At 26.5% G+C, this 57,671-nt stretch carries 55 protein-coding genes, 1 riboswitch and 1 other annotated feature (1 of these 57 running past the window's edge); of the genes, 7 read left to right on the forward strand and 48 right to left on the reverse strand.

Going from position 1 to position 57,671, the window contains the following annotated elements; translation table 11 throughout:
- From ABDZ60_RS13895 to ABDZ60_RS13990, 20 genes are all read right to left on the reverse strand, one after another.
- A partial coding sequence (locus ABDZ60_RS13895) for a rubredoxin-like domain-containing protein (RefSeq protein ID WP_343779280.1) occupies window positions 1-138 on the reverse strand: 138 nt, incomplete at its 3' end.
- Between the two features lie 314 nt (window positions 139-452).
- Complete coding sequence (locus ABDZ60_RS13900; RefSeq protein ID WP_343778851.1) at window positions 453-1,406, reverse strand: siderophore ABC transporter substrate-binding protein; 954 nt, start codon at window positions 1,404-1,406, stop codon at window positions 453-455.
- 54 nt (window positions 1,407-1,460) lie between these two features.
- Window positions 1,461-2,216, reverse strand: a complete 756-nt coding sequence (locus ABDZ60_RS13905; RefSeq protein ID WP_343778853.1) for an iron ABC transporter ATP-binding protein — start codon at window positions 2,214-2,216, stop codon at window positions 1,461-1,463.
- Complete coding sequence (locus ABDZ60_RS13910; RefSeq protein ID WP_016206003.1) at window positions 2,213-3,166, reverse strand: iron chelate uptake ABC transporter family permease subunit; 954 nt, start codon at window positions 3,164-3,166, stop codon at window positions 2,213-2,215. Before ABDZ60_RS13910 ends, ABDZ60_RS13905 begins: the two co-directional genes overlap by 4 nt.
- Complete coding sequence (locus ABDZ60_RS13915; RefSeq protein WP_343778855.1) at window positions 3,166-4,101, reverse strand: ABC transporter permease; 936 nt, start codon at window positions 4,099-4,101, stop codon at window positions 3,166-3,168. The genes ABDZ60_RS13910 and ABDZ60_RS13915 overlap by 1 nt, the downstream gene beginning before the upstream one ends.
- Before the next feature lie 303 nt (window positions 4,102-4,404).
- On the reverse strand, window positions 4,405-5,112 hold the full coding sequence (locus ABDZ60_RS13920) for a phosphatase PAP2 family protein (protein ID WP_343778857.1): 708 nt from the start codon (window positions 5,110-5,112) through the stop codon (window positions 4,405-4,407).
- Between the two features lie 195 nt (window positions 5,113-5,307).
- Window positions 5,308-6,795 carry a cobyric acid synthase gene (locus tag ABDZ60_RS13925; RefSeq protein ID WP_343778859.1) on the reverse strand — a complete coding sequence of 496 codons (1,488 nt, stop codon included), beginning with the start codon at window positions 6,793-6,795 and terminating at the stop codon, window positions 5,308-5,310.
- Entirely contained in the window at window positions 6,788-7,453 is a 666-nt protein-coding gene (locus tag ABDZ60_RS13930) for a Dph6-related ATP pyrophosphatase (protein WP_343778861.1), read from the reverse strand. Before ABDZ60_RS13930 ends, ABDZ60_RS13925 begins: the two co-directional genes overlap by 8 nt.
- A gap of 15 nt (window positions 7,454-7,468) precedes the next feature.
- Entirely contained in the window at window positions 7,469-8,224 is a 756-nt protein-coding gene (locus tag ABDZ60_RS13935) for an ABC transporter ATP-binding protein (RefSeq protein WP_047000728.1), read from the reverse strand.
- Between the two features lie 11 nt (window positions 8,225-8,235).
- The gene (locus tag ABDZ60_RS13940) at window positions 8,236-9,270 is read right to left on the reverse strand and encodes a FecCD family ABC transporter permease (RefSeq protein WP_343778864.1); all 1,035 of its coding nucleotides are present in this window, start codon (window positions 9,268-9,270) and stop codon (window positions 8,236-8,238) included.
- Complete coding sequence (locus ABDZ60_RS13945) at window positions 9,257-10,174, reverse strand: ABC transporter substrate-binding protein (protein ID WP_047000726.1); 918 nt, start codon at window positions 10,172-10,174, stop codon at window positions 9,257-9,259. Before ABDZ60_RS13945 ends, ABDZ60_RS13940 begins: the two co-directional genes overlap by 14 nt.
- Before the next feature lie 210 nt (window positions 10,175-10,384).
- Window positions 10,385-10,562: riboswitch (cobalamin riboswitch) on the reverse strand.
- Window positions 10,563-10,685: 123 nt separating this feature from the next.
- Complete coding sequence (gene cobD, locus ABDZ60_RS13950) at window positions 10,686-11,759, reverse strand: threonine-phosphate decarboxylase CobD (protein WP_343778867.1); 1,074 nt, start codon at window positions 11,757-11,759, stop codon at window positions 10,686-10,688.
- A 1-nt stretch (window position 11,760) separates the two neighbouring features.
- Window positions 11,761-12,702 (reverse strand): cobalamin biosynthesis protein, encoded by a 942-nt coding sequence (locus ABDZ60_RS13955; protein ID WP_343778869.1) that lies wholly within the window; start codon window positions 12,700-12,702, stop codon window positions 11,761-11,763.
- Between the two features lie 44 nt (window positions 12,703-12,746).
- Window positions 12,747-13,349, reverse strand: coding sequence for a phosphoglycerate mutase family protein (locus ABDZ60_RS13960; RefSeq protein WP_343779281.1), 603 nt, complete (start codon window positions 13,347-13,349; stop codon window positions 12,747-12,749).
- Entirely contained in the window at window positions 13,342-13,737 is a 396-nt protein-coding gene (locus ABDZ60_RS13965) for a bifunctional adenosylcobinamide kinase/adenosylcobinamide-phosphate guanylyltransferase (protein WP_016206014.1), read from the reverse strand. The genes ABDZ60_RS13960 and ABDZ60_RS13965 overlap by 8 nt, the downstream gene beginning before the upstream one ends.
- A 15-nt stretch (window positions 13,738-13,752) precedes the next feature.
- The gene (locus ABDZ60_RS13970) at window positions 13,753-14,508 is read right to left on the reverse strand and encodes an adenosylcobinamide-GDP ribazoletransferase (protein WP_343778872.1); all 756 of its coding nucleotides are present in this window, start codon (window positions 14,506-14,508) and stop codon (window positions 13,753-13,755) included.
- The gene (locus ABDZ60_RS13975) at window positions 14,505-15,056 is read right to left on the reverse strand and encodes a bifunctional adenosylcobinamide kinase/adenosylcobinamide-phosphate guanylyltransferase (protein ID WP_040436451.1); all 552 of its coding nucleotides are present in this window, start codon (window positions 15,054-15,056) and stop codon (window positions 14,505-14,507) included. The genes ABDZ60_RS13970 and ABDZ60_RS13975 overlap by 4 nt, the downstream gene beginning before the upstream one ends.
- A gap of 16 nt (window positions 15,057-15,072) precedes the next feature.
- Entirely contained in the window at window positions 15,073-16,179 is a 1,107-nt protein-coding gene (cobT, locus tag ABDZ60_RS13980; RefSeq protein ID WP_047000721.1) for a nicotinate-nucleotide--dimethylbenzimidazole phosphoribosyltransferase, read from the reverse strand.
- Between the two features lie 151 nt (window positions 16,180-16,330).
- Window positions 16,331-16,810: a hypothetical protein gene (locus tag ABDZ60_RS13985; RefSeq protein ID WP_047000720.1), complete on the reverse strand. Its 480-nt coding sequence runs from the start codon at window positions 16,808-16,810 to the stop codon at window positions 16,331-16,333.
- A gap of 189 nt (window positions 16,811-16,999) precedes the next feature.
- Entirely contained in the window at window positions 17,000-17,683 is a 684-nt protein-coding gene (locus tag ABDZ60_RS13990; protein ID WP_047000719.1) for a pseudouridine synthase, read from the reverse strand.
- Window positions 17,684-18,023: 340 nt separating this feature from the next.
- Here ABDZ60_RS13990 and ABDZ60_RS13995 point away from each other — a divergent pair, with 340 nt between their 5' ends.
- Window positions 18,024-19,814, forward strand: a complete 1,791-nt coding sequence (locus tag ABDZ60_RS13995; RefSeq protein WP_343778877.1) for an alpha-amylase family glycosyl hydrolase — start codon at window positions 18,024-18,026, stop codon at window positions 19,812-19,814.
- Window positions 19,815-20,060: 246 nt separating this feature from the next.
- On the opposite strand, the gene ABDZ60_RS14000 is transcribed toward ABDZ60_RS13995, so the two are convergent.
- The 3 genes from ABDZ60_RS14000 to ABDZ60_RS14010 form a co-directional block, all read right to left on the reverse strand.
- Window positions 20,061-20,846, reverse strand: a complete 786-nt coding sequence (locus ABDZ60_RS14000; RefSeq protein WP_343778879.1) for an HAD family hydrolase — start codon at window positions 20,844-20,846, stop codon at window positions 20,061-20,063.
- A gap of 19 nt (window positions 20,847-20,865) precedes the next feature.
- Window positions 20,866-21,624: a DeoR/GlpR family DNA-binding transcription regulator gene (locus tag ABDZ60_RS14005; RefSeq protein ID WP_242849797.1), complete on the reverse strand. Its 759-nt coding sequence runs from the start codon at window positions 21,622-21,624 to the stop codon at window positions 20,866-20,868.
- 179 nt (window positions 21,625-21,803) lie between these two features.
- Window positions 21,804-22,679 (reverse strand): CPBP family intramembrane glutamic endopeptidase, encoded by an 876-nt coding sequence (locus tag ABDZ60_RS14010; protein WP_016206022.1) that lies wholly within the window; start codon window positions 22,677-22,679, stop codon window positions 21,804-21,806.
- A gap of 490 nt (window positions 22,680-23,169) precedes the next feature.
- On the opposite strand from ABDZ60_RS14010, the gene ABDZ60_RS14015 reads away from it, so the two are divergent.
- Window positions 23,170-24,834: a glutamine--tRNA ligase/YqeY domain fusion protein gene (locus ABDZ60_RS14015; protein ID WP_047000714.1), complete on the forward strand. Its 1,665-nt coding sequence runs from the start codon at window positions 23,170-23,172 to the stop codon at window positions 24,832-24,834.
- A gap of 215 nt (window positions 24,835-25,049) precedes the next feature.
- Here ABDZ60_RS14015 and ABDZ60_RS14020 read toward each other — a convergent pair whose 3' ends face one another.
- Window positions 25,050-25,835, reverse strand: a complete 786-nt coding sequence (locus ABDZ60_RS14020; protein WP_047000713.1) for a peptidase MA family metallohydrolase — start codon at window positions 25,833-25,835, stop codon at window positions 25,050-25,052.
- Window positions 25,836-26,207: 372 nt separating this feature from the next.
- Here ABDZ60_RS14020 and ABDZ60_RS14025 point away from each other — a divergent pair, with 372 nt between their 5' ends.
- Window positions 26,208-26,813, forward strand: coding sequence for a DUF445 domain-containing protein (locus ABDZ60_RS14025; protein WP_343778883.1), 606 nt, complete (start codon window positions 26,208-26,210; stop codon window positions 26,811-26,813).
- 122 nt (window positions 26,814-26,935) lie between these two features.
- Window positions 26,936-27,826, forward strand: coding sequence for an AraC family transcriptional regulator (locus ABDZ60_RS14030; protein WP_343778885.1), 891 nt, complete (start codon window positions 26,936-26,938; stop codon window positions 27,824-27,826).
- Between the two features lie 72 nt (window positions 27,827-27,898).
- Here the strand turns inward: ABDZ60_RS14030 and ABDZ60_RS14035 are convergent, their stop codons facing one another.
- The 4 genes from ABDZ60_RS14035 to ABDZ60_RS14050 form a co-directional block, all read right to left on the reverse strand.
- Window positions 27,899-30,088, reverse strand: a complete 2,190-nt coding sequence (locus ABDZ60_RS14035; RefSeq protein ID WP_343778887.1) for an alpha-galactosidase — start codon at window positions 30,086-30,088, stop codon at window positions 27,899-27,901.
- Between the two features lie 172 nt (window positions 30,089-30,260).
- Window positions 30,261-30,710, reverse strand: a complete 450-nt coding sequence (locus ABDZ60_RS14040; protein WP_343778889.1) for a GNAT family N-acetyltransferase — start codon at window positions 30,708-30,710, stop codon at window positions 30,261-30,263.
- A 1-nt stretch (window position 30,711) separates the two neighbouring features.
- Window positions 30,712-31,746, reverse strand: coding sequence for a ribosome small subunit-dependent GTPase A (gene rsgA, locus ABDZ60_RS14045; protein WP_016206028.1), 1,035 nt, complete (start codon window positions 31,744-31,746; stop codon window positions 30,712-30,714).
- 218 nt (window positions 31,747-31,964) lie between these two features.
- Entirely contained in the window at window positions 31,965-32,360 is a 396-nt protein-coding gene (locus tag ABDZ60_RS14050) for a hypothetical protein (RefSeq protein ID WP_016206029.1), read from the reverse strand.
- 388 nt (window positions 32,361-32,748) lie between these two features.
- Here ABDZ60_RS14050 and ABDZ60_RS14055 point away from each other — a divergent pair, with 388 nt between their 5' ends.
- Window positions 32,749-33,270, forward strand: coding sequence for a hypothetical protein (locus ABDZ60_RS14055; protein WP_016206030.1), 522 nt, complete (start codon window positions 32,749-32,751; stop codon window positions 33,268-33,270).
- 173 nt (window positions 33,271-33,443) lie between these two features.
- Here ABDZ60_RS14055 and ABDZ60_RS14060 read toward each other — a convergent pair whose 3' ends face one another.
- The 5 genes from ABDZ60_RS14060 to ABDZ60_RS14080 form a co-directional block, all read right to left on the reverse strand.
- Complete coding sequence (locus ABDZ60_RS14060; protein ID WP_016206031.1) at window positions 33,444-33,623, reverse strand: MarR family transcriptional regulator; 180 nt, start codon at window positions 33,621-33,623, stop codon at window positions 33,444-33,446.
- 258 nt (window positions 33,624-33,881) lie between these two features.
- Window positions 33,882-35,087 carry an NAD(P)/FAD-dependent oxidoreductase gene (locus tag ABDZ60_RS14065; RefSeq protein ID WP_016206032.1) on the reverse strand — a complete coding sequence of 402 codons (1,206 nt, stop codon included), beginning with the start codon at window positions 35,085-35,087 and terminating at the stop codon, window positions 33,882-33,884.
- A gap of 300 nt (window positions 35,088-35,387) precedes the next feature.
- Window positions 35,388-37,049 (reverse strand): glutamate--tRNA ligase, encoded by a 1,662-nt coding sequence (gene gltX, locus ABDZ60_RS14070; RefSeq protein WP_016206033.1) that lies wholly within the window; start codon window positions 37,047-37,049, stop codon window positions 35,388-35,390.
- A 64-nt stretch (window positions 37,050-37,113) separates the two neighbouring features.
- Window positions 37,114-37,345 (reverse strand) — a binding site (T-box leader).
- An 83-nt stretch (window positions 37,346-37,428) separates the two neighbouring features.
- A complete protein-coding gene (locus ABDZ60_RS14075) occupies window positions 37,429-37,962 on the reverse strand; it encodes a permease (RefSeq protein WP_016206034.1) in 534 nt (177 codons plus the stop codon).
- On the reverse strand, window positions 37,959-38,444 hold the full coding sequence (locus tag ABDZ60_RS14080; protein WP_016206035.1) for a hypothetical protein: 486 nt from the start codon (window positions 38,442-38,444) through the stop codon (window positions 37,959-37,961). Before ABDZ60_RS14080 ends, ABDZ60_RS14075 begins: the two co-directional genes overlap by 4 nt.
- Window positions 38,445-38,692: 248 nt before the next feature.
- On the opposite strand from ABDZ60_RS14080, the gene ABDZ60_RS14085 reads away from it, so the two are divergent.
- A complete protein-coding gene (locus ABDZ60_RS14085; protein WP_343778896.1) occupies window positions 38,693-39,937 on the forward strand; it encodes a glycoside hydrolase family 3 protein in 1,245 nt (414 codons plus the stop codon).
- Between the two features lie 136 nt (window positions 39,938-40,073).
- Here the strand turns inward: ABDZ60_RS14085 and ABDZ60_RS14090 are convergent, their stop codons facing one another.
- The 6 genes from ABDZ60_RS14090 to pdxR form a co-directional block, all read right to left on the reverse strand.
- Window positions 40,074-41,924 (reverse strand): DUF4153 domain-containing protein, encoded by a 1,851-nt coding sequence (locus ABDZ60_RS14090; RefSeq protein WP_343778898.1) that lies wholly within the window; start codon window positions 41,922-41,924, stop codon window positions 40,074-40,076.
- Between the two features lie 41 nt (window positions 41,925-41,965).
- Window positions 41,966-42,172, reverse strand: coding sequence for a helix-turn-helix domain-containing protein (locus ABDZ60_RS14095; protein WP_016206038.1), 207 nt, complete (start codon window positions 42,170-42,172; stop codon window positions 41,966-41,968).
- A gap of 14 nt (window positions 42,173-42,186) precedes the next feature.
- Window positions 42,187-42,681: a DUF2975 domain-containing protein gene (locus ABDZ60_RS14100; RefSeq protein ID WP_016206039.1), complete on the reverse strand. Its 495-nt coding sequence runs from the start codon at window positions 42,679-42,681 to the stop codon at window positions 42,187-42,189.
- A 79-nt stretch (window positions 42,682-42,760) separates the two neighbouring features.
- The gene (locus ABDZ60_RS14105; RefSeq protein WP_016206042.1) at window positions 42,761-43,237 is read right to left on the reverse strand and encodes a DUF2975 domain-containing protein; all 477 of its coding nucleotides are present in this window, start codon (window positions 43,235-43,237) and stop codon (window positions 42,761-42,763) included.
- Between the two features lie 469 nt (window positions 43,238-43,706).
- Complete coding sequence (locus ABDZ60_RS14110) at window positions 43,707-44,894, reverse strand: pentapeptide repeat-containing protein (protein WP_047000694.1); 1,188 nt, start codon at window positions 44,892-44,894, stop codon at window positions 43,707-43,709.
- A gap of 77 nt (window positions 44,895-44,971) precedes the next feature.
- Window positions 44,972-46,366 (reverse strand): MocR-like pyridoxine biosynthesis transcription factor PdxR, encoded by a 1,395-nt coding sequence (gene pdxR / locus ABDZ60_RS14115; RefSeq protein WP_343778903.1) that lies wholly within the window; start codon window positions 46,364-46,366, stop codon window positions 44,972-44,974.
- Window positions 46,367-46,589: 223 nt separating this feature from the next.
- On the opposite strand from pdxR, the gene alr reads away from it, so the two are divergent.
- Window positions 46,590-47,747: an alanine racemase gene (alr, locus tag ABDZ60_RS14120; RefSeq protein ID WP_343778905.1), complete on the forward strand. Its 1,158-nt coding sequence runs from the start codon at window positions 46,590-46,592 to the stop codon at window positions 47,745-47,747.
- A 106-nt stretch (window positions 47,748-47,853) separates the two neighbouring features.
- Here the strand turns inward: alr and ABDZ60_RS14125 are convergent, their stop codons facing one another.
- From ABDZ60_RS14125 to ABDZ60_RS14165, 9 genes are all read right to left on the reverse strand, one after another.
- Window positions 47,854-48,708 carry a CorA family divalent cation transporter gene (locus ABDZ60_RS14125; RefSeq protein ID WP_016206048.1) on the reverse strand — a complete coding sequence of 285 codons (855 nt, stop codon included), beginning with the start codon at window positions 48,706-48,708 and terminating at the stop codon, window positions 47,854-47,856.
- A 160-nt stretch (window positions 48,709-48,868) separates the two neighbouring features.
- Complete coding sequence (locus tag ABDZ60_RS14130) at window positions 48,869-49,666, reverse strand: DUF4037 domain-containing protein (protein WP_016206049.1); 798 nt, start codon at window positions 49,664-49,666, stop codon at window positions 48,869-48,871.
- Between the two features lie 171 nt (window positions 49,667-49,837).
- Window positions 49,838-51,676 (reverse strand): asparagine synthase (glutamine-hydrolyzing), encoded by a 1,839-nt coding sequence (asnB, locus tag ABDZ60_RS14135; RefSeq protein ID WP_343778908.1) that lies wholly within the window; start codon window positions 51,674-51,676, stop codon window positions 49,838-49,840.
- A gap of 243 nt (window positions 51,677-51,919) precedes the next feature.
- Window positions 51,920-52,732, reverse strand: coding sequence for a sugar-phosphatase (gene yidA, locus ABDZ60_RS14140; RefSeq protein ID WP_016206051.1), 813 nt, complete (start codon window positions 52,730-52,732; stop codon window positions 51,920-51,922).
- Between the two features lie 95 nt (window positions 52,733-52,827).
- Window positions 52,828-53,103 carry an ATP cone domain-containing protein gene (locus ABDZ60_RS14145; RefSeq protein WP_016206052.1) on the reverse strand — a complete coding sequence of 92 codons (276 nt, stop codon included), beginning with the start codon at window positions 53,101-53,103 and terminating at the stop codon, window positions 52,828-52,830.
- Between the two features lie 48 nt (window positions 53,104-53,151).
- Window positions 53,152-55,227, reverse strand: coding sequence for a sensor domain-containing protein (locus ABDZ60_RS14150; protein WP_343778911.1), 2,076 nt, complete (start codon window positions 55,225-55,227; stop codon window positions 53,152-53,154).
- Between the two features lie 240 nt (window positions 55,228-55,467).
- Entirely contained in the window at window positions 55,468-56,913 is a 1,446-nt protein-coding gene (locus ABDZ60_RS14155; protein WP_343778913.1) for a DEAD/DEAH box helicase, read from the reverse strand.
- 123 nt (window positions 56,914-57,036) lie between these two features.
- Window positions 57,037-57,639, reverse strand: a complete 603-nt coding sequence (locus ABDZ60_RS14160) for an HAD family hydrolase (protein WP_343778915.1) — start codon at window positions 57,637-57,639, stop codon at window positions 57,037-57,039.
- Between the two features lie 21 nt (window positions 57,640-57,660).
- Window positions 57,661-57,671 carry the end of a DedA family protein gene (locus tag ABDZ60_RS14165; protein ID WP_047000687.1) on the reverse strand. The gene runs 490 nt beyond the window's last position, so 11 of the gene's 501 nt are visible here — the last part of the coding sequence; the start codon falls outside the window, past its right edge; its stop codon occupies window positions 57,661-57,663.

Below are 57,671 nucleotides of genomic sequence, written 5' to 3' on the forward strand. Positions count from 1 at the left end.
TCTATGCTCATCTGCCCATGCTAAATCTGCTGATTGTTCCACAAACTTATCAGCTCCTACCTTACATACGGGACATTGTGCTGGTGCCATATCCCCTTCATGAACGTATCCACATACTGTACAAACAAATTTTTTCATAATTTAAATTCCTCCTAATTTCCACATTATTTTATTATGAATTTATTTTCAATAATTTACTTTTTAAATTATTTTAAATCCTCTTGATGTTTATTATTATATAATAATAATTATCCGTTGTAAATATTAAAAATTATTTTTTTTATTTTTTTAAAAAAACTTTTTATAATTATTATTTTAATTATAAATCATCTAATATATTGATAATTTATCATTAATACAGTTTTCAATAGAAGAACTCCTCACAGGAAAAATCCAATGAGGAGTTCTTAGTATATAATAATTCCAATTTATTTTTACTATTAATTTAAATTCTATTTTATTCCCAATGCTGCTTCAACATCAGAAATAATAGTATCTATAGCCATTATTCCACTTCCACCAACATACCAAGCTTGTGGATTAACATATACTATGTGCCCATCTTTATAAGCCTTTGTTGTCTTTATTAATTCATTTTCCACAGCTTCTTTCACAGATGCTTGAGTTCCAGTTATTGCACCTCTATCTAAAACAAATAAGTAATCTGGATTCTTTTCTTTTAAATATTCGAATGAAATATTTTGTCCATGATTTGAAGCCTCTATTTGTGTATCAGCTGGAGTAAATCCAAACTTACTATAAACCATATCATATCTTGAACCTGTACCATATACAGATAATGAACCTTCATTGAACATTGTCATTAAAGCTGTTGAATTATTTTCTTTAACTTTAGCGCTTACTGCTTCTAATCTCTTATTTATGTTTCCTAATTCAGTTGTAACGCCTTCTTCTTTAGCAAATACTTTTCCTAATACTTTAGCATTGTTCTCTGCTGAAGCAAATATGTCACTGTTAGCTGTACCTAAGTATAATACTGGAGCAATTTTCTTTAAGTCTTCATAATAAGACTCTTGTCTTCCCTCTATTATAATTAAGTCTGGTGCAACTTCATTGATTTTTTCTAAATCAAATTCTTTTAATGAACCTAAATCTACATATTTATCATCTTTATATTTATCTAAGTATGCTGGAAGAGAACCTTTTGGTAATGCCACTGGTTCAACCTCTAACTTAGTCATTATATCTAATGAACCATAGTCTAAAACTACAACATTTTTAGGATTAACAGGTACTTCTACTTCGCCCTTTTGATCTGTAACAACTACTGTTTTCTTTTCTTCTTTTGCTGAATCTTTAGTTGATTTATCTCCTGAAGTACAACCTACTACTCCTACTAATAATAACATAACCATACTTAATATGGCTGCAAGTCTCTTTTTCATTACATTTACCTCCGTTTTTTGTTTTATATAAATTTTATTTTATACTGTAATTTTTTAGAAATATATACATATCTTTTGATTATTTACTTCTCTAATATTGAAATTCATATCATAAAGACAACTTAAACTATCTTCTGTTATCATTTCTTCTGTTATAGTATGATTTACTAATTTTCCATCCTTTAATGCTACTATTGTATCTGAATAACAGGATGCAAAATTTATATCATGAATAACTATTATTATAGTTTTTCCTAAATCATTAACCATTTCTCTTAAAAGCTTCATCATTTCAGCTGAATGCTTCATATCTAAATTATTTAGTGGTTCATCTAAAAGTATATAGTCTGTATCTTGAGCAATTATCATTGCAATATACGCTCTTTGTCTTTGCCCACCACTTAATTCATCAAGATACTTATCTTGAATATCTATAAGTTTCATATAATTTAAAGCTCCATCAACAAGCCTTTCATCATCTTCTTTTAATTTGCCTTCACAATACGGGAATCTTCCGAATGAAACAAGTTCTCTAATTGTCAGTCTTATATTTAAATTATTACTTTGCTTTAATATTGATAATTTTTTTGATAACTCTTTAGAGTCCCACGCTTTTATTTCTTTACCATCTATAATAACTTCTCCTGAATCAGAATCCATAAGTCTTGATATTATAGACAAAATAGTACTTTTACCTGCACCATTTGGTCCTATAAAGGAAGTTATTTTTCCTTCCTCTATTTTAAAAGAAACATCTTCTAGAACTTTTTTATTTCCATAACTCTTGTTAATATTTCTTACTTCTATCATAGCTTACTCTCCCTTAATAATAGATTTATAAAATAAATTCCACCAATAAAATTTATTATTATACTTATAGTCGTATTGAAATTAAATACTCTCTCAACAAAGAATTGACCACCAACTAAAGCTATTATACTTATAAGTGTTCCAACTATAAGAAGAACTGAATGTTTGTAAGTTTTAGTTATCTCATAAGTTAAATTAACAACTATTATTCCTAAAAATGTTATTGGACCAACTAATGCTGTTGATAGTGAAACTAGTATAGCAACAAATACTAATATCTTTTTGCTAAATTTATCATAATCAATACCTAAGTTTATAGCTTGCTCTCTACCTAACGACATTACATCTAGCTTATTAAAATCTTTATATAAAGTAATTGCCATTATTACTAATATCACAACTGAAATAAATATTATTTTTGTATTTACTAAACTAAATGAAGCAAATAGTTTCGTTTGAAGTGCATCAAATTCATTCGGATCGATTAATACCTGCATAAAAGATGATAAACTTCTAAATAATGTCCCAACAACAGTTCCTACTAGCAATAAAAAGAATATATTATTTCTTCCACTTTTAAGAACTACTTTAAATAATATCATTGCTAAAATTACCATTAAGGTGCCTGAAGCTAAAAAGTTTACTGTTTTATTAACCATGAATACCGATGTAGATCCAAATACAAAAATTACTACAGTTTGTACTAAATTATATAAAGCATCTAAGCCTATAATACTTGGCGTTATAATTCTATTATTGGTTATTGTTTGAAATAATAACGATGCTACTGAAATAGTTCCTCCAGCTATTAAAATACCTAATACCTTTGGAATTCTAAGAGATAGATTAAATCTATAATTTCTTGCATTTAACCCCCACACTACAAATAATGTTAAAAAGGTTATTGCAATTATTGACATTATAATTATTTGTTTTTTGTTATTTTTCATTATTTATTCCTCCTAAATATTAAATAAAGGAATATTACAGCTCCAATAACTCCTACAGTTAAATCTATAGGTACTTCATATGGTGCAATTATTAATCTACTTATAATGTCACAAGCTAATACAAAACTTCCTCCTAGTAAAGCAACAATCGGCATATTAGTTTTAAGATTGTCCCCTTTCCATATAGAAACTATATTGGGTATTATCAATCCTACAAAAGGTATACTACCTACTGTTATTACAACTAATGATGAAATTAAAGCAACTATTATAACTCCAATATTAGTAACTCTTTTATAATTTAGTCCAAGACTTACTGACATCTCTTCTCCCATACCTGCTAAGGTAAATTTATGTACGTAGGAAAAAGCTATTATCATCAATGGTATGCTTAAATATAATATTTCATAGTTCCCTTTTAATACCGTTGAAAAATTTCCTTGTAAAAAAGCTCCAATACTTTGTGTTAAGTTATACTTATAAGCAAAGAAATCTGTTATTGAGCCTATTACATTCCCCAGCATAATACCAACAAGTGGAATAAAAATTACATTCTTTATCTTTATCTTCTTTAATATAGTCATAAACATAAAAGTTCCTACTACCGAAAATATAAAAGACAAGATCATCTTTTGAAATATATTAGCAGATGAAAATATTATTATAGAAAATAAAACTCCAAGCTTAGCTGAATCAACTGTTGCTGCTGTTGTTGGTGAAATAAATTTATTATTACTAATTTGTTGCATTATTACACCGCTTATACTCATACCCACGCCTGCAACTAATATACTAATCAAACGAGGTAATCTACTTATCATAAGAACCTCTATTTCTTCAGTCCCCATGTTAATTATATTTATATCCGATACTCCAATAAATATAGATACTACCGATAGAATAAATGTAATAATCAATAATGATTTTTTAGTCATCTTCTCACTCCCATCATTTGATAATATATATCAATTGATTTTTATTATAGTTGATATAGATTATCATTGTCAATATACTTTTGGATAATTTATCTATACTTTTATAAATTACGTAACATTTCTTATATTTAAGTGAAGAGGATATTATTATTAAATAAAGAAATGTAAACATTTCTTTACCTATAGGAGAAGCTTTTTACAATATAAAATGCGGCATGAGTTATATTTAATATAAATCTCATACCGCATAACTTTTCCTATTATCTATTTATAAAGATTACGTTTAGAAAAAATTTATTCAAATTAATTTATTGGTATATCATTTTTGTTCTTTATTTTATCAATTAGTTTATATGGTAATAATAAAATATTATCTAGGTGCTTGTCCTCTATTTTTTTAGCTATGGCAATTACAACTTCTGCTAATACTATTGCTGCTATTCCATCTAAAATAAAATGCTGCTTTATAAATAATGTTGATAGAATTATCAGTACACCTACTAATTGTGTATAGTAAAACCATGCCTTGTTTTCATTTTTCATTGTATATCTCATAACTATATAGGTATTTAATACATGTATAGATGGAAAACAATTAAATGGTCTGTCATTTTCATAAATAATATTAACCAATTTATTTGATATGCTACTATTTATTATTGTTGGCCTTACTATCTCAACAGGAAATAAATAATAAACTAAATAACATACGCACATACCTATATATACTGTAAATAAAGCTCTTATATATTTTCTACGATCTTTTAATAAAATAAATATTAGTCCTATAAAAATATAAATATACCAATATATATAAGGGAAAATAAACATTGAGATAAATGGTATCTGTTTATCTAATGTTAAGCTAAAATCTTTTCCATTTTTTGCAATTGAGCCAGCTATAACATAGTTTATATTCATTAATGGAAATAATGCAAACCATATTAAATCTAGCCATTTCAATTCATTTAAATTATACTTTAATATAATTTTTTTAGATAATTCCTTCATTTTCTACCCCTCCCCATTAGTTTACTGCCTTAATATAAAATATGTTATTAAATTTAATTTTATCTCTTACTTCCTATTTTACAATAATTAACTTATATTGTGCATTTTATAAAGTAATATTAAGAATTTTATAAGATTTCAAGCCAAAATAAAAAACTCCATTGGAGTTTCTTTAGTTAACTTATTTTTATTAAGTTATATTTTTAATATTTCTTCTACTTTTTTCATGTCTATATTACTTTGTAATATTTTAGAAAGCTCATCAAATTGCTTCATTTTATATTGCTTATAACTTAATTTATCTTGATCTATATCTTCAATTTTATTTACTTTTAATAAATATTTTATAAATATATTAACAAATTTGCTATCATCAAATATTCCATGAATATAAGTTCCGAAAACTGTAGACTCCTCATTTGTAGTACCTGCTATTTCACCATTATTTAATTTAATAAATGGAATTGCATTTTCATCCAAATTACTAATTCCATTATGAATTTCATAACCAACTACTTTTATATCATTAAATTCTGGAATTTTATTGGAAATTATTTTTCCTTTCGACTGTTTCGTTATTTTATCCCTATTAAATATTGTTTTTATATTTAAAAATCCAAACCCATTTTCAAATGTTTCTTTTCCTTCTATCCCAAGCTTATCCTCGATAAGATTTCCTAACATCTGATAACCACCACATATTCCAAAAATTAATGTTCCCTTGTTTTTCAAATTTACTATTTCGTTAAAAATACCATTTTTCTTTATTTCTCTTAAATCCTCTATAGTATTTTTACTTCCTGGTATAATCAATAAATGGGGATTACCTATATCTCTTCTATTATCTACATATCGTATCGATACTCCATTTAATCTTGCTAAAGCATTGAAATCCGTAAAATTTGACATGTATGGAAGTTTGATAACTACTATATCAAGTTTTTTTATATCCCTATTGTTTAACCTTTCTGTTACGCTATCTTCATCTTCTATATCTAATTGAAAATATGGCATAACCCCTAGTACTGGTATTTTTATAATATCTTCTAATTGCCTCATGGCTGGCTTAAATAAATCTATTTTCCCTCTAAATTTATTTATAATTACACCTTTAACACGCCTTCTATCTTCTTCATCTAAAAGCATTATAGTTCCTACCACTGATGCAAATACTCCACCTCTATCTATATCAGCAACTAATATTACAGGTGAATCACTATCTCTAGCCATTGACATATTCGCAATATCGCTATCCTTTAAGTTTATCTCCGCACAACTTCCAGATCCTTCAAGTACAATTACGTCATATTCTTTAGAAATCTTATAAAAGGTTTCTTTAACTATTTCTTTTAATTCCTTATTTAATTCCTTATATTTATATGATTCAATATTACATTTTACTTTCCCATTAACTATAACCTGAGTCGTCATATTTCCACTTGGTTTTAAAAGTACTGGATTCATCCATGCCTCTGGCTCTATTTCACAAGCTTCTGCTTGAACAACTTGTGCCCTTCCCATTTCTAAACCATCTTTTGTTACATATGAGTTTAATGAAATATTTAAAGCTTTAAAAGGAGCAACTTTTAAAGCTTTATTTTTAAAATACTTACAAAATGCTGCTGCTAATGTACTTTTTCCAACTGATGAAGCTGTACCCAATAACATTACACTTTTACTCATTAATAACACCTGCTATATCTAAAAAACCATGAGTTTCATTTGTAATTATTCCATTTTCTTTAAATCTTATTGGATATTTAAATAATGGTCCATCAAACACAAAGGTATGATACTCTCCATTTTCGCCACATGCATCTGAACCTGTTTTTATTATATCCTTAACTACTTTATGAGTTAATTCTTTTCCTAGAAAGTCAGTTGATAATACATCTAATCTAACATTTTTAATAACGGTTTTAAAACCAGTATCTATGAACTCATAAGTTAATTTTTCCCTATCTTCAAGCCACAATGGGAATATTGCTTCCATTTCAACTTCATTACATCTATCTGTACACCATGTTCTATGTGCATCTAAATCTATATCGCCAAATACACAACCTTCTGCTCCTAATTCATTTTTAGCTTTATATAGTGCTTTTTTAAAAGCCTCTGCATATTCCTCGCCCTCACAGTTCACTAGTAAAAGAGGAATATCAAGTGATTTTGACACCTCATTTAATAAATCATTTGGTACTCCATGAAACCATGACCTTAAAACTTTTTTATCTACTGTAATGAGTAAGGCAACTGGCTTATTACCTTTTCTTATCATTCTATACAAGGATAATGTACTATCTTTTCCACAACTATATGACATAACAAATTTTTTCTTCATTATAAACTCCTCCCTTTATCTCCATTTTTCCAAGGTTCTTACCATAAAAGATTTTATATCTATTCCGTAAACTTCTTCTAAATCATTGTTATTTAAAACTTCCTTTGTATTTCCATGACCTTTTATAATTCCATCATTTAACATTAAAACTCTATCTCCAAAATTTTGAACTAAGTTTAAATCATGTAATACAGCTACAACAATTTTATTTTTTTCTTTAGCCCAATTTTTAAGATAATCTAATATTTCAATTTGATATCTTAAGTCCAAGTGATTTGTTGGCTCATCTAAAAGTATAACTTCTGGATCTTGTGCAAAAGCTCTTGCTAAAAATACTCTTTGAAGTTGCCCTCCTGATAATTCACTTATAAGTTTATTTTTTATATCTAATATTCCAACCATTTTTAAGCTTTCATTTATAATTAATTCATCTTTTTTAGTTAATCTAGAAAAAATTCTTTTTAAATGAGAATATCTTCCTAATGAAACTGTTTCATAAATTGTATATGGAAATTGTATATTAGAGCTTTGTGTCATTAACGCAATCTTAGTTGCAAGATCTTTTCGTTTTAACGTATTTATATTTTTCCCATCTAATTTGATTTCCCCATGAAAATCAATAAGACTAGATATAGCTTTTAATAAAGTACTTTTGCCACATCCATTAGGGCCAACTATACATAAGTTTTCACCTCTATTTATGCTAAAACTAACTTGCTTTACAATATCTATTCCGTCATAACCACAACAAACATTTTTGACTTCTAACATATTAAAATCACCTACTTTGATTTTTTAAAATATAAATAAGCAAAAAATGGAGCACCTATTATTGCTGTTACTGCACCCACTGGAAGCTCTGATGGAACTATTATAGTTCTTGCAATTAAATCAGTAATTACCATAAGACAGCCACCAAATACAACTGACATAGGAATAACACATGAATGCTTTGATCCAAATATTTTTCTTACTATATGCGGAGCAATTAAATCAACAAAACCTATAGTCCCACTTATTGAAACTGCTGCTCCTGTTAATATTGCTACGAACAAGAAAAGATACTTTTTAACCCTCTCTGCTTCAACGCCAATAGATTTAGCTTGTTCCTCTCCAAAGGTTAATACATCCATTTCTTTTGCAAATATCATTACTCCAATTATTCCTATTATAAAAAAAGGGAATCCCGCTTTAATATAGCTCCATCCTCTCATAGAAAATGATCCCATTTGCCACATAGTTATAGCTTCTATTTTACTAGTAAATAAAGCTGTTATTGTTGTTAATGCTGCATTAAAAAATAAAGAAAAAACCATTCCTGACAATATTATTGTGCTATTAGACAATTCCTTATCTACCTTACTTGCAAATACTAATACTATTATCATTGTTAATAAACTACTTATAAAGCCTACTAGAGGTAATGAAAAGTTTCCAAGGAATGGGATAGATATTCCCGAAACTATTAAAAGACCTACTCCTAAAGATGCTCCTGATGATACTCCTAAAGTATAGGGGGATGCTAATGGATTTTTTAAAACTGATTGCACTACAGCTCCACTTGCTGCAAGAGCTCCTCCAACAGTAAATGCTAATAATACCCTTGGCAGTCTAATACTCCAAATTATTGAAACATCCTTTACTTCAATACCTTCTAATAATCTTACATTAAATAATTTGTGAAATATTATTGAAATAATATCCATAATACTAATATTGGAACTTCCAATGGAAGTTCCAATACAGATTATTAAAATAACTAGTGGTATTGATAATATCATCAATACTTTATTTTTATTATATTTATTTATATTCATTTGGATAAATAGCCTTTGCCATTTCTTTTAAAGCCTTAATTATATTTTGTGATGGTCTTGATGATGAGTTACCATCTATACTATAAACTTGGCCTTCCTTTATGGCTGTTATACTACCCCATCCATCACGGCTTTTTATATCATCAACTGCCTTTACTCCATTTATATCTGGCATACTAGTTAATATAACATCTGGATTAGCAGATATAATAGCTTCTGCAGATGGTGATATCCATGATTTTTCATTTGAAAATATGTTTTCTGCTCCAACTATTTCAATCATTTCATTTAAGAAAGTCTCTTTACCAAAACTACTTAACATAGAACCAGAACCTATCTCAAAATAAACTTTCTTTTTATTTGTTATCTTATCTCCAATAGCCTTTATAGACTCAACTTCTTTTTTCATATTATCAATAATTTCTTTGCTTTTTTTATCTGCTTTTGTTATTTGTGCTATAAATTCTATATCTCCATATATCCCATCAATGCTATAGCTACTTGGTATATATACAACTGTTATTCCTGCATCCTTTACCAATTGAAATGGATCATTATCTCCAACCTTATTATGTCCTGATGCAATAATTATATCTGGTTGTAATGATATTATAGTTTCTGCATCTGGATTTCTAAAATCTATTTTAGGTAGATCTTTATTTATTCCTTCTACATCTGCTGAATATTTATCCACTGCAACTAGTTTATCTGCAAGTCCTAAATCAACTAATACCTCTGTATTTGATGGTGCAGTTGATATAATTTTTTCTACTTTCTTTGGTAGAGTGAATTCATTTCCCTCTCTGTCTGTCATAGTTTTTGTAGTTTCTGCACAACCAGCAAATATTGCTAATGAAAATAACATTGCAAAAACTAACGAAAGAATTTTACTTCCCTTTTTCATAATACTTTCCTCCTAATTTCTTATTAGGGCTTATTTTATAGAATGATACTTAATTAATCTTTCTATAAAATAAAAAGACATACTAAGAGTATGCCTAAAATACATATTTCATAATTTAAAATTATTAAATAATAGAAAATAGCTTGTATTATCTATTAAAAATAATTTAAAACTATAATAGTATTTTTACTATCTCACCCTCAGAAGATAATAATCTTTATATAAAAGGCAGGTCTCCCGGCTTTACTTCATCCTACTTTCTAACCTTCCCGCATTTTTTTGCAGTGGTATTAATAGATTTCGTCCATTTCACGGTTACTGGGGTAGCTTAGGAATGATACCTAATTCCCTATTAAGCTTAAAAAGCACCCTAAATATTTAATATAGTATAAATTCAAATAGAATTATATTATTAATGATATAATATGTCAATTAAAATATATGCTGTAATTTATAATATAACCTTTTATTATGCTATAAAATAGACCTATAAAATTAAAGATTAAATACATTAATTCATTATTTTTTTTAATGAATTAATAAGTTTTTCATTTTCTTTTCTAGTTCTTACTGCAATTCTATAATAATTATTATTTAATCCATTATAATTACTACAACTTCTTATAATAATACTTTCTTTTAACATAATTCTCTTTAAATCTATTTCTTTTAATGTTTTAAACATTATAAAATTTACATTTGGTTCGAAAACTTTTATATTTTTTATCTTTATTAGTTCTTGGAATAAGAAGTTTTTTTCACTTTGTACATAATCTATAGTATTTTTTATATATTCTTCTTCTAATAAAGCTGCAATTGAAGCTTTTTCTGCCATTATGTTAATATTCCACGGAACACATGCTTTATCTATTTCTTCTAGTAAATCTTTATTCTTAGAGATGCCATATCCCATCCTAATTCCTGGTATAGCAAAAAACTTGGTCATAGATTTTATAATAAATATATTTCTATACTTATTTAATAAAGATACTGCAGTATAATCATCATTGTCTTCTACAAAATCTAAAAATGATTCATCTACTACAATTATAGAATTAAATTTTAAGGCTCTTTCTGCAATTCTTTCTATCAAATCTTTATTGGTTAAATTTCCTGTTGGGTTGTTAGGATTACATATAAATATAATATCTATATCATTATTTATATACTTTAATATATCTTCACTTATATTCCAATTATTACTTTCTCTTAAATAATAGTATTCTATATTTCCATTTATGCTTAAAACTGCTTCTTCATACTCTCCAAAAGTTGGAGCTGGAATAAGCACCTTTTTAGGTTTTAAAGCTCTAACTAAATTAAATATAACCTCTGCCGCTCCATTGCCTAAGGTTAAGTTATTAATATCTATAATCTCAAATTTACTTATTGCTAGCTTTAAATCATAATAGGTTATATCTGGATATCTTTCAATATTATCTAATCCATCTATAATTGCCTTCTTTATATTTTTATGTACTCCCATCGGATTTATATTAGCTGAAAAATCTATTAAATTATCTTTATTTAAGTTATATTTTCTTGATAATTCATCTAAATTTCCACCATGAACTACTTTACTCATATTAAAATCTCCCTACTAAAGATAAAAGCATTGCAATTAAATAACTTAAAAAAGAAACTAAATATAAAATATTATTAGTTTTATCTACATCTTGAACTTCTATCTTCTTTATTTCATCACCTATGGTTGGCTTTTCTACTAGCTTGCCAAAGTAGTAATTAGCACCTCCTAATTTTAATCCTAAAGCTCCAGCTACTGCTGATTCTGGATGTGCACTATTTGGACTACTATGGTTATACCTATCCCTCTTATATATCTTATAAGCATTCTTATAATCCATTTTTAAAATAAAAGCTGCTATAACTATCAAATATCCTGTAATTCTAGCTGGTATATAATTAAATATATCATCAAGCTTTGCTGGGAAATAACCAAATTCATAGTATTTATCATTTTTATATCCAAACATAGAATCCATAGTATTTACTGCTTTATAAACTAAAGCAAAAGGTGCCCCAAATAATCCAGCATAAAGAATTGGAGCTACAACTCCATCAGAAATATTCTCAGCAATAGTTTCAACTACAGCTCTTAAAATTCCCTCTTCATTTAAGTTTTTAGTGTCTCTTCCAACAATATATGATAATCTATGTCTTGCTTCTTCAATATCATTATCCTTTAAGGCTTTTACTACCTTTAAAGCTTCAACCTTTAATGACTTTGTTGCTATACAAAAATATACAATAATTCCACTTATAATTACTCCAAGCCCATAATTTAAATTATAGCTAAGTCTTAAAATTAAATTACTAACTACAAAAACAATTAAAACAACAGTTATCCACGTTGATAATCCTGCCATCTTAAGAGACTTACTTAGTTTTTTTCTAAAATAACCTTCTATACCTTTACACAAATTACCTATTAATCTTATTGGATGAATTGGATTTTGTGGATCTCCTATTATTAGGTCTAATAAATAACCTAAAGTCAATTCCTTCATATGTTTATATCTCCTAAATTTACTAATTACATCTATATATCATTTTATATTTCAATAACATTTAATATTTTAAATTCTGAATTTAATACTTCTACTTCGATATTATATCCTCTTCCATAGCTTGGCTGCCATTCATAAAAATTCTTACTATTATCATAGAACTCTTCTAATATTGTCCCTATAGTTCCTCCATGTGAAACTAATAAAACTGAATTTATTTTTTTATTATTTATATTATTAATAAAGTCTATAAACTCATTTCTTATTCTTTTTTTATAATTATTCTTACTTTCGCCATTAGGACATTCTATTTCTCCAGATTTATCTGTTATCCAATCAATATATCTTTTGTCTTGCTTTAAATCATCATAGGATTTCATTTCGAAATCTCCAAAGTCATATTCAAAAAAACCCTTTAACTCTTTAAACTCGTTACTTTCATATAGGGCTTCAAAGGTTTCATTGGCTCTTTTAGCACCACTAGTATAATATTCTTCACATATTGGATACTCAATACTTTTCTTTAGAAATTTTAGTTCTTCTAATCCTTTATCACTTAAGGATAAATCTGTTTTACCACAGTATAATTTCTTTTCATTAGCCATAGTCTTTCCATGACGTATTAAATAAATATTTATGTTACTCATCATCTTTAATCACCATTGGTATTCCACAAAAAACTCTATATATGGCCTTAGAATTACTACTTATGTACTGAAGGCATCTTCCTGTATTTTCTCTCCAAAATCTATCTTCTTTTTTTAATGGAACTATTCCCTGGGAAATATCATCACATACTATTATCTTATCCTTAAATAATTCTGAATTACTTACAATATAATCCATGGCATCAATTTTCTCTAAAGAAAGTTTATAAGTAAACTTATGAAAATTATTAATTACCTTCTTTGAAAAATCTATTCTTAAATCTTTTGAATCATCATCAATTGCAAAAATATCTTCATCTTCTATATTAAATTTTTTCTTTACAAAACTAAGCTTTCCATTATAAGCTCCACCAAAAACTAATATCAAAATTATCCCCCCTTACTATATAATTGCTAAGAATAGTATTCCTACAACTTCTGCAATTACTAGTCCATATCCAGCACTATCTCCTGACATTCCTCCAAGTTCTTTAGTGCTTTTATTTACTGATACTATAGCAGAAATTATCATAAATACAGGCACTAATATAGCTTTTAAATTAAATATTAAAACAAAAGAAGTACAAGATATTAATAAAATTAAATATAAAATTATTATATCTAATTTCCCAGTATCTTTTTTAAAGTAAGAACCTAAAGAACTTTCTTTCATAGATTCTTTTTTTATTAGCATCAGTGCCATTAAAGCTCTTGATATTATAGGTATAATTATAATTCCAATGACATTCACCTTATTTTCTACTAAAGTATAAATTGCTGCAAAATCAATAATAAATAAAATAGCTAAAGAAATAACTGCAAAGGCTCCTGTATTAGGGTCCTTAAGTATTCTTATCTTTTCTTTTTGATCTCTTCTAGATAGTAATGCATCAGATACATCCATAAATCCATCTAAATGTAGCATGCCTGTAATAATAAAAGGTGCTACCATAGTAATTGCAGAAATTAAAATTGTAGAAAGATTAGAATAATCTGCAATTCTATATATAAAATAATTAATAAATCCAACTATTAGCCCAACTAAAGGATAAAGCTTCATCATGTGTCTAACACTTTCATCCTTCCAAACTTTATATGGCATTGGCAGTATTGTAAACATACTTAAAGCCATTATAAAACCGTTAATTAAATTCTTCATCTTAACTTCATTATTTCCTTTCTACCCTTATGTATAATTTCATTATTAAAGGAATACTCAATAACAATATCAGCAATACTTGCTAAATTTATATTAAGTTTCCCCATTTCCCTTCTAAAGCTTTCAGTATAATTATCATAAATAATTCCATCACTAAATAAATAATCAGTGACTATTATTAAGTTTTCTATCTTTTCACTTATAAGCCTTATTTCTTTAATTATCTTATCACTTACATTTATAATAAAACTTCCATTATCAAACATTTCATTAGTAACTAGGGATGTAATACTATCTAATAAAATTGTATCTTTTTTAGATAGATTATCTACTATGTCTTTTAAGTCCTTATCTTTTTCAATAGTTATAAAGCCCCATCCTTTTCTTTCTAATAAATGATTTTCTATTCTCTTCATATCCTCTAAATCAGAAGCCTTCATAGTTGCAAGATAATATAACGCTCCCTCTTTATTTTCAATTAACTTAGAATACTTTTGAGCTGCTATTGATTTTCCACTTTTAGAACCACCAACTAATAAAATTATCATTTTAACCCAGCCTTTTCTAATCTTTATTAACAATATAATTTTTCTTATCTTTAATCTTATCCAAATAGCTTGGATCTATTTCTGCCTCTTCAAAGGTAGCCATATTATTCATCATAGCACAAGCATAATTAATTACTGAAAAAGCAATTGGACATCCACTGCCTTCCCCTAGTCTCATATCTAAATTTAGCATTGGCTCAAGTCCCATATTATTTATAGCAATGTTATATCCTATTTCCTTTGACATATGAGATGGAATTAAATAATCTTTAACACTATCACATAATTTAGTTGCTACTAAGGCTGCAACTACTGATATAAAGCCATCTATTACAACAGGAAGCTTATAATAAGCTGCTCCTAAGTAAACACCTACCATTCCTGCTAAATCAAAGCCTCCAACCTTTGCAATTACATCTATTGGATCTTCTATATTAGGACTATTTATTTCTATTGCTCTTTTTATTACCTTCTTCTTATTTATAAAGGCTTCATCTGTAAGGCCAGCCCCCTTACCAACAACATCATCTATTTTACATTGAACTAAGGAAGCTAATACTGCACTACTAGTAGTAGTATTTCCTATTCCCATTTCTCCAACCCCTAAGATGTCATATCCCTTTTCCTTAACATCTCGTACTAAGTCAATTCCAATATAAATAGCCTTTAAAGCTTCTTCATAGCTCATGGCAGGTCCCTTAGCTATATTATTTGTCCCTTTTCTTATCTTCTTATTAAGTGCTCCTGGAATCTCTCCCTCACAATTAACTCCAATATCTACAACAATCAAATCTGTATTATTCTCTTTTGCCAAAACTGCAACTCCAGTAAGGCCCTTAGAAAAATTTATTGTTTGTGCTAATGTAACATATTGTGGAGATGATGCTACGCCTTCCTCTACTACACCATTATCTGATGAAAAAATCATTATACATTTTTTATCTATTCTATTTTTTATATTTCCTGTTATTCCTGCAAGCTTGATTGAAATATCTTCAAGTTTTCCTAAACTCCCTAATGGTTTTGCTAAAAAATCAACTCTTTTTTTGGCCTCTTCTTTAGCTTTATGGTTTGTTTCTTTTATATTCCTTATTACATTATTTACTTCTTCTATATAACTCATGCCCTTACCTCTTATTCTACTTCTTTTTGTTATAATATAGTACATGCATAATAAAAGTCAATAAAGTATATTTTTATAAACAACAAAAAATCCACAGCTTAATATAATTAATCCGTGAATTATTATTTAAAATTTACTTTTATAAACTTTATTATTGATACTTTTCAAATATTATTTCTGAAGGACTTGGCCAGATATTTCTTTTATTTACAAGTTTTATTTTTATATTTTTAACCTTTACTCCATTTAAAAATATTTCTATAAAATCTTTATCTTTCCCTATATATGATCCAAATAATATTAATCTTTCTATATCCTTTTGATAATCTAATATTTCATAAATTTCATAATAAATAAGTTCTCTATTAAATGATGAATATTTTATCTTATTAATTTTCACATAATCATTAAACTTATATATAAATTCTCTTGAAAAATGTCCATTACTATCTTCTAAATATATTTCCTTCTTCTCTAAGTCCGAATTCATGCAATTATCTTTATACTTATTAGTTATTGATAAAAATCTTTTTACGCTCTCTTTGGAAATTTTAAAGAATTCATTATAATTAAAAAACCCTTCATACAACACTGTAGTGGATAGAATATCATCTATACTAATACAATCCATATAAGCCTCCTTTAATTTTTATAAAGCCCCAATAAAATCCCTAAATTATTACAAAATACCCTATACTTATATTTTTATACTTTTTATTATAATTTTAAAGTCCTATTTTCATCAAAAATAGTCATAAAAAAATAGGACTAAAGTCCTAGATTTTATTTTTTTATTTAATTTTATAAAATTTATCATTAACTAAATCATTTCAATCAATTCTTCTACTTCACTTTTCTCTATTATTCTCCAATGACCTACTTCTATATCCTCAGATGTTATATTAATAATTCGTATCCTTTCTAGCTTAATAACATTATATCCAAAAGCCTTAGTCATCCGCCTAATTTGTCTATTTAAACCTTGAGTTAAAATAATACTAAATATATTTTTATCTATTCTATTTAATTTACATGGCCTAGTTATTGTTCCCAATATCTCAACTCCACTAGACATTCTTTCAATAAACTCATCATCAAAGCCTCTATCTACTGTAACAATATATTCTTTTTCATGATAACTATCTGAAAATAATATTTTATTTGCTAATTCACCATCATTTGTCATTAAAATCAGTCCTTGGGAGTCTTTATCTAATCTTCCAACAGGAAAAATATAATCCTTGTAATTTAAAAAATCAATTATATTATTTTCGATATCATTTGCTGAAGTACAAACTACGCCTGGTGGCTTATTTAATGCTATATATACCTTTTCTTTCGGATTTACTCTTTCTCCATCTAATAATATATCATCGCTCTCCTCTACCCATTGACCTTGTTCACATAACCTTCCGTTAACAATTATCCTTTTATCTTCAATCCACCTATTTACTTCTTTTCTTGAACAATATCCATAATTACTTAGTAATTTATTTATCCTCACGATGCAAATTATCCTTTCTATTTCTGATTTTTATATTATATACTTAATAGTTCACATTTCACAAGAGACAGTTCTCTATTACCTATTATAAGCAGGAAACAGGGAACAAGTAACAGGTGTCAGGTACCAGGTGTTAGGAGTAGCAGGTATCAGATTTCTGGAAACAAGTTTCATACTACTCCTTTTACCTGAAAAAATAGCTATGAATTGTGACTGTGAACTGAAATAAAATTGTATTTTTGTATTTCAGTCCAAATATATTTTCTTCGTACTATTTGTAATTGTTGTCATAAATGAACTGTGTTAAATTCATCTTAAGAAACTTCTTAAGGAGGATACTATGAAGAAGAAGAAAAAAGTAATTTATTTATCAATATCCATAATTTTAGCTTTATTTGCTATAATAATTTCTTTTAATTATTTTAAACAAAAAAACAAGGATTTGGAAAACAAAGCTTTCTCATGGGATAATGTTAGTCTTTATTTTGTGATGACTGATAGATTTTATGATGGCAATAAATCTAATAATAATTCCTATGGAAGGGTTGGGGTCGATTCTAAAGGATCTACTGTTGGAACTTTTCATGGTGGAGATATTAAGGGGTTAACTAAAAAACTAAAAGAAGGTTATTTTAGTGATTTAGGAATTAATGCAATTTGGATTACATCACCTGTAGAACAAATACATGGTTTTATATCTGGAGACTCTAATGGTTCCTTTGCTCATTATGGTTATCATGGGTACTATGCTTTGGATTGGACTTCAATAGATAAGAATATGGGGACTGTCCAAGAAATGAGAGAATTTGTTGACTTAGCTCATTCAAATGGAATAAGGGTTGTATTAGATGTAGTAATGAATCATACTGGATTTTCTACCTTAAAAGATATGTCTGATTATGATTTTTCTCCAACAAAAAATGATACAGTTGATATTTCTAATTGGATTCCTAGTGAAACTGAAAATTTTGATACTTATAATAAAACTATAGTAGACTATTCTGGCCATAAGGAAGAATGGGCTAAGTGGTGGGGCCCTGATTGGATAAGAGCTGGATTACCTGGATATACTCCTGGTGGTACAAATGATATCAACATGAATCTTTCTGGATTACCAGATATAAAAACAGAATCCATAAATCCTGTAGATATTCCGCCAATACTTAAAACAAAATGGAAAAAAGACTCTATAGAAAAGAATAATAAATGGATAATTCCTTCCGCTGAAAAATATAGAGAAAATTTAGATATAGCTCCTTCAGAGTATATAATAAAGTGGTTATCAGCTTGGGTAGAAGAGTTTGGAATTGATGGCTTTAGATGTGATACTGCAAAACATATAGATATGTATAGATGGCAAGAATTAAAAGAAGAATCAAATAAAGCTTTAAAAACTTGGAGAGAAAATAATCCAAACAAGCCTGGTGCTAAATGGATTGATGACTTTTGGATGACAGGTGAAGTTTTTGGACAAGGAATTGAAAAAAATGAATACTACGCTAATGGCTTTGACTCTATAATAAACTTTAAGTTTCCAAAAGGTGATAGCCTAGATTCTCTTGAAGAAATTTATTCTGAATATGATGATAAAATAAATTCTGATCCTTCATTTAATATTTTAAGTTATATATCCTCACATGATACTGGATTAACTAGAGGTAATATGATAAATTTAGGTACAAAACTTATATTATCTCCAGGAGGCATAGAAATTTATTATGGTGATGAATCTAACCGTAAAGCTTCAACTAATACTATAACTACTGCTAAAGATCAACCTTCAAGATCTGATATGAATTGGGACACCTTAGATCAAACAGTTTTATCTCACTGGCAAAAGCTTGGACAATTTAGATCTAACCATATTTCAATAGGAGCTGGTACTCATAAAAAATTACAAGACTCTCCTTATATATTTAGTAGAACTTATACTAAGAATACTATTAATGATAAAGTTATAATTGCTACTAACCTTTCTGGTGAAACAACTATAAATGTATCATCTATATGGGAGAATTCTACATCTATAAGAGATTTTTATACTGGAAAGAAGTACACTGTTAAGGATAATAAAATTACTGTTAACGCGGATATTAATGGTGTTGTATTACTGGAAAAAGTGGATAAGTGATATTAGGGAACAAGGATTAGGTAACAGATGTCAGGTGGCAGGGATGAGAGAACAATTATTAATATTTAAACTTAATAATATTACTTTAAAGCTATAATATGTATTAAACTATATATTTTGAAATTTATGTGTTTATTTAATTAAAATTTGTATAAAAAGTGGACATATGTAAATTGACTTATTTTGTCACTTCATTCCAAGTCAACGCTAGCTTACATATGTCCATTGAAAAACTAAAAGAAAAAATTATAGACCTACAACTTCTTTTATTGCTTCTACTACTCCATTATCATTATTGCTTTTTGCAATAAACCTTGATACCCTTTTTAAATCATCATGGGCATTTTCCATAGCAAAGCTATAGTAGGCACTTCCCATCATTTCTAAATCATTAAGATAATCTCCAAATACCATTGTTTCTTTGTGATTTATATTTAACATGTCCTGAATTTTATTTATAGCAACTCCTTTATTAACTCCTTTAGCTGTTATATCAAGCCAAATTTCTCCTGAAACAGTAACTTGAAGCTTGTCTTTATATTCATTATAGTATTTGTCACTATTAAATTCAGAGCCCGAAAAATCGCATATAGTTACTTTAAGTATATCATCCTCAACCTTGGTCAAATCTTCAATTATTTCATATCTTTCATAATACTTCTTTGTTTCCTTTACTAATCTTTCTTCTCTACTTTCTATATAAGCTGATTTTTTACCACATACTATTACATATGAATTTTCTATAGTTCTACCGATCTTTATAAGCTCAACTGCTACATCTTTATCTAATGAATTTACTATAATTTCTTCACCCTTATATACTACAAAGGTTCCATTTTCAGCTATAAACATCATATTATCTTTTACTTTATCAAATCTCTTAAGTAAATTGTAATACTGTCTTCCACTTGCAGCTGCAAATATTATATCTTTCTCAATAAGCTTATGAAAAATATCAAAAAATTCCTTATTTATTTCATTTTTTTCGTTTAATAAAGTTCCATCCATATCTGATGCTATAAATTTTATCATCTGATTTATCACTCCTATTTTAATATATCACTTTTACATTATGCTTTGCTAAGCCGTCAATTATATCTTCTTCTGGTCTTTTATCTGTAATTATATAATCAATGTCATCCAATTCACAGAATTTATATGATCCATCACTATAAAATTTTTCATTAATAGTAATTAGATACTTCTTCTTACTCATCTTTATAATTGCTTCCTTTGTACTTACTTCATCTAAATTAAAATTACTAACAAAATTATCTTCTATATTAATTCCACCTACACCAATAAAAGCTTTATCTATTTTAAATTTTTTAATTTCTTCTACAGTAAAAGCCCCCATAGTTCCGCCTATTTTTTTATTATAAATTCCACCTAACTGTATTATATCAATATTTGGCATTGAATCAAATTCCATAGCTATTCTATTCATATTTGTTATCAATGTTATATTTTTTTTAAATCCAGTCATCATAGTTGCAATAGTATAGTTAGTGCTTGAAATATCCATAAATATAACATCATTTTCTTGTATTTCATCCATAACTAATTTTGCTATTTTTTCTTTTTCTTCAATATTACTTATAATCCTTGAAGTAGTATTATCATTATGAATTATTTTTCTCTCTAGAATTGCTCCCCCATATGTTCTTTTTATGTTGCCTTCTTTTTCTAACTTGCTTAGATCCTTACGAATCATATCTTCAGAAACCTTAAATTTTTCACTTAGTTCTTTTACCCTTACCTTACCATCTTTTTTAATCATTTCTAATATATCTTCTAATCTTTCTTCCATAAACAATTGAATCACCGCCTCTTTATTGTTTGTTATTGTTTATTATTATTTTATATCATTTATTATTATTTTTCAATATTAAATAACTAAAAACATTAGACAATAATCTTTCTAAAAGAATAGGAACTGTATAATTACTTATTTTAATAAAGCATTATACAGTTCCTAAATATTAATTTTTAATTATTATAGTTAATAAAGCTAAACTCTTCACTTTCATCATCATTATTTTTTTTCTTAATTAATAAAAGTGATATTACAATTCCTATGATTCCAAATATCATAAAACCTATAAAAGTACCTGTTACCATAATAGATTCCGATAAAAACATAGGTAGTATCGTTGCTATAGTATTATTAACCATATGCATTATTATTGCTGGCCATAATGATTTTGTTTTATATGTCACATATCCAAAAATCAATCCTAACAATGTTGCATAAGAGCCTTGAATTAAGTTTCCATGAAATAAACCGAATAATACCGCTTGTATGATTATTGTCCAAGTGATAGATATATTTTTATTTAACGTTTTATATATTACACCTCTAAATAAGAACTCTTCTGCAAATGGAGCAACTATTCCTACTGTTATTATTGAAATAATTATACTTCCTTCCGCTAGTGGTGAAAGTATTTGATTCATGACATCGAAATATTTTGTAAGCAATCCTGCTTCTTCTATTAAACTTAATACTCCAGAATTAAATAGCCATACACATACTCCAAGAACTCCTGCAATAATAAGATTTATATTTTTTGTTTTAACTATTTGTAGTTCTTTTTTAGTACTTTTCTTTCTTACTTTATAAATCAGTAAAAATGTAAGTACTGTTATTATAGATGAAGCCAAAAGTATATAGTTTGTTAAACCTAGGATACTATTAGTCATGTCTTCTATATTAGGACCATTTGCGGTGATTTCATTTATATTATTAATTGTGTAAATAACTCCTATAGTACCTCCTACCACTACTGAAACTATTACTTGAATCAAAAACGCTAATAATAAATATCCTGCAGCCCCAAAAAAACTTTTAAATTTTCCCTTCATTTCTCCCCCTACCTTCTAGTATTATTTTTCATTAAATTTTATTAATTCTAATTATATACCATACTGTAATATTTATCCATATATTTATAAAAAATCAGCCTTTTACATAAAAAACTCTATTTTACCATACTTTCTCTTTATTTTTTCTCTCCCTTAGTTTAAAATTAAAAGTAAAACTAAGATACTATTTATTTCAGTTCACAGTTTCTGATTATAATCGGTGGAATGGAACAAGTAACAAGGAACAGAGAATTTAATTTTACAGAGTAAAAAATCTTTAATTTTCGTTTTCACTACTAAATTTAAATTTATAACCTGTTACCTACTACCTGTTACTTTATTCAAAAAACTGTTAACTGTGCACCAGGAAATTGCTTTGCGATTTAAGACTAGTCATAAATATATAAAAATATGATTTAAAAGTAAAAAATAGTATATAACTAATATATAAGGTAATAAAAAGATAAATTTGTACAGGAGAGGTATGCATATGTCAAATGAAATTAACTCATCTAACTTTATAAGAAATATAATAATTGAAGACTTAGAAAGTAAAAAACATAATGAGATTATAACTCGTTTTCCACCTGAACCAAATGGATATTTACATATTGGTCATGCTAAGTCAATAGTTTTAAATTCAGGTCTTGCAAAAGAATTTAATGGAAAATTCAATTTAAGATTTGATGATACGAATCCAACTAAAGAAGATACCGAATATGTTGACTCTATTAAAGAAGATGTTAAGTGGCTTGGTGGTAATTGGGATAATATTTATTTTGCTTCAAACTACTTTGATATAATGTATGATAAGGCAAAACTTCTAATAAAAAAAGGATTAGCTTATGTTTGTGATTTAACACCAGAAGAAATAAGACAATATAGAGGAACTTTAACTGAACCTGGCAAAGAAAGTCCTTATAGAAATAGATCAGTTGAAGAAAATCTTGATTTATTAGAAAGAATGAAAAAAGGTGAATTTAAGGATGGAGAAAAAGTATTAAGAGCTAAAATAGATATGACATCTCCTAACATAAATATGAGAGATCCTATTATATATAGAATCGCACATGCTGTTCATCACAACACTGGTGATAATTGGTGCATATATCCTATGTATGATTTTGCTCATCCACTTGAAGATGCAATAGAAGGAATAACTCACTCAATTTGTACTTTGGAATTTGAAGATCATAGACCTCTTTATGATTGGTTTGTAAGAGAATGTGAAATGGAAAGCACTCCAAGACAAATAGAGTTTGCTAGACTTAACATGACTAATACTGTTATGAGTAAAAGAAAGCTTAAACAACTAGTAGACGAAAATATAGTTGATGGTTGGGATGATCCAAGAATGCCTACAGTGTCTGGTTTAAGAAGGAAGGGCTATACTCCTGAAGCCATTAGAAACTTCTGCACGGCAATTGGAGTTTCTAAAGCAAATTCTCTTGTAGATTCTCAAATGCTTGAGTATTTTATAAGAGAAGATTTACAACCTAAGGCTAATGCTGCTATGGCAATCTTAAGACCATTGAAGGTTGTTATAACTAACTATCCAGAATGTCAAAGTGAAATGCTACCAGTTCCAAACAATGCAAAAAATGAAGCAGCTGGTACAAGAGAAGTTCCATTCTCAAGAGAAATCTATGTAGAGCAAGAAGACTTTATGGAAGTACCCGTTAAAAAGTACTTTAGACTATTTCCAGGTAATGAAGTAAGATTAATTGGTGCTTACTTCATTAAGTGTAACGATGTAATAAAAGATGAAAATGGTAATGTTATAGAGTTACATTGTACTTATGATCCTGAAACTAAGAGTGGCTCTGGATTTACTGGAAGAAAAGTTAAAGGAACTATCCACTGGGTAGATGCAAAAACTGCAAAGCCTGCTGAATTTAGACTTTATGAACCATTAATATTAGATGATGCTCCTGAAAATGAAGGTAAGCATTTCTTAGAACAAATAAATCCTAACTCATTAGAAGTTTTAGAGGGATATATTGAAAATACTACTGCTAATATAGCTAAACCACAAGATAAATTTCAATTGGTACGAAATGGTTTCTTCAATGTAGATCCTAAATACACTACTGATGATAAGCTTGTATTTAACAGAATAGTTTCACTTAAGAGCTCATTCAAAATTAATAATTAAATAATTAAAGAATGAAAGAATTATAAAATTTTAGAGAGCTGCTGTTGTAGCTCTCTTTTTTATAGTTTCTATTTTAAACCAATGTTGGTAATATATAGTATAAAAATTATAAATAAACTTATCCACTTTTAATTCGTAATAGTTTAATAATTATATAAAAATATATATTTATAATATAATCCCAGGAGATATAAATATGATATCTCCCATAAAAATTAATAATTTTCAATCATGAAATTTTTCCACTCTTCAATAAATTCTTCTTCTGACAAATTTAAAATTTCATTTATATTTTTTACTCCAACATTATCTATTATTTCTAATAATTTATCATTCCCATACTTACTAATAACGAAATCAACTATAGCTCTATATGCTTGATATCCCCATTCATCAGTTACAGAACTTGAATTCTTTAATATTTTACTTAAGTCTGGAAGATTATTTGTTAATGCTGCCACTCTTAAAGCATTATTAGTTCTATAATATATATTATTATCAAAATATGTATTATAATATGCTATTCCCTCAGATAACCATTCATAAGCTGCATTATCCATAGAAACATTTCTAGCAGATGTTAACTTGTGAATTAATTCATGCCTAAATGTCTCCTTGATATCAGAACCATTCTGAATTTCTACTATATATATTCCTACTCCATTTGCTGCACCTAAAGGTTCTAAGCTTTTATATGATCCAAAATCTATAGCTGATGTTAAGTCACTAGATGTTTTATAAATCATAACATCTATTTTACTATCTATATCTACACCCATATTTTTTTCAAAGTCATCATATATTGAATTAATATATTTATTTAAATCTTTAATTTTCTTTATATTATCTTTAGTATAACTATAGTAAGTAAAGTTCTTTCCCTTTAAAACCTTATAAAGTTCTTTTTCTTTATCATAAGGTTTATAAAAATTAATAAATAAAATAACTCCAATTATAATAAAACTTAATAACAACCCTATTTTTAATTTTAAACTTTTCATATAACCTCCTATATATCATAAACCTATATATTTAATTTTTTGATATCAATTAAATTTTACAAAAATATATAAAAATTGATAAACTTTTTTATTAACTTTTAATTAATAATAATACAATTGCGTATTAATCTATGTTTTAATTATACATTATTATGGAATTATATTCCATAATAATGTAAATAATATGACCTTTTGGAAAATAATAATAATTATCAAGTAGAGCGTTTCTATAAAGCTCTAAAATAGAAGTTATATTATAAAACTTTATACCAATCGGTCAAATTTTATATTGAAATATTTCTTTTTTGGTTATAAAATATTCTATGTATTTTATATACATAATCATTAAACTTAAGATATACGGAGGTACTTATGAATAATTTTATAACTATATTAATATTAACAATTGTTGGTGGTCTTATTGGATGGATAACTAATATATTAGCTATAAAACTTATGTTTAGGCCTATTAACCCTATTAAGATTCCTATCTTAAATATTGAAATATTAGGCTTAATTCCTAAAAGGAAAAATGAAATTGCTTCTAATATTGGTGAAGTTATTTCTAATGAATTACTTTCAATAGATGATATATTAAATCAAGCATTGAATACTAACTCTAATGGAGAAAGCTTTAATTCACATATAACAAATAAAGTGAAAAGTATAATAAATGAAAAGCTTAATATTATTCCTATGCCATTTAGAATGATAGCTACACCTTATATAGATGAAATTTTAAATAAAGAAGTTCCTGATGCAATTAATGAAATTAGCATTGATTTATTAAATAAAGCTAAAGAAAATGTTAATATTCAAGAAATCATTGAAGAAAAAATTAATCAATTGGACTTAGAAAAATTAGAGGATATCATAATCAAGGTTGCCAAAAAAGAGCTTAAGCATATTGAAATTTTAGGTCTTATATTAGGTGCTATTATTGGAGTACTTCAAGGAATTTTAGTTATTTTCCTTTAAGAAAAATATATTATTATTATTTACACTTAACTAATAATATCTTATATATATTTTTATCTATATTGAATTGTATAATATAGTCATTTAAAATAGTAATTAATATGTTCTTATGTTAGATTGAGGTGATTTTTATATTAGAAGCTTACTTTTTAGAAAATAGTATTAGAGACTTTAATGATATGTATCTTTGCTATTGTGGCTTAGAAAAGTGTGTGCCTTTACATTCCTTTGGTCCTGCTGTTAGACCTAATTATTTATTACATTATGTACTAAAAGGAAAAGGTTATTATTATGTGGATAATAATAAATTTACAGTTAATAAAAATGAAGGTTTTTTAATAAGCCCTAATATCGTTACTTTTTACCAAGCTGATCAGGAAAACCCTTGGACTTATTTGTGGATAGGAATTGATGGTAACAAGGTTGAAGCTTACTTAAAATCAGTAGGTCTAGATAAAAACAATGTAATTTTTAAATCTAGTGAAAATGATGAACTTAAAGAATATGTTATGGAAATGCTAAAGCACCATAGAAGTACCCCTGCTGATTCTTTTAAAATAGAAGGGCTTTTATATCTGTTTTTTTCCAAATTAGCAGAAGATAATAAAAGTATATTGCTTGAAGATAATAAAAGTATATTGCTTAATGATAAAAATCATTCTTATAATACATATATAAATAATGCAGTAGAGTTTATTCAAAACAATTATCATTCACAAATTAAGGTAACTGATCTTGCTGACTATGTATGCTTAAATAGAAGTTATTTAACATCTATTTTTCAAAAACATTTAAATATGTCTCCCCAAAAGTTTTTAATGGAGTTTAGAATAACTAAAGCTTCAGAACTTTTATATAATACAGATTTACCCATTGGTAATATTGCTTTTTCCTGTGGATATAATGATCCACTAGCCTTTTCAAAAGCCTTTAAAAAGGTAAAAGGAGTTAGTCCAAAAGAGTATAGATTAAATAAAGGTATTTCTGCAAATAAGCTTTTATTAAGAACATAATTAAATATTTATTATATAAAAGAGAGAAACTCATTTTATCTGATTTTCTCTCTTTTTAAATTTCTTTTATATTTAGCTTATTTTACTTAATGTCCAAATTTTAGCTTGGTAATCATTAAATAATTCTCCAATTTCAAGTCCTATATACATAAGTTCATCTCCGCCAAATACTTCTCCAGTTTCATTAACTTTATATAATGAATTTTCCTCTAGTGCTTTAAGCTTTAATCTCCTTGGAAGTACATTTGCTTCTCCATACTTTTTTACATAACTAACTACAACTTTATTTTTATCTTTGGATAAATTCATCCATGCTACTTCATTACTATTAAATGAACTCTTTAGCCTATATAAATCCCCATATTGAACAATAGCTCTTATATTTTTATAAAACTCAACTTGAGCTTTCACTTCTTCTTTTTCTTCATTACTCATTTTTGTTATATCTAATTCGTAACCAAAGCTACCAGCCATAGCTACTACCCCTCTTGTATTAAGTGGAGTTATTCTTCCCACCTGATGGTTTGGAACTGCTGAAACATGACTTCCCATAGAACTAGGTGGATAAACTAATGATGTGCCTTCTTGAATCTTTAATCTTTCAATAGCATCAGTATCATCACTTGTCCAAGCTTGTGACATATAATACAACATTCCGCCATCAAATCTTCCACCTCCACCAGAGCAGCTTTCATATAAAATATTAGGAAAATCTGAAGTTATATTTTCTAATATTCTATATAATCCTAACATATATCTATGCACAACTTCTTTTTGCTTTTTAGCTGGCCATGAAGGAGATCCTATTTCACTCATATTTCTATTCATATCCCATTTAACATAAGATATTGGTGCTGATTTTAATATATTTGTAAGCATTTTTATTACTGCATCACAAACCTCTTTTCTAGACAAATCTAATATAAGCTGATTTCTTGCTTGTGAGCGTGTTCTTCCCTCAATATGAATACACCAATCTGGATGTTCCTCATACAATTTACTATTAGGTGAAATCATTTCTGGCTCAAACCATAAACCAAACTTCATTCCCATTTCATTTATTTCTGATGCTAATAAATTTAATCCACCTTTTATTTTCTCTTCGTTAACAAACCAATCTCCAAGTGAAGACTCATCACTATTTCTTTTTCCAAACCATCCATCATCTAATACAAATAATTCTATTCCAAGTTTACTGGACTCCTTTGCTAGCTCTTTAATTTTTTCATTATTAAAATCAAAATATGTTGCTTCCCAATTATTTATAAGTATTGGTCTTTCCTTATCTTTATATATTCCTCTAGCTAATCTTTCTCTATATAAATCATGATATATATGAGACATTCCAGTTAGTCCATTAGGTGAATATACTAATACGGCTTCAGGGGTTTGAAACTCTTCTCTTGCTTCCAAATTCCAAGTAAAATCAAAGGGATTTATACCAATTTGTGCTCTTGAATTATTATGCATATCAACTTCAACATTTGCTAAAAAGTTTCCACTATAAATTAAATTGAATCCATAAACATCTCCATAATCTTCATTAGCATTGTGGCTAACTAATGCCATAAATGGATTTTGAGCATGGCTGCTTGCCCCTCTTCTACTTTCTACACATTGTCCTCCAGACCTTAATGGGGTTCTTATTATATGCCGCTCTCTTGCCCATGCTCCTGATAAATGTATAAAATCAAATTCACTGTTATTAAAGTCAACATTAGCACTTAAAACTCTTAATATATCAACTTCTTCATCGCTATCATTTATTATTTTACAAGATCTTGCTATTGTATTATATTCTTCAAAAATAGTATAGGATAATATTACTCTAAGCCTTGCCAGCTCATCCTTTAAGGTTATTTCTAGAGTTTCTGCTTCATTATCATTTTCTACATAGGTTGCTGGTAGTCCATTAAGTTTTTTCTTCCCTTTAAATATTTTATGACTATCATATCTAAAATCTGTTACAGTTGTTCCATTTGGCAACTTTATTTGAATTGCCGGTGATCGTAAATCTGGATTTCCATAGGTTGGGTATTCCTGTGGTATTGCTTCTAAATGTAAAGTATCTATATTATCTAAGTCAGCTAAAAAACTTCCACACTGTCTTTTTTTAATTATATAATCTATTTTATTTGAATTAATTTTTCTTCCCCAATATAAATGAACTATATGTCCAGTTTCTAAAACTCTTAATACATAGCTTATATTTTTTGATTCAATATTAAATAGTTTATTTTCTTTATTAAATCTAATTCCCATATTATCCTCCATCATAAATATATTTTTATACCTTTAATACTTAAGAATATTATAATTTGTGATGGATTTTATTAACATGACTATTTGTTATAACTTTATGTCCTAATGTTATTTTTATTAAAGTTATTCTATTTAATATAAGAAAAGAGCTGTTTACCACAGCTCCTTTTTACTATTCTAACTTAAACAATAATTCTTCTTCTAGAACTCTTTCTGTATCCTTAAATCCAAAACTTTCATAAAGTTTTCTTGCTATATTATTCTTTGGATCAAAGGAAATATATATCTCCTTACAATCCTCAAGCTTCTTCATTTCTTCAATTATTTTACTTAAAGCAAGTTTTCCATATCCCTTACCTTGATATCTATGATCTATCATAAACCTACATATTTCATAAAAGGAATATTCATAGCAATATCCATACATTGTAAAGCCAATCATTAAATCATCATCATATATCGCTTTCACAATCCAGCCCTTTTGAACCTTTGATTGTGCAATGGAAAAAGCATTTGAAGCAACGAATTCTTCAAAAACATAGTGCTTACCATCTTTATTAGTAGTTAATAGGGTACATTCCACTAAATTATTCTCATCAATATCTTTTAAATATATACTCATTTTATCTCTTCCCCTTCATAGAACTTTTAATCCTATGTCTTTCTTGGCTCTTAGCTTTTGATAAATTATAGGCTTCTTCTCTTTTAAGCTTTTTATATCTTTCTAATCTATCTATTTCTAATTCACCATTTTCAACGGCTTCTCTTATTGCACATTTAGGTTCATTCTTATGAGTACAATCTGAAAACTTACATTGCTTTTCTAACTCTTCAATATTACTAAAGGATTTATCAACATCAGCAGAAATTAATCCAAGCTCCCTCATTCCAGGAGTATCAATTATTACTCCACCATCCTCCAATAAAAATAACTCTCTATGGGTGGTTGTATGTCTTCCTTTATCATTTTCACTAATTGAGTTAGTTTTTAAAACCTCTTCATTCAATAGCTTATTAATTAGTGTAGATTTACCTACTCCAGACGAACCAATAAAGGCTATTGTTGTTCCAGATTTAATATATTCCTTAACTTTTTCATATCCATTTCCATTTAAACTTGAAGTTACTAGTATATCTATTCCTATAGCAACTTCTTTAACTTCTCTTAGTCTTTCATCTATATCTTCATATAAATCCGACTTAGTTAATACTATAACTGGTATTGCCATGCTATCCCAAGCCACAGCTATATATCTTTCAAGTCTATTAATATTAAAATCATTATTTAATGCCATGCAGATAAATATATAATCAATATTTGCTGCAACAATTTGCACATCATATCTATTGCCAGCTATCTTTCTTGAAAAACAACTTTTTCTAGTTAACACTTTATGAATTATAGCATCACCATTTTTATTATCTGTTCTGTCTAATAATACCCAATCCCCCACTACAGGATAATCTAAAGTACTATTTGAAGAATATGATAATTTACCAGATACCCTTGCAAGCACTTCTCCCTCTTCAGTAACAATTCTATAAATATCCTTATATTGTACTGAAACTCTTCCTAAATAAAAGTTTTCATTATAACTACTTGCTTCTTTAATGTATCCTTCATTTAATCCTAATTCTAGTAAGTTTTTATTATTCATTCTTCCTCCCGAAATTTAAACATATTGGGAAGGATATTTATTGCTATACTGTAGTCACCTTCCCATTACCAACAATATAGTTTTTATTGATTCTTACTAAATCCATCATAAAACATCACATCCTTTCAGATAATTAATGGTTAATTTTGTAATTACCATCATATTTATTATATATTAATATTCATTTTTTTACACTATTATTTTAATTTATAAGCACTTTATTCGTTAGGTATAACTTCCCCCTTTTCATCTAACAAATATATTGCAAAAACTATCTCAATTTTCAAAGGATCTTCCTCCACACTTTCACCATTATAAACAATTCTTATTTTGTCACTCTTCTCTAGCTCGGGTAGCTTATCAGTAGATATTGTATTTTTATTTACAATAATACTATTTGCATTAATAATATCTTTGTCTGAATTAACATTTTCATTGTCTATTGGTACAACTTTAATACCTTCTTCTGTTACATCATCAACAACTGCATTCATATAATTTTCTGTTTTACCACTTTCTACTTTACACTTTACACATCCTATCATTAATAGACCTAAACTAAAAGTAATAATTAAAAGTATTACTTTTTTTGGAATATCTCTATATTCTTTCATACTCTACTCCCCCACTTAACATAAGCATTACCCCTTATAACTAAAAACATTATTAAAGCCTAATAAACTAAGTATCCCTTACAAATTTATATTATTCCTACTAATATAAATATACAATTATAATTTATGTCTTATGCAAAATATGCTATAGTGATAGAATTTAAATAAAACCTTATTATTTTCATTTAATTATATATTCCAATTAATATATAATATAAATATACATTAATTCACAATTATATTATAAGTATTATTATTTTTTAGTTGGTACTCTAATTAGTTGGGGTGATGTCTATAAAGATAATGAAAAAAGAAAATTAATGAATAGCATTATTAAAAACTACTATATAAACAGTAATTTATTAATATCATAAGTTGGGGGTAAGATATGAAAAGTAAAAAATCAACAATAATAATATTAGTTTTAATTATAACTAATATTATTACAGTATGTTATTCAATGCTATATCAAAATAATATAATTAAATCATTAACAACTGATTTAACTATCACACAAAATGAACTATCTCAAAATAGAAGTTTAGTTGAAAAAGAAAAATATATCTATGAACTAAGAAACGTACTTGATTCTAATTTTTATTTAATTTTAAATTCAGCTATTAAAGGTGATTATATTAGTATCAAAGATAATTTAGCAGATGATGTTACAATTGAAAATGGTCATATAAAGGGTTTAAACTTTGATTTTACTATTCCTCAAGAAAATATGTCCTTGAGACAAAGAATGTATGATTTAGTGTCTGATACTGAATTTAGAAGTATATATGAAATATACGATTCAGGATACTCAAATGAACCAAAATATGATGCTAGGCTATACACGCTTAATGTAAAGTTTTCTCAAGTTGATGGGAATTGGAAATTAAACTTTATTAGCATTGATGAATAAGATTTTATTACAATATTACTCAATTAAAAATAATAAATAAAGGATACCATTAAAGGTATCCTAAACTATTATATCTAGCAAATTTTATATCATAATTATTAAAACTACTTTCAGTAGTTTTTACATTAATTATGCATTATCAATTATGCATTCTGCATTGTGCTACAGCACTTCTATCTTTTTATTTGCCAGTAACATCTTTTTGGTGAATAAATCTTTTCTTCTTTTTTAAGTTTATCCATTACCTTGGATACTTCTTTTTTATCTATTCCTGTTCCTTCTGCAACTGCAGTAGCATTTAATGGTTTATCATTTTTAGTAAAGAAATCTAAAACTACATCATAATTTTCCATATTATACATCTCCTTTTCATATTTATATAACTTTAAGTTACTATTATTTTACATAATATTTACTATAAATTTCAACTATTAATTAAAAATATTTATTATATAATTTAAATTAATGATTTTACATAGAACTATAGCTAAATATAATATAGGCATAATAATTAATATAGTTTAAAATTTCATTATGTATTTTTTATTATATACAAAGATTTGCAAGATAAGTAATATTTATTAGCATCAATACTATTTGTATATTTATAACTATTTTTTTAATTCTGCTAGTATATCATTAAATGATTTTAACGAATTCATATCTGAAATTATAGTTTTATTTTCTATTGCTTTCTTTAAAATCATTGAAGCTTTAGTATCTCCTACAAGGATTGCTCCTATTATTTTATCATCTTTAAAGAATAGTCTTTTGTAGACTTTTCCATCCTTCTCATCCTCTACTATTGTTTTATCGAAACTTTCTTCTATATTCCCCACTGAAAATAGTGAAGTATTAAAAGCGTTCATCATTGTAACTGGTGTTAAGATAGAATAACTTGCTTCTTTACCTGCAATGTTATATCCTGCAACCTTTCCTTCTTCAGATGCTACATTCCAAAGTCCACCTATTTGCCCTGATAATTCTGCAACATCCCCTGCTGCATAAATATTTTCTACATTAGTTTGCATTTTATTATTAACTATGATTCCTCTAGCTACATTTACTTCTGTATTTTCTAAAATCTTCGTATTAGCTCTTATTCCAACAGAATAAACTATCATATCACACTTAATTCTAGTTCCATTATTTAAAATAATGCTCTCTGCTTTACCTTCTCCAATTATCTTTTCTACCTTGGAGTTTAAAAGAACTTTTATATTAAATTTTTCTATTAAATTCTGTAAGATTTCAGAAGCTCTCTTATCTAGTTGACGTGGCATTAATCTTTCTAAAGCTTCAACTACAATAACTTCTTTATCTTGTTGACTAAAAGCCCATGCACCTTCTAATCCCTGAATTCCTCCGCCTATATTTAATATGATTTTTTTATCTATTACACTATCCTTAATAGCCTTTACATCTTCAAGTTCCCTTATTGTAAAAATATTTCCCTTGTTTATTCCATCTATTGGAGGCTTAAAATTACTAGCTCCTGTTACTATTAATAATTTATCATACCCAAAGCAAATGCCATCATTTAAATTAATTTTATTATTCATAGTGTCAATAGAAAGTACTTCTTTATCAAAATATAATTTCACATTATTTAAATCATACCATTCCTTTTTTTGAAGTAATATTTTCTCTTCCTCAAGATTATCAAAAAGACCTTTGGTCAATTTAATTCTATAGTAAGGATAATATTTTTCATTTTGAAATATGTGTATGTTTATTTCTTTATCAACTTCTCTAATTGATTTTACTGCACTTACAGCTGCAACTCCACCACCAATTATAACTACATTTTTGCTCAATTAATTCACCACCAATTATATTATTAAATAATTATTTTTAACTAAAATATAAACATTAATACAAAGTTTTCTTTTTAGCTTTTTAACTACGAATTTATTATAAAATTTTTGTTTTAACTTTTTAATTCTAGTCCTATTATAAATCTATATTAATAATATTGATGTGATTCAAGTCACAAATTGATAACTATTATCAATTTGTATTCTTAGTTAATTTAGTTTGATGATCATAAGAATTAAATATTATAATATAACAAAATAAGAGCCATCAATGGGACAGCTCTTATTTATATTATCATTTTATAAGCTCAAAAATGCTTCAAATCTTTCTCTTGTCTTTTCTTCTCCTATTATTTGCATAATAGTATATAGATCAGGAGTATTACTTCTATGAGATAATGCAGCTCTTACAGCTCCTGCTACATCTGAGATCATTCCTTTGTATCGATCTGGATTTGCTTTGTATTCTTTTCTGTTAGCACAGTATCCTAATTCTAATCCTATTTCTTTTAAATCTTCAAACCAAGCTTCTTGACTTCCTGCATTAAAGTTAAATTTATCTTTATAAACTTTTATTATTTCTTTTGCTGCATCTAAAGTTAAGTTCTTTGGAAGTTCAACATTTTCTGCAGTTTCTTTATTGAATAATTTGTCAAAGAAATAATCTACTTTTCCTCTTACTTCATCCCATTTAGCAAAGTCTTTTCTTGGCTTTGGACCTTCTTTATCTATATTGAAGATTTCCTTAGACATTTCTTCATTTGCAGTTACTAAATCATACATTTCTTTATCAAATTCTTTAGCCCAAGCTATATAATTATTGTAAACTGCATCAGCCTTCATCTTACAAATAACTTCTTTACTTACATCATTTAATTTAACTATATCAAATAATGCACCTGATTTACTCATCTTATCTAAAGCTATTTCAAATTCATGATAATCTACAGTAGAATTTTCAGCTCTCCAATCTTCAAAAGTTGAATTTATTATATTTAATAAATATTCAATAACTGATTGAACAGGATATCCAACTTCTTTATAATATGAAACTGCAGCTTCTGCATCTTTTCTCTTAGATAATTTTCTCTTAGAACCATTATCATTTTTCATTATTGTTGGAATATGAGCATAATTTGGTCTTTCTAAACCTAACACATCAAATAATTGTACATGTATTGGTAATGAAGATAACCATTCTTCTCCTCTTATAACATGGGTAGTTCTCATTAATGCATCATCTATAGCATGAGCAAAGTGATATGTTGGAAGTCCATCTCCCTTTATTATAACTATATCTTGATTATTTTCTGGGAAGCTTATATCTCCTTTAATTAAGTCATGGAATTCTACTCTATTTTCTATATTTCCAGGTGACTTAAATCTAATTATATACGCATCTCCATTATTTATTTTTCTTATTGCTTCTTCTTCTGTTAGATTTCTATCCTTAGCATATTCTCCATAATACCCTGGAGTTATTTTAGCAGCTGTTTGTTTTTCTCTAAGCTCTGCTAATTCTTCTGGTGTATCAAAAGCTGGATAAGCTAATCCCTTTTTAATTAAATCCTTAGCAAAGGCTCTGTATATATCTGCTCTTTGACTTTGTCTATATGGAGCATATTCTCCCTTAGAAGTATCATCTCCAGTCATTCCTTCGTTAAAATCCATACCAAAGTTATGCATAGTTTGAATCGTATCTTCTATAGCACCTGCAACTTCTCTTTTTTGGTCAGTATCTTCTATTCTTAAATAAAAAACTCCGCCTGTTTGACTTGCTAATCTTTCATTTATTAATGCTGCAAAAACTCCTCCAATATGTTGAAATCCAGTTGGTGATGGTGCATATCTAGTTACAACTGCACCTTCTTTTAAATTTCTTTTTGGATATTTTGCAATATAATCTTCTGGTGTTTTATCAATATTAGGGAATATTAATTCTGATAACTTTTCAAAACTCATCTTTATCTATCCTTTCCTTTAGTTATAAAATTTTATAAAAATAAAAAGCCCTTCATCCTATAAATATTAGGACGAAAGACAAAATTCCGCGTTACCACCTAAATTGGTTAATAAAAATCAACCCACTCATTCTCTTTAAGGGGAGAACCCACAAACCTACTTGCAAAATTTTTAATATGCTGTTTCAGTTTATAGCTCTAGAGCTTCCTTCAATAGTATCAAATTTTAAGCTTCCACCACTACTTAAATCTCTGTAATATGACTATCTATCTACTTTTCTCTTTCATAGCTTATTATTATACTTTACCATAAACATTATAACTATACCTTTAACATTTGTAAATAATTTTATACCTTTTAGTTAGCTTCAATAGCCTTTTTAATCTAAATTACTTTTATAAATCATCTCTAATTCATCCTTCGGCATTAAAGCATGAACTAAATATCCCATTATTATTACTCCAGGTATATCAATTAAAAGCCTTGCTAATGTAAATTTATATCCTAGTGAAGAAATTTCAAACATTAAAGTAGATATTTTAGTTACACACCAAGCATTCATAAAAATTATTATATTGCTAAATCTAACTCCTTTTTTTAGAAGAACCTTTGTAAATGGAAAAGCTGCATACATAGGTCCTGCAGCTATTGATCCTATCAATATTGCAAGAGAAATTCCTTTTATACCTGAATCATCTCCCATGTACTTCATCATGGCTTCTCTTGGAATCCAAACATCTATAAGTCCAAGTATTATCATTATTGGAGGAACTACAGAAATCATTTGTTTAAAGCTAGAAAATGCAATATTAAATGATCGTAACCCTATATCATCATTAAATACAGTTATCATTATAGTTATTAACAATGCTGTAATAAAGAATATATACCTTTTTGCTAATTTCTTAATCATATAATTTTCACCACCAATCCAACAAAAAATGCTACTATAATAGAAAAAATAAAAGCTACTAAATTTCTATAAATAGCTGCTTTTTTTCCTATATATTTTACTTCAAGAGGTATAGTTACTATCCCTATTAAAGTAAGTGTTGAAATAAGTGCTGCAACTTGCGCTATTCCGGCTCCATTTTTAAGTAGCATATCTCCTGTAGAAAATGCTACAAATGTAGGCATCATAGCAATGCTTCCTAAAATTGCTGATAATAATACACCAAGTATATTGGAGTTGCTTCCTATTATCTTCGATATAATTTCAGGATTTAATATACTAAGGGTTAAACCAACAATTAATATTATTCCTAAAAATTGAGGTAATATATTTTCTATAGCTTTCACCCCAGTTAATAACGCTTTTTTAGTTTTTCTTCTATCCCTTTTATAAGATATTAAAAATAATAAAAAAGCTATTAGATAAAGAATTATACTACTCATGATACTCACTTCTAAAAATTATTCTTATCATTAATATATAATAAATAAATATCTATGTGATTAAGAAATTAGTATAGTTTTATAAACTTACTCATTCTCTAATTAGTTATATACAATTAATTAAACTATTAAAATGGAAATAATATAACTTTTTTTATATTATAATATTGTATTTGTCAATTAATAATTATATTATGGGTATAATTATTAATAAAGTGATTAAAAAATAAAATTGGAGACTTATAACTATGAAAAAATTTATATTAATTGTTCTTTTTGTATCTTTATCAGTACTTTCTGGTTTTTTAGTAAATAAGCTTTTAAATGGTAAGACTATTATTACAGACAAAAATAATATCAGTGATAATACTGATTCTAATAGCAATGACAACAATGATAATACTAGTAATAATAATGATATTTCTGAAAATAACAACAATAGCAGCAATCAAAATAATAATCAGACTAATAATAACCACTTAATATCAAATAAGGAAAAGGCCTCTAAGATTTTAGCTAATATGTCTTTAGATGAAAAGGTTGGCCAAATGTTTTTTGTTAGATGTAGAAAAAATACTGCACTTGAAGATTTACAATTATATAAAGTTGGTGGATTTATTTTATTTGATGATAATGTAAAAAATGAAACAAAAGATTCTTTATCTACTACATTAAAATCTTATCAAGATAATTCTAAAATAAAACTACTTATAGGTATTGATGAAGAAGGTGGAATTGTTAATAGATTAAGTCGATACACTACTTTTAGAGGTGTTCCTTTTTACTCTCCTCAAGATTTATATAATGAGGGAGGATATCCTTTAATAATTAGCGATACAAAAGAAAAAGCTACACTTTTAAAAAGCTTAGGCATAAATGTTAACTTGGCTCCTGTTTGTGACGTATCTACTAATTCATATGATTATATTTATCCTAGAGCCTTTGGGAAAAATGCAATAGAAACATCTAAATATATAAAAACAGTTGTTACTACAATGAAAGAAAATAATATAGGTTCTACATTAAAGCATTTTCCTGGGTATGGTAATAACTTAGACACTCATACTGGTATATCTATTGATGAAAGGAGTTACGAAATCTTTAAAACTTCTGACTTTCTTCCATTTGAGGCAGGGATAAAAGCAGGTGCTGATAGTATACTTGTTTCTCATAATATAGTAAAATCTATGGATGAAAATCTACCAGCTTCACTTTCTTCTAATGTTCATAATATAATTAGGAATGAATTAAACTATGATAAAGTCATAATGACTGACGATTTGCAAATGGATGCTATTAAAGAGTATATCGGAGATTATAATTCTGCCGTATTAGCTATAAATGCTGGAAATGACTTATTAATAGCTTCTGATTTTGATGTTCAAATTCCAGTTGTACTACAAGCAATACAAAACGGAGAAATAAATGAAGAACGTATTAATGAATCCGTACTAAGAGTTCTTTTATGGAAAATTGATTTAGGACTACTTTAAAATAAATTGCGAAGCAATTTATATAGTTCACAGCGCACAATTCACAGTTCACAGTTTTGGGAATAAAATAAAAACAACTGTGCACTGTGCCTTGTGAATTGTGAACTGAAAAATGCTTCACATTTTATTACTATTTTTATCTAATTATTTTGTTATTAAAATAATTGTATTCGTACCAGTTTTTAGTAGTAACTTTTTTATTAAACCATCTAAAATAATACTGACTTTCTATTATGCCTTTTTCATATCCTTCTTTTACTGCATTTTGAGCATCTAAAGATAGTGTAGATAAATATCCATCATCTATTTCGTATTTTGTACTAATTGTTTCTAGATTTTGTTTAGCTATATAATTATCTATATTAAAATAATTTAAACCTACATATATAACTAACCCTGCAATTACTATTGGCTTGAATAAATATTTATTTTTCCATATAAATATAAGCAATGTAATTAAACAAATACATAAAAATACAGTAAATACTTGAACTAGAATTCTTAGTCTTGTATATCCAAATTCTTTTATATATAAATTCATTTTATATATAGCTGAAGCTCCCATATTTATAGTTAATACTGTTATTAAGCTATATAAAACATTTAAAATATTTTTACTTTTAATGCTATTAACTGCTGTCTTGAAATTCATTGCTGTTATTATTGATATATTTACTACCACTAAAGTTACTAATTGAAAGAATCCACTTCTTGCATAATGTGCAAAATCAAATCCAATTGGCAATTCTTTATTTAAATATAAATATGATACTTGTATCTTAGTAAAAGTTAAATATAAAGCTATTAGAGAAACCAATATTGTTATTATAGTTGTTGAATTAAATGATTTATTGATCTTTCCATTTCCAACCTTTTTTATTTTAGTTGAATTAAGAGTATAATATAATCCAAACACTAAAAACATAATTATTATTGCTATTAAAAATTTTAATATAAAATCATATATATTTTCGATATTCAGAAAATTCCATATATTTTTCAAATAATAATTAAAAACTTCATCAGCACCTGCAAGTAAAATTCCTGTAAATATAAGTAATGGTACTGATATTACTAAACCTATTATTATAGATTTCATATTTTTATTTTCTTTTACATCATTTTTCTTAGATACTTCTTTAACTACTAATGGGAGCTTACTTGTATTTTCTATTGATTGACCTATAATTATTTCTAAAAAAGCCGCTCCAAAATTTAGTAACTTAAAGGGGATATTATTATATGTTAATAATAAAAATCCAGAAAATAATGTTATGGGAATAATTAAGATATTCATGGCTCTAAATAATTCATTTGTAAAGATTCCATAACTGCATGATAGAATAACACTTATTACTAAAAAGAAATATCCCAATATACTATTAGTTTTTATATCTACCGAAAATATAAATATTACTATCATTAAAAGAGTTAATATTGGTACTGAAACTCCTAAATATCCAAAGATAAATCTTGAAAATAATATCCCAATTAATAAAGACAAGATAATAAGTATTATAGCCTTATTATTCTCCATTTTAGTCTTTTCAAAATCTATTAATTGGCTTTTTACTTTATACTTACTTTTCATATTTACAGACTCTCTTAAAGATACGATTGCTGGAGATTTATAATTCTCTATTTCGCATTGAGTTATTATATATCTAAATAATTCATTTTCAAATCTATTTAAATTATTTGCCCACATGCAATCTTCAAAAACTAAATTTTCATCAATTATTTTTATATCTAGATTGGTAGCATCCATAAAAATTAGACTGATATTATAATCTTCTATAGCTACTTTTTTATTATATTTAACACTAGGTAAATTTTCCGATTCAAAATTCTGTTGTTTCCATCTATTTATACATTCCTCTTCTGTTTCCTCATTTTTCATAGTTATTATTGGTAGACGATTTTTTGAACGTTTCAATAAAAGAAGTTTTTTATCTTTCATTAAAACTAAAGCAACTGCATTAATCATATATACCTCCATTAATAATTTATAATGTCAAAACACATTCATCAGTCATTTATAAATTCTAAAATATCCCCTGGTTGACAATTGAGTTCTCTACAAATAGCTTCTAAAGTAGAAAACCTAATTGCCTTCGCTTTGTTGTTTTTTAATATAGATAAATTGGCATTAGTTATTCCAACCTTTTCTGCTAGTTCATTTAATGAAATTTTTCGCTTTGCCATCATGACATCTAAATTTACGATTATTCCCATGCTTTTCTCCTTTGTCATACTGTTAAATCATTTTCTTCTTTAAAGGTAACTGCCTTATCAAAAACCTTTGATAATATAAAGATAAAGGCTGATGCAAATAAAAATATAAATACTTCCATATCAGTATGGATTCCCATATTATCAACATATATAAATTTAAATTCTTTAAAATTAGAATTTATAAATAAATTAATTAAATAACATAAAGCTATAATTAATGATGATATTGATATTTTCTTGAAAGCTATAGCATTTGATCTAACAAAAGGATCGCCTAATATTAATGTTTTTATTATACCTCTAAGCTGGAATACTATATAAAATAAACTGCTTATTCCCACAACTAGTAATAGTACAACTACCCCCTCATTCGTAATAAAATCTACTATATTTCTTTTATAAAATGTAGTATAAAATACTCCAATTGTAAGAATTACTCCAAATACAATGCTAATATTTAAAATTGCTGCCAGTATCTTAGATAAAAACTTTTCATCTTTTAAATTCATAATTTTTCTTTAGTAAGTGAATATATAAAATGTATTCCACCTACCAAAACTCACCTCTTTTCCTTCTATTTTATTAACCTCATACTGTTAAATCATTTTCTGACTTTATATCTATAGCTTCTTGTAAAAGTCTTTGAAGAACAGCAGAGAATACTGTAATTATCATTGAAGCAAATATAGGAACCATTCCAATTATTATAAGCCCTGGTGCATCATCTTTATCTGCTAAAAGATAAACAAAAGGCATTATTGCTACATATAAGATACTTATTGTTACTGCGCAGTATTTTATATTGTTTAAAGCTTTTATGGAAATTAGTGAGAAAGCTTTGTTTTTATCAATATAAATTAAAAGTCTAAAAGCCATGTATAATGCAATGTAAAATGGTATTGTTGATGCATATATACCTATTAAAATAGGATATAATATATATGAATAATTAGAATCTACTGGATTATTTCCTAACCAATACATCCCAAACATACCTAAAGCGATAATAGGAATTCCAATAATAGTAATGGCTAATTTTAAAAATAGTGTTGTTCCTCTTTTCATAAAAACCTCCTCATTTTTTCTAAAAATCATATAATCCTTTGAAAGTATGAAATTGGTAATGCTACTTGTAATAATTAATATATATTTATTCCCATTATCGATAGTAATATATAATTACGTTTCTCTTTTGTAATTTTCATAGCTTTTACCTAACTTTCTGAATCTATTATAGATTACTACTTAATTAATTGTTTTTCAAGTCTTTTTTATTGAAAAACAATATATTTTTATTTGTTATTAATATAATTTTATTATTTATCATGAAACAAAAGTTGTTCCAACCCTAATGTTGAAACAACCCCATTAAAAGCATAAAATAAAAATTGTTAATTATTTTGCTTGCAAAATCCACACCTGTTATCTGTTCCCTCTTCCCTGTTACCTGCCTCTGTTCCCTTTGACCTCATTCTTGTTCCTTGTTATCTAAATAAAAAACTACACTGTACTTTGTGAATATACTGGAAAGTCTCTATCTTACTATCTTCTTCACTAAAGATCCTGTTCCTATTCCCATCATTAATACACCGATTATCATTTCTATATTGCTAAGCATATATGATATTGGTGCTGGTTGAGCTTCATTCATTCCTACTGCTGCAAACATTCCAACACTTAAATTTAAACTTTCATTATAATCCTTTAAGAATTTTCTTATTATAAATCCATCATTTGTCCAGGTATATCTAATTATTTCTTCATCTACTTTAATTCCAAATAATAAATATAATATGGAGAAAATAAATATTGCAACTAAAGAAAAATATGCAGCATATAAAGGTCTTTCTCCATAACCACAAGTTATTAATCCTAAGAATGATGAAATTTTTGGTAAAGGTTTCAATACTTTCATTTGTGTCTTTCTGCATAAGAAATAATATTCTCCAAAATTATTATTTAAGTTATTATCTTTAAATTTATCTGCTATATTTTCATAAACTGTATATATTCCTTCATATTCTTCTCTGTTCTTTTTTCTTAACTTTATTTTATCTATAAAAGTTTTTTCATCTAATTTACTTTTATATTTATCTCGAAACTCCAAATCCTCTATATATGAACCAACTATCTTTACCCCTGATAAATTAGTATCTATTACTATTATCATTTTTAAATCACAATCAAAAATCATTCCATCGCTCATATCACTTAATTCAAAATTAGTATCTTTTAAATAACATTTCTTAAATATAATATGACTTAAATCGCAATTTAAAAACTTTACGTATATTTTACATTCATTAAATTCACAAGATAAATTATCTTCTTTATTGAGATTAGGAATTGTATCACTTTCTTGCTTAACAAAAATACACTCTTGAAATAATGCTCCTCCTCCAATAAATTCACAATTAGTAAACTTACAGCCAATAAATCTACACCCACTAAATTTTATGTTAGAAAACTTACAATTTATAAATTTGGTACAAATTATATCTATATTGCCTACTTCTTCAAAATCCTCTTCTTTTTTTGAATGTCCCCCGCCAAAAACTACATCATTAAATTCTCTATAACTATACTTTTCATTTGGAATGTAATCATTAGATAGCTTATTACTATCTTTTATTTCATTAAATAACTTTTCATTATTAATAACTCTCTTTTCTAATTGAATTTTAGCTACATATACCTCTTCTTTAAAATTTATATAAGCCATAATATAATTTCTCCTTTTAATAATCATATAATCTACTTATATTATTCCTATATAAAAATTAATTATCAGAATAAATGTTATATATTCCATGCATTTTTTAATAATATTATAGCCTCTTCCATATCACTATTATTTAAACTTGCGTATCCTAAGAAAATTGTTTTTGTATCAAATTTTATATCATCATATGAATTGGATAGTCCCAAAATCCTTATCCCTTTTTCTTCTGCATTTTTAATAAGCTCATTTTCTGACATTCCATTGTTAACCTTTAATAGCAAATGTAATCCTGAATTAGTTCCTATTATTTCGGTATTACTTAAATATTTTTTGATTAATGAAACTAAGAACTCTCTCTTTTTCTTATAAATATTCCTCATTTTATTTAAGTGTCTTTCAAAATACCCATCTTCTATAAATCTATATAATGCTTGTTGATCTAATCTAGAAACTGTACAAATTAGAAAACTGAAATTTTCTCTATATTCTTTTATTAATTCATCTGGCAACACCATATACGCTATTCTAATTGAAGGAGCAAAGGATTTCGAAAATGTTCCAATATATATAACTTTCCCTCTTGTATCTAAGCTTTGAAGGGCTGGTATTGGTTTTCCTTCAAATCTAAATTCACTATCATAATCATCTTCTATTATATATCGATTTACACTTTCTTCTGCCCAAGCTAGAAGTTGCATTCGTCTGCTTATTGGCATTATTTTACCTGTTGGAAACTGATGTGATGGCGTTATATGAACAATTTCAGCATTGCTTTTGTATAATTCATCAACATCAATTCCTTGATTATCCAACCTTATAGACTTAATTTCTGTTTTTCTAATTTTTAATATCTTCTTAATTTTATAGTATCCTGGTTCCTCCACTGCATAAATTTTTTCACTTCCCAAAATGCTTATTAAAATCTGTACTAAATATTCTGTTCCTGCTCCAATAACTATATTGTCTGCATTAGAATTTACTCCTCTTGAAAATCTTAAATACTCCGAAATAGTCTCTCGCAAATTTTTATCACCTTGTGAGTGACCTATTTGTAATAATTCTTTATTTTCTTCATTAATTAAATCTTTATTTATTTTTCTCCACGTTGAATAAGGAAAACTTTCAAGATCCACTCTACTTGAAAAAAACTCATACTTATATTTCTTTTTTACAGATTTTTTATTACTATTTGTAATGTTAGATATATTTATTTTTATTATCCCTTGCAGCTCTGAAACATAATAACCTTTTTTAGGAATAGATGTTATATATCCTTCAGTAATAAGCTGACCATAAGCTGCTTCAACAGTATTTTGACTAATATCAAGATACTTAGAAAGCTTTCTCTTAGAAGGTAACTTACTATTAGATTTTAAATTTCCATTTTGTATCTGAGATTTTATGAAATCATACAGTTGTATATATAGAGGAATTTCACTATTTTGTCTTAAGTTTATGCCAATAATATCCATAATAATTTCCTTTCATTTTACCTAGTTCCTATTTAGGCAATAGGGGAGGAGAATAAGTATAAAGTAATTTCTTCATTTTTTCATTTTAAATTATTTTGCTTCGCAAATTAAAACTGACCTCATTAAATTAATATAAACTGGTACTTATCAAAGATTCAGTTTACGTATATAATAATATCAATGATATTATTAACAAGTCAAATAATAATAAGGAGTTTTAGATATGAATTTATTACATCCAATTTGGGCAGAAATTAATTTGAATAATTTAATATATAATATAGAGCAGATAAAGAAAAAATCTAATAATAGTAAAATAATTGGAGTTGTAAAAGCAAATGCTTATGGTCATGGAGCCGTTGAGGTATCTAAGATTTTACTTAACCATGGAATTGATAGACTTGCCGTTGCAAATATCGTAGAGGCAATTGAGCTTAGAGAAAGTGAAATTAAAGCTCCTATAATGTTACTTGGAATTAGTGAAGACTACGCAATAGATGCATTATTAGATTATGATGTAGAACCAACTATATCTAGTTATGAATTTGCTTTAAACCTTAATAATAAAGCAAAACTTTTAAACAAAATAGTTAAAATTCATATAGCTATAGACTCTGGAATGGGCCGAATAGGTTTTAGAAAAAATGATAATTCAATAGAAGAAATAGTAAAGATATCAAAATTAGATAACTTAGAAATAGAAAGCATTTTCTCTCATTTTTCCACTGCAGATTTTAAGGATAAGAGCTATTCTTTAAATCAACTTGAAATTTATAATTCATTTATGGATGTTCTTAGTGAAAAAGGAGTACCTGTTAATAATAAAAATTTATCTAATAGTGCTGCAATAATGGATTTACCTGATAGTCATTATGATTATGTAAGACCTGGCATAATTCAATATGGTTATTATCCATCAAATGAAGTTGATAAAGTTAACTTTAATATAAAACCTGTTCTAACATGGAAAACTAGGATTATTCACATTAAAGAAGTAGAAAAAGATGAATATATTGGATATGGTAAAGCCTTTAAAACAAAAAGAAAAACAATAGTTGCAACATTGCCAGTTGGTTATGCTGATGGGTATTCTAGAGGCCTTTCTAATAAAGGTAAAGTCATTATTAATGGACAATTTGCCCCAATTATAGGGAATGTTTGTATGGATCAGTTTATGATTGATATAACTGATATAAAAAATGTCTCTCTTAATGATGAAGTAATTTTACTTGGTTCTGATGGTTCTATAAAATTTGATGCTGACGATATGGCTGAAATTTTAAATACAATAAGCTATGAAATTCTTTGCCTTATTGGAAGAAGAGCTCCTAGAATATATATAAAAGATTATAAGACACTTGGTATAAGATATCTTATGTAATTAAAGTATATTTTTTAATATATAAATTTTATCATGTTTGAATGTATAATTTAGGAGCTGTATTTCTACAGCTCCTTTAATTTTTAATATTTAAATTTCTTATAAGTTACAAGTAATTATTTCTTTTAAAATATATTAATTCTAATAATACTATAATTAAAGTAATACCTATTGAAACAATAAATCCATTACTACTATTTAATAGCGGCATATTTTGAAAATTCATTCCAAATATTCCTGATACAATTGTTAAAGGCAATGTAGATACTGTTATAACAGTCAAAAGCTGCATTGTTTTATTCATTTTATTTGATAATTCAGAATTATATATATCAATACAAGAATATATAGAAGCTTCAATGTTATCCACTAAATTCAAAGTGTTATCCAGTACTAATAAAACTTTATTATAAATATCTAAACAACTAAATTCATCATCTAAATATGTTAACATGGATTTATAATAGGAAGTAAATCTTTTTATTAGAGATACTGATTTTTTTATTTCTAATATTTCTTTATTATCTGCATTTCCTTTATAAACCGCTTCTTGAAATAAGTCATCTACCCTCTCTTCTATACTTAATAATTCTTCAGTATATAAATATGAGAAGTATTGAAATAAAAATAAACATAACATATTCTTATCTATCTTTTCATGCAAGGATATTTTTTCTTTTAGAAACTCTATTAATATTTCACTTTCATAGTTTAATATAAATTCATCTTTATCAATAACTGCATCAACTATAACCTTGCTTCCATCTATTACTACTGGTATTTTTAAAAATATCATTTCTTTACTTCTTATTATTATGTCTTTATGAATATTAGTAAAAACTTTGTCACTAGTCTTTTTCAAATTATCTGAGTTATATAAATACCCAACGACATTTAAAGATTTTTCACTTATATTTATACCTTCTTTTATACTACCATTTCTATAAATTGCTGTTGCCATAATATCATCCTAACTAAAAGCTTTTATTTACATTATAGTTCCCATAAAATAAAGATACAATATTTATCCACTTAAATACATAGGTTGATAAAATACTTATATTGTTTAAATAACCATAAATTTCAGATATTTTTTAATTAGGTATAAAATACTTTTAAGATTATATTATATCATCTAAGCTATCTATCAAAGAATCTAATTTTACTAATAACTCCTTATCTAAATTGCCAGCTGACTTTAAAATATTATTTATATCTTCTTCAAAATTCTTTGGTATTTTAGTACATGTATTTTTAATTATATTTATTAGTCTTTTTTCTCCGGGATGAGGTATCTCATTAATAGCAAATATTATATCAAAATAGCTTGCCATAAAACCTGCTAGTCTATGATTAATACTATTTATATCACTTCTACTTATTGCTTTACTTATTTGATTATAGTAAGAAGAGATATTGTTTTTTAACAAAGGATAATTCTTTTCTATAATATTTTTCTTTAGTTTAACTGGGTACTTGCAGTTTGAAATTTCTTTTAACTTAGCAAATCTTCCTTCTCTATCAAAAATTATATCTGAATTTTTTATATTATACCAAAAGCACGTACTGTATCCTACAGATGCATTATAGTTAGCCAGTATATTATTTACTATATCTTCTATCCATGATATTCCAAAATAAGCTATATCTATTGGAATATTTTTATTTTTTAATATAAATTCATCACCTTGCCCCCAATAATCATTTCCTACTTCTTTATACTCTGCATACTTGCTGATTATTTTTTCTCTTAATTCTACTGAGATATCAGAATAAGTAAATATATCAATATCTATATCTGATAAAGAATCATTTCTTTTTGATGTAGAAGATCCTGCAAAACTTATAGCTGCAACCTCTTTCATATTTTTAAAATCTTTTATTAGCTCTTCTAAAATTAATTCTAGTTCTTTATCCATTATCTCTCCCCCTTTTATTCTCTATTAAATTTTACTACGTATATATTTATAAATGAATTATAAATATATACAAAAAATAATCTATTTATATGTATTTTTTGAATAAAAGACTAGTATTGTATATAATTTAGAATTTTAATAAGAGCTGTTATTAAGCAGCTCTCATTAAATCTATATTAACTTTACTTTATATCCACTTAACCAATTATTCATTTGAATTAAATATGCTATCATTTGTGGTCCTGTCATTAATTGACCAAACCAAGGTGTCTTATATGCTGTACCTTTTGTATTTACAATTTCTCTTACCTTATCTTTATCTATTATTTCTAAAATAGGTGAAGATTTGTCATCTAATATTCTTGTCATTATACTACAAACCATATCAGTATATATAGGATTATGAGTTTTTGGATATGGGCTCTTTTTTCTATATATTATTGAGTTAGGTAGTATTCCTTCTAATGACTTTCTTAATAATCCTTTTTCTCTACCATCTAATAGCTTTATATTTGATGGTATATTAAATGCATACTCTACTATTCTATAATCTGCAAAAGGTACTCTAACCTCTAAACTATTTGCCATACTCATCCTATCTTTTCTGTTTAATAAATTAACCATAAACCATCTTAAATTTAAGTAAAATAGTTCCCTCATCCTATGCTCCAATTTACTCTCTCCTGTCAAATGTGGAACTTCTTTTAAAGTATCACTATAAGCTGCTTGAGCAACTTCTTCTATTTTTAAGTTTTTTAAACTTGGATTTAATATTGCTTTTCTTTCACCTATAAATCTAGACCAAGGAAAAGTTTTAGCATTTATCATTTGTTCATTTGTGAACCATGGATATCCTCCAAACAATTCATCAGCACATTCTCCAGATAATGCTATTACAAAATCCTTTTTTACTTCCTTACAAAATAAATATAAAGATGAATCTACATCAGCCATTCCTGGTAAATCTCTACCTATTACAGCATCTTCTAAAGCAGTAACTAAATCTTTATGATTTAATACAACAGTTCTATGATTACTTCCTATATATTTTGACATAAATTCAGCAAAATGTTGATCAGAAGTTGGCTGAAATAATGATGATTCAAAGTATTTTTCATTATCTTCATAATCTATTGAATAAGTTGTTAATATTTTATTTCTTTTTTTATACTCTTCCGCTGCAATTGCTGATATAGCTGAAGAATCTAATCCTCCAGATAAAAATGTACAAAGAGGTACATCTCCTACCAATTGTCTATCAATGGCATCAATTAATAATTCCCTTACATGTTCAACTGCTTCTTCTTCTGTTTCTTTAAATATCTCTGCTTTAAGTTCCCAATACACATCTTTTTTTATAATATCTTCCTTTACTATTATATATTGAGCTGGTTTTACTTCTTCTATTCCTTTATATACTGTTGTTCCTGGTATAACTGCAGGTCCTAAAGCAAATAATTCTGTTAAGCCGTCTTTATCTACTACTGGGTCAACATATGGATGCTTAAATAATGCTTTTATTTCTGATCCAAAAATAAATGTTCCATTTTTAATAGTATAAAATAATGGCTTAACTCCCATCACATCTCTTGCAAGTAGAACTCGTTTTTCATTTTCATCATAAATTGCAAAAGCAAAAATTCCATTTAGCTTTTTAATACAATCTACTCCCCATTTAATATAAGCTACAAGTAATACTTCTGTATCTGAATATGCCTCAAAAGTACATCCTTCTTTTATCAATTCTTTTCTTAAATCTTCTGTATTATATAATTCTCCATTATATATAATTACATATTCTTTTCCATTTATAACCTTTTTCATAGGTTGCTTTCCGCCTTCTGGATCAACCACAATAAGTCTTCTATGTCCAAACATTACATTATTTGATATATAAGTGCCTTCGGCATTTGGACCTCTATTAATTAGTGTATCTGTCATAGCTTTTAAGGTTGAAATATTATTCTTAATGTTTTCCTTAAAATTTATAAATCCTGTTATTCCACACATAATCATCCTTCTTTCTATATTTCTCTATTATATATAGTTATATGATTATGTTTTGACAATAGTTCTTTAAAAATACGGGGGAGAAATTAAAAATTGAAAGAGTGAAAAGTGTAAAAGTTGTTGAAATAATCTAGTTCACTAGATTATAGAAAAAAGCTTCTTAGGATAAAATCCTAAGAAGCTTTTTATTATCAATAATTCAGCAAATATGAATTATTTCCTTAACTCTTTAACTTTTAACTTTTAGCTATTTCCTAGTATGAATTTTTCTATTACCTTAGCAACTCCATCATTTTCATTTGTATCTGTAATGTAATCTGCTATTTCTTTTATTTCATCAAAGGCATTTCCCATTGCAACTCCAAGTCCTGCATATTCAATCATATGAATATCATTTCCTGCATCACCTAATGTTATTATTTCTTCTCTTTTAATTCCTAAATGATTTGCTAATAATTCTACTCCTACACCTTTATTTGCCTCTTTATTTAAGAACTCTAGAAAATACGGTGTACTTCTTACTACTGTATATTTCTCATATACTTCTTTAGGTAACTTTTCAATAGCTGGACCTAAAATCTCTGCTTCATCTATCATCATTATTTTTATCATAACTTCATCATCAGCTATAGAATCTATATTCATTTCATGAATGTCTATATTATTAATTTGAGCTTCAACTTCTGTGTACTTGCTATTTTTAGGAGTTATTAAGCCCTTTTTCTCCCAAAAAGCATGAATATTAACACCTAATTCATCACTTAACTTTTTTAAATAATGTAAATCAGAACCTTTTAGTGCCACTTTAGTTATTGCTTCTTTGCTCTTTGTTTTTTGAACTAATGCACCATTGTAACTAAGTACATAATCATGTTCTGTAAGCATATCCAATTCTTCCAAATATCTCAAAACACCTTCAATTGGTCTTCCAGTTGCTAATACTACCGTAACATCCTTTTCTCTTGCTTCTTGAATAGCCTTCTTAGTTCTATCTGATATACTTTTATCTTCTCTAAGTAAAGTACCATCCATGTCCATTGCTACTAATTTATACATCCTTAGTCCTCCGTTTATAATTGTAGTTATTTTGATTATAACATAACTACAATTGTAAATGAATTTTTATATTAAGATTAAAAACACTATAAAATTTAACTTAATTTATCAAATTCCATGTAAGCTTTTAAAATTGATTTAAAGCCATCTCTTTTTAATACTTCAAACACTACACCGATTACTTCATAGCTTGATGTAATTAAAGAATCTTTTCTTATATTTAACAAATATTTTTCAACATCCTTAATTATTATTTTTAAATCGGACTCATTTACCATTGCTCCACTATCTCTTGCTGCATTCTCTATACTTATTTTCACTTTTTTAATATTAAAGTCCTCAAGCCTTCCATTCTTTTTAATTATTTTCATAAAATTCTACCTCCCATAATAAGTATTTTTAAGATTATTAAAATTAAGCTAAAGTGTTGTTGCAACTTCTTTATTATTAATATTTATATTATTAAACCTCACTACAAAATCCTCGAAGTCTTTTGAGTTTAACGGCTTACTTATATAAAATCCTTGTATTTTATCACAATTTATATCCTTAAGTAAATCCATTTGACTTTTTATTTCTACCCCCTCACATACTACATCTAAATCTAAAGTATGTGATAACTTTATTAATGTCTCTATAATTGCTAATGTTTTTTTATCAGTTTCAACACTAATTAATAAACTTCTATCTATTTTTATTGTATCCAAAGGTAGCATCTTTATATAATTAAAAGATGAATAACCCACTCCAAAATCATCTAAGGATATTTTAAAACCTAATTTTCTTAAATTATTTAATACATCAATAACAAATTCCGTATTATCTATTATTTCATCTTCCGTTATTTCTAACTTTATAGATTTAGGAGTAATATTAAATTGATTTAATATTTGAAGAGTTTTTTCTATGAAATCTTCTTGTTTTAATGCTAAAAGAGATACATTTACTGATATCTTAAAGTCCTTTTCTCCTAAATCTATCATTTTTTCACAGTATTTACAAGCTTCCTTCAATACAAATTCATCTATTCTTATTATTTCTCCATTTTTTTTGGCTAATGGTATAAACTTTATAGGTGAAATTATTTCATTACTCATTATCCACCTAATCAGGGCTTCTGCACCTACAACTTTTTCTTGCTTAACGTTATATATAGGTTGATAATATACTTCAAATTCATTATTATCTAAAGCCGTTATTAATTTATTTTCTAATTCTATCTCTTCAACCATATCTTTAGAAAATATTTTAGCTATGTTTCCACCATCCTGCTTTCCCTTATACATAGATATATCTGCATATTTTAATAAAGTAAATACATCTCTTGAATGCTTAGGATAGTGACTTATTCCTATACTTGCTTTTAAATTAAAGCTATATCTATTAATTTGAATTTTTTTATTTAATAAATTCAATATTTTATCAGCAAGCTTTCTAATTGACTCTGAGTCTGAATTTCCCTTTTCTACTATAATAAATTCATCTCCCCCCAATCTACCAACAGTTATATTGTTTGAGGATAATTGAGTCAATCTATCTGATACTATTCTTAAAACTTCATCTCCTGTATTATGACCTACTGTATCATTAATATTCTTAAAGTTATCTAAATCTATAAAATATATGCTAAATTCTTTACTTAAATTTGTTAACTCCATTAAATACTCTAATAAGTTATTTCTATTTAATAAGTTTGTTAAAGTATCATAATTAGTTAGATACGTCATATTTTTTTCATATTTCTTTATTTCAGTAATATTATTTATTATTATAGAAAAATACCCATCACTAAGTGAGTATACAGATACTAATCCCCATTTATCATCTATTATGTTTATTTCTCGTGCAATACATTCCGATTTTGATTTTTTAATTCTTTTAAATATTTGTATTATCTCTTCTTCATCTCTATAGAAATTCATATATAAGTTAGAAAATCTATTGTTAATAATTTCTTTTCTAGATAATCCCAATAGCTCCATTCCTGCAAGATTTACATCCGTAATTTCACCATCTATATATTCTCCCTTATCATTTACTATAGCTTTCAAAGAGAAAAATGCATTAGACATTGCATTTAATATATTAGAATAATTTTTTTCTTCTTCTTTTAAATTATTAATTGTATTTATAAGTTTTTTCTTAGTTACATTAGCTTCATTACTAAGAGCATTCACTTTATCATAAATGCAATTTATTTCATCGTCTTCAAGGTTTATAATATTTTCTTCTTCAAGTAAACTTGATTCGTTTATATTTTGCTTAATTACTGTTAATCTTTTTATTACATTTTTATTGATGAATATATATGTGCTTATATTTAAAATAACCATTAAAAATATTATAAAAAAGGATATTAGCCTGTAATCTATAATAAAGACTACAGAAGCACTTTTTAATTTGTAAATTATATTTAAAAATATTGCAATTATAATAATAGATATAGATAATGTGGAATAGAATAAAAATGTAGCTAATTTCTTTGAAAGCTTCAAATTTTCCACCATCCCAATTCTTATAATTCTTCTTTGTTTTATTATACAATTTTTTGTATATATCATTCAATACTTTTACTTGATAATTCAATTAATATATATTAATTAATAATTTATATGAATAAATAAACATAAATACCATATTATATTCATTTTTTGTTAACACAAAAAACAAGAGATATATTATACTATAAATAAATATAACATATCTCTTGTAAAAAAATTGAAATACTATCTCTATTAACTTTTAGCCTTACTGATTTTAACTACTTTACCTTTTAATTTTATTTCTTTATATCTCTTTAAAAGTATATTTCCTTTACCATTTAAAATATCTACAAATGAATATCCATCTTGAACGTCTATTATACCTATATCTTCTCCAGTTAGTTCTTCCAAATTACTTAAAGCTCCTAATATATCTATATTTCTTATTTTTTTCTTTTTACCAGCTGATAAGTGTATTTTTATTACTTCGCTATGAATATTTTTCTTTGTACTTATTTGGTTTCCATAATTATTTTTCTGATTCTCAAAAAATCTTTTTCTTCCATCTATTATTTCTTCATAAGAAGGTATTTTTATTTCTTCTATTTTATAATTAATGTACTCCTCTATCTCTTGTAAAAATCTATTTTCATTTTTTCCTACTAAAGATATAGCTAGCCCCTTTTTATTATCTCTTCCACTTCTCCCTATTCTATGTACATAACTTTCCTTTTCCATTGGAACTTCATAATTAAAAACATTTGTTATATGGTTTATATGTATTCCTCTTGCTGCTATATCAGTTGCTACTAATACCTTAAACTCCTTATTTTTAAAACTATCCATTGTTGATAATCTTTCTTTTTGCTCCATATCTCCATGTAATTCTCTTGCGTTAATTTTTTCTTTTTTTAATAATGTACTTAAGTTTTTAACTGAATCCTTTGTATTACAAAAAATTATTGCAGATTCATCTGTCCAGGCATATAAGGACTTTAATAAAAACTTAAATTTTTCTTCTTTATCTACACTTATATATTTCTCTATTATTTTATCTCTATTAAATGCTTTTGATTTTATATTTAGAACTAGTGGATCATTCATATATTTAGAATATAACCCTTCTATTTCTTGTGGTATTGTTGCTGAGAATAAAGCAGTATTTTTTGAATTAGGTAATCTTTTTAATACTTCGGAAATTTGATCTATAAATCCCATATTAAGCATTTTATCCCCTTCATCTATTACTACAAATTCAATATTCTCTATATTTAAATTTCCTCTTTCTATATGATCTATTACTCTACCTGGAGTCCCACATACTATGTGTACTCTTTGTTTAAGTTCTCTTACTTGTTCATTAAAAGGTTGTTTTCCAAATATAGCTGCACATCTAACTTTTTTTAGTCTTCCTATGTTAGATATATCTTCTTTTACTTGCATTGCAAGTTCTCTAGTTGGAACTAATATTAAAGCTTTCACCTTATTTTCTTCTATATTTACTAATTCACATAATGGAATGCCAAAACTTGCTGTTTTACCACTTCCAGTTTGAGATTTTACTACTAAATCTCTTTTTTTTAACATATATGGAATAACTTCTTGCTGAACTTCTGAAGGTTTTTCAAAGCCTAAATTTTTCAATGCCTTAAGAATTTCTTCACTTAATTTCATATTTTTAAAATTATCTATAACCATTAATTTACCTCACTTTTTTAAACTATTATTTATTTTACCCTATAGCACTAAATTTAACAATGACAGATATTATAATAAAAAGTAGAGACTACATTAATATAAACTTAGTCCCTACTCTATCTATTAAATATTTATATTTAATTGTTTTAAATCTTTCCTTAATTTCTCTGGTGCTTCAAATAATAAAGTCTTTATATTAAGTTTTTTTGCACCTTCTATATTTGCTCTTGTATCATCAATAAATATAGATTCTTCTGCAATCAAATTATATTTATCTAGAATTAAATTATATATAGCTTCTTCTGGTTTAATTAGTTTTTCTTCATAAGATACTACTCCTCCATCAAAAACTTTAAAGAAAGAGTTCCTTTTATTTACTTCCTTAAATGCTAAATCATGAAAATTAGATAAATAAAATACTTTATAATTATTATTTTTTAGATCTTTTAATATCTCTACAGTTTCTTCAATTGGCTTTAATAATCCATACCAATCTGTAAATGCTAATTCAATTTCAGTAGCATATAAATTATTTCTTTGAATTATATTTTTTACTGCTTCTTCTTCTGTTATAGTTCCTCTATCTAACATAACCCATTCTTGACTTTCAAAAATGGCTTTATATATGTCTTCTAACTTTTGTTCTCCTATTTTTTCTCTTAAATATTCCTTTGGATTAAAACTTAGTAATACATTCCCAATATCAAAAATTATGTTCTTATACATTAATTTCTCCCCCATCACTTTCTAAATAAACC

Source organism: Clostridium sartagoforme (assembly GCF_039521405.1).
GTDB lineage: Bacteria > Bacillota > Clostridia > Clostridiales > Clostridiaceae > Clostridium > Clostridium sartagoforme.

Excerpts from the sequence above, each read along its gene's own strand:
- ABDZ60_RS13925 (WP_343778859.1), bottom strand. The coding sequence starts at position 6,795 with ATGAGTAAAAGTGTAATGTTATTGGGTACAGCTTCATCAGTTGGAAAA.
- ABDZ60_RS13960 (WP_343779281.1), bottom strand. The coding sequence starts at position 13,349 with ATGAGTAACATAAATATTTATTTAATACGTCATGGAAAGACTATGGCT.
- ABDZ60_RS13930 (WP_343778861.1), bottom strand. The coding sequence starts at position 7,453 with ATGAAGAAAAAATTTGTTATGTCATATAGTTGTGGAAAAGATAGTACA.
- ABDZ60_RS13915 (WP_343778855.1), bottom strand. The coding sequence starts at position 4,101 with ATGACTAAAAAATCATTATTGATTATTACATTTATTCTATCGGTAGTA.
- ABDZ60_RS14010 (WP_016206022.1), bottom strand. The coding sequence starts at position 22,679 with ATGAAGGGAAAATTTAAAAGTTTTTTTGGGGCTGCAGGATATTTATTA.
- ABDZ60_RS14000 (WP_343778879.1), bottom strand. The coding sequence starts at position 20,846 with ATGATAAAATTTATAGCATCAGATATGGATGGAACTTTATTAAACGAA.
- ABDZ60_RS14055 (WP_016206030.1), top strand. The coding sequence starts at position 32,749 with ATGAAAAGTAAAAAATCAACAATAATAATATTAGTTTTAATTATAACT.
- ABDZ60_RS13945 (WP_047000726.1), bottom strand. The coding sequence starts at position 10,174 with ATGAAAAAGGGAAGTAAAATTCTTTCGTTAGTTTTTGCAATGTTATTT.
- ABDZ60_RS13975 (WP_040436451.1), bottom strand. The coding sequence starts at position 15,056 with ATGATAATTTTATTAGTTGGTGGTTCTAAAAGTGGAAAATCAATAGCA.
- ABDZ60_RS13940 (WP_343778864.1), bottom strand. The coding sequence starts at position 9,270 with ATGAATATAAATAAATATAATAAAAATAAAGTATTGATGATATTATCA.
- ABDZ60_RS14130 (WP_016206049.1), bottom strand. The coding sequence starts at position 49,666 with ATGGATAAAGAACTAGAATTAATTTTAGAAGAGCTAATAAAAGATTTT.
- ABDZ60_RS14105 (WP_016206042.1), bottom strand. The coding sequence starts at position 43,237 with ATGAAAAGAGGAACAACACTATTTTTAAAATTAGCCATTACTATTATT.
- ABDZ60_RS14100 (WP_016206039.1), bottom strand. The coding sequence starts at position 42,681 with ATGAATTTAAAAGATGAAAAGTTTTTATCTAAGATACTGGCAGCAATT.
- ABDZ60_RS13935 (WP_047000728.1), bottom strand. The coding sequence starts at position 8,224 with ATGTTAGAAGTCAAAAATGTTTGTTGTGGTTATGACGGAATAGATATT.
- ABDZ60_RS14080 (WP_016206035.1), bottom strand. The coding sequence starts at position 38,444 with ATGAGTAGTATAATTCTTTATCTAATAGCTTTTTTATTATTTTTAATA.
- ABDZ60_RS13905 (WP_343778853.1), bottom strand. The coding sequence starts at position 2,216 with ATGATAGAAGTAAGAAATATTAACAAGAGTTATGGAAATAAAAAAGTT.
- ABDZ60_RS13985 (WP_047000720.1), bottom strand. The coding sequence starts at position 16,810 with ATGGATTGTATTAGTATAGATGATATTCTATCCACTACAGTGTTGTAT.
- ABDZ60_RS14155 (WP_343778913.1), bottom strand. The coding sequence starts at position 56,913 with ATGGTTATAGATAATTTTAAAAATATGAAATTAAGTGAAGAAATTCTT.
- ABDZ60_RS14060 (WP_016206031.1), bottom strand. The coding sequence starts at position 33,623 with ATGGAAAATTATGATGTAGTTTTAGATTTCTTTACTAAAAATGATAAA.
- ABDZ60_RS14110 (WP_047000694.1), bottom strand. The coding sequence starts at position 44,894 with ATGGCTTATATAAATTTTAAAGAAGAGGTATATGTAGCTAAAATTCAA.
- ABDZ60_RS13910 (WP_016206003.1), bottom strand. The coding sequence starts at position 3,166 with ATGAAAAATAACAAAAAACAAATAATTATAATGTCAATAATTGCAATA.
- pdxR (WP_343778903.1), bottom strand. The coding sequence starts at position 46,366 with ATGGATATTATTGGCATAAACTTAAGACAAAATAGTGAAATTCCTCTA.
- ABDZ60_RS14145 (WP_016206052.1), bottom strand. The coding sequence starts at position 53,103 with ATGAAAATAATTAAAAAGAATGGAAGGCTTGAGGACTTTAATATTAAA.
- cobT (WP_047000721.1), bottom strand. The coding sequence starts at position 16,179 with ATGAGTTATATAGAAGAAGTAAATAATGTAATAAGGAATATAAAAGAA.
- ABDZ60_RS13970 (WP_343778872.1), bottom strand. The coding sequence starts at position 14,508 with ATGAAGAATTTAATTAACGGTTTTATAATGGCTTTAAGTATGTTTACA.
- ABDZ60_RS14035 (WP_343778887.1), bottom strand. The coding sequence starts at position 30,088 with ATGGGAATTAGATTTAATAAAGAAAATAAACTATTTAATATTGAATCA.
- ABDZ60_RS14040 (WP_343778889.1), bottom strand. The coding sequence starts at position 30,710 with ATGAGTATATATTTAAAAGATATTGATGAGAATAATTTAGTGGAATGT.
- cobD (WP_343778867.1), bottom strand. The coding sequence starts at position 11,759 with ATGAGTAAAGTAGTTCATGGTGGAAATTTAGATGAATTATCAAGAAAA.
- ABDZ60_RS13900 (WP_343778851.1), bottom strand. The coding sequence starts at position 1,406 with ATGAAAAAGAGACTTGCAGCCATATTAAGTATGGTTATGTTATTATTA.
- ABDZ60_RS13920 (WP_343778857.1), bottom strand. The coding sequence starts at position 5,112 with ATGAAGGAATTATCTAAAAAAATTATATTAAAGTATAATTTAAATGAA.
- ABDZ60_RS14090 (WP_343778898.1), bottom strand. The coding sequence starts at position 41,924 with ATGATTAATGCAGTTGCTTTAGTTTTAATGAAAGATAAAAAACTTCTT.
- ABDZ60_RS14160 (WP_343778915.1), bottom strand. The coding sequence starts at position 57,639 with ATGTATAAGAACATAATTTTTGATATTGGGAATGTATTACTAAGTTTT.
- yidA (WP_016206051.1), bottom strand. The coding sequence starts at position 52,732 with ATGTATAAATTAGTAGCAATGGACATGGATGGTACTTTACTTAGAGAA.
- ABDZ60_RS14005 (WP_242849797.1), bottom strand. The coding sequence starts at position 21,624 with ATGGAAGAAAGATTAGAAGATATATTAGAAATGATTAAAAAAGATGGT.
- ABDZ60_RS14020 (WP_047000713.1), bottom strand. The coding sequence starts at position 25,835 with ATGAAAAGTTTAAAATTAAAAATAGGGTTGTTATTAAGTTTTATTATA.
- rsgA (WP_016206028.1), bottom strand. The coding sequence starts at position 31,746 with ATGAATAATAAAAACTTACTAGAATTAGGATTAAATGAAGGATACATT.
- ABDZ60_RS14125 (WP_016206048.1), bottom strand. The coding sequence starts at position 48,708 with ATGGCAACAGCAATTTATAGAAATGGTAGTATAAAAGAAGGTATAAAT.
- ABDZ60_RS13955 (WP_343778869.1), bottom strand. The coding sequence starts at position 12,702 with ATGAAGGAATTGACTTTAGGTTATTTATTAGACCTAATAATAGGAGAT.
- ABDZ60_RS13995 (WP_343778877.1), top strand. The coding sequence starts at position 18,024 with ATGAAGAAGAAGAAAAAAGTAATTTATTTATCAATATCCATAATTTTA.
- ABDZ60_RS14075 (WP_016206034.1), bottom strand. The coding sequence starts at position 37,962 with ATGATTAAGAAATTAGCAAAAAGGTATATATTCTTTATTACAGCATTG.
- gltX (WP_016206033.1), bottom strand. The coding sequence starts at position 37,049 with ATGAGTTTTGAAAAGTTATCAGAATTAATATTCCCTAATATTGATAAA.
- ABDZ60_RS14095 (WP_016206038.1), bottom strand. The coding sequence starts at position 42,172 with ATGGGAATAATCGTAAATTTAGATGTCATGATGGCAAAGCGAAAAATT.
- ABDZ60_RS14025 (WP_343778883.1), top strand. The coding sequence starts at position 26,208 with ATGAATAATTTTATAACTATATTAATATTAACAATTGTTGGTGGTCTT.
- ABDZ60_RS14015 (WP_047000714.1), top strand. The coding sequence starts at position 23,170 with ATGTCAAATGAAATTAACTCATCTAACTTTATAAGAAATATAATAATT.
- alr (WP_343778905.1), top strand. The coding sequence starts at position 46,590 with ATGAATTTATTACATCCAATTTGGGCAGAAATTAATTTGAATAATTTA.
- ABDZ60_RS14085 (WP_343778896.1), top strand. The coding sequence starts at position 38,693 with ATGAAAAAATTTATATTAATTGTTCTTTTTGTATCTTTATCAGTACTT.
- asnB (WP_343778908.1), bottom strand. The coding sequence starts at position 51,676 with ATGTGTGGAATAACAGGATTTATAAATTTTAAGGAAAACATTAAGAAT.
- ABDZ60_RS14050 (WP_016206029.1), bottom strand. The coding sequence starts at position 32,360 with ATGAAAGAATATAGAGATATTCCAAAAAAAGTAATACTTTTAATTATT.